The sequence below is a fragment of the Corynebacterium nasorum genome, from assembly GCF_030229765.1.
GTDB lineage: Bacteria > Actinomycetota > Actinomycetes > Mycobacteriales > Mycobacteriaceae > Corynebacterium > Corynebacterium kefirresidentii.
The window spans coordinates 148161-205831 of record NZ_JASPGY010000002.1; the positions used below are offsets into that span (position 1 = coordinate 148161).

Genomic DNA, 57671 nt, shown 5'->3' on the forward strand with positions numbered 1-57671 from the left:
GTAGAGGTGGTGGTCTGCGGAGTGGTGGTCTCAGAAGGCTTATCAGACTTCACGGTCTGATCCTGGTCGTCGATGTCAGTGTGGTCGGCGATGTCATTCTTCTCACCAGTGGTGGAATCCTCGCCGTCCTTGTTAACAGCAGTGGAGGTCAGGTACTCGAAAGCAACTGCCTCATCAACAGCCTCGGTAACACCCTCATCAACAGTGATCTTGACGTCCTTGGTGCCCTCGGAAGAGGAAGGTACGAAAGTCTCCTCACCGTGGCCGATTACCGGGTAGTCACCAGTGGTCTCGTCCTTGACCTTGGAACGCAGCTCTGCATTCAGAGTGTATTCCTTGCCAGGAACTAAGTCGTTGTACTCGACAGTATCGGTAATGACAGTGCCAGCCTTGATCTCATCGCCCTTAGCCTTCTCAGCCTTGGTGCCGATGGATGGCTCCATCTTGGAGGTTACGGTCTGGTCTTCATCATTGATGTCGCGGTGTTCGGTAATCTTCTTCTCTTCATCAGAGTTCGGAGTTTCCTTACCGTTCTCATCGACCTCCTTGGAGTACAGGTCCTCGAATGCAACGGCAGCCTTAATGACTCCCTTAACATCGTCGTTGACCTTGATGTCAACAACCTGCTCGCCGGCAGACTTCTCCGGAGTAAAGGTTACATCGCCCTTGCCGACGACCGCGTGCTCATTGTTCTCATCGACAGCCTTGTTACGCAGCTCAGCCTTCAGGGTGTATTCCTTACCCGGAACCAGGTCGGTGTACTTAACGGTGTCCTTGACAGTGACGCCGGCCTTTACCTGCTTAGCGTTGTCAAAGTCAGCGTTGGTCTGAATGGACGGGTTCCACTTGGTGTTGACGGTCTGCTTCTCATCGTTGATGTCTTCGTGAGTAGCGATCGTGTTCTCATCAGTGGAGTTAGAGGTGTCCTTACCGTCCTTATCTACCTCGGTAGATACGAGCTTCTCGAAGGCAACCGCTGCGTCAACAGCAGGATCTGCCTTGTCGTTGACGGTGATTTCAACTTCCTGTTCGCCGGCGGACTCTTTCGGAGTCAGTTCCGCAGAGCCTTCACCCAGTTCGGTCTTGCCGTCTGCCTTGGAGATCAGCTTTGCCTTCAGGGTGTACTTCTTGCCTGGAACAAGGTCCTTATACGTCACAGTGTCAATAACCGTGGCGCCCTTTTCTACACGGTTGCCATCTTTGATCGAAGCTTCCGTTTCAATCTTGGGCTCAAGATCCTTCTGTTGCTCGCTAGTAGTAGGAGTCGGTTCTGGATTGGGTACTACATCAGTCGTCTTATCCGGGGTCGTCTCGGAGGTAGTGTCCTTCGGAGTGGTTGTTTCAGAACCAGACGGCTCAGGATTCTCGGTCGTCTCGCTTGGAGAGGTCTCGCCACCCGGATTCTCAGGAGAAGTGGTCGACTCCTCAGAGCCTCCACCATTGTCCGGCAGTCCTGGCTGATCGATTGGCATAACACGCTGGCCTCTTGGCAGACCATTGGGATTGCCATTAGGGCCGACAATCGTGATGTAATACTCCTCTGGCTGCTTTTCAATTTTAGCAGCAGCGTCGGGAACCTCCCGTAGCTCTGGGCCATTCTTGCCTTCAGCATTCACAATTTCGAAACCTGTGAGCTTAGTAAATTCATCAGCGGAGCCGTGGAAGTTCTGGTAAGTCGGCCCGACTAAGTCACCTAAATCGTGACCCAATACCGCGTGGGCAGCTTCCTGCGCAGCCGACATATGGCCTACCAATACCGCCAAGTAGACCCAGTAATTATTGGAGGCCTCTTTGTCGTTAGCTTCATAAGCTTGCTTCAATTTGATGGCCAAAGAGATTGCGGCATCACGATAACGGTCTTCGACATCAAGCTTGGCAGCATTGTCAAGTGTGTAAGAGTATCGGTTGTTCATTGGTGCATTGACGCCAGGATCAATACACAGTGCCCAACCTACGTCGTTGTTGGCGTTGCCTTGGGCGGAAGGGTTAACTTTCTTCCCCTCACGGTAGGCCTTTTCGGCTTCCGCTTTAGTAACCGGCTTGCCTGCCCATACCACATTTCCCCATTCGGGCTCTGAGCCCACTCCACCCTTGTAATAGGGATCCGCAAAGTTATCGTTGGCAGTCGGCATCGGAATTCTATTGTTAGAATCCTCCGCTTTCGCCCCCGGAACGGTGACCATGGCCGCAACTACCGCAATTGCAGCGAGCACTGCGGTAAAGACCATCCACCCCTCTCGGGATATGTTTCTTAATTTACTCATTCTTTCCTCTTCGAGCGGTACAAATACTTACATTCGTTTTCCTGTACAGCGAGTGTCTTCGCTGAGCAGAACCTGAAATTGAGACTTGAACACACTGCGGTTAATCAGGGTTTTGAACCCGAATCTGGATTAACTCTTATTGTGCTCTCAGGATAATATCACGGGAAAATTTAAGGCGCCAGCCAGAAAATATTAGAAACCTGCACGTTATGCAGGATTTCTAATCTCATACCCGTAGGTAGATGCTTTCATTTTTACGGACAACCTAGTATTAAATACATATGTTCGACGCTCGCTAAGCACTTTCTAAGGCTAAAGAGTTAAGCCGCTAGCTTAACCAATACTAATATTGGACTTAATTAGACCCATGTAAACACTTCCATACGCTGCGTTTTATCTAACTTCGTGCAAATTCAAGAGAGAGATTCGCACGGACTTTCTTCGCATTACTCCAGAATTATCCGTAGAAAGTTGGTGTTACAGGAGTGGCTGGAGAGCATTCGAAATGGGCGTGCACACGTTCGATATACCAGACGTGTAGTAAGCCTTAACCTTATTGCCATTCACCTTCAAGAAGAGATGTGTGAGCAAAAACTCTTCCTAGGGTCGCCACAATCACACTTGGGGTCTCGCACAAGAGTGAGGGAGAATTGGGCAAAGAAAAATCCGCACGGGCGTCGGCAAGCGTATGCTTTACCGAGGCCGCAGTGCGGATCCTGGAATGAACTAAGCCTTAAAGAACGGCAGTGACCTGGTAACCCTTCTCCCGCAGGAGCTGGGAGACTGCCTCGAAAGTAACGTCGTCTTTGTCTGGGTTGTAGGTCTCCGGATTCAGGGCAATATTGGCGGTGTCGCCCTCATAGCGGACGCTGATGAAGTCATAGCCGGCTTCGGCATGCGCGGCGTCGATAAGAGCCTGCACGTCGTCGGTGTTGCCCTGTTCAGCAACAGCAACCTGCTCCTGCTCAGGTACCGGTGCAGCCTCCTGCGCCGGGGCACCCAAACCAAAGAAGCCCATAATCGTGGCGAGTAGGCCACTCAAAAGCTTGATAATCATTAAAGTAACTCCCTGTGTATAGTGCGCGGAAATAGGGCCCGCGAAAGCTGAAAATTCTCTGTACTTAAAGCCTGCTTAATTTTAACTTAGCGTTTAGGTATGTACAACAGAGAAAGACTTAATTCCGCGCGTTATGGCCGTGAGGGCAGCTAAAATGCACCAATATATCTCAGCACCTGTGCTTCGCCCCCTGGGGTGGGGCTTGCTAACGCTAGGGGAACTGGGAATTGCCCAGGCAATAGGAAGACCTGGGTTGTCTGCCTGATGGTTGTAGGAATCCGCACTTTATGAACAAATGTGTACTACTGGGGCAGAACCCAAACAGTGGAATCCCACGCGATTCATAAAGGAGCGCTTCAGCATCACATCAAACTGGTTAGCCTAGCAGGCCGGCGACCTGCTGCAGATACCCAGCCGGTTCGTGAATGGCAAAATCTGGGTAATACACTGGCAGACGATGCCACTAATCAGTGCAGGAACCTGCTCTACCCGTGGGGAAGCCCGAGATATTCACGGTCAATCTATAAAGCTGAACGTAGCCCAGGAACAGCAGCAAGACCCCCGCCGATTGCGTCCGAAATACAGTGGCATCGCTCGATGTCCGAGAATCCACTGGGTAGGCTTGGCAGAAGGAAGCACCCAGCTTAATCGATGCGGCTTGGACAACAACCGTTGTGACACCTTCATTCCTACCCTAGCCCCCTCAACAAAGAGGGCCCGTCGCACTCCAATCGTTCACTGCAAGCGAAGGTAGATCAGTTACCACCCCTACAATGGCGGCGGTCTTAGAAGTGATACCTTCACCTTAATTGGTCACTGTGTCGAATATGCCGATGCTTAGGAGGACTGAAGGTATCGTGATTTCTTTGGTATTTTCAATAACCTTTTTAAAGTAAATTGATGGTGTTATCTACTACTGTCGCTTGGGAAAGAAGTCTTATCGAGCGCGTTAGTAGAGGTGTCACTCCTCCCCTCCTGTAGCTACGCACTGAGCTTACGTAGAAATGCCAAGAGCCCCGCGCCGCAGTGGAAGCACTGCGCGGCGGGGCTCATTCGTCGGTTGAAAGGGAAATTGCCTTACTGATCTTCCATCACATCGTGGCGCACAATGGTCTGGTCGCGGCCGGGGCCGACGCCGATGTAGGAAACGCGGCAGCCGGACAGCTCCTCTAGGCGCAGGACGTAGTCTTGGGCCTTCTGCGGCAGCTCCTCAAAGGTGGAGCATTCCGTGATGTCCTCGTCCCAGGCGGGCATGGTCTCAAAAATGGGCTCGGCGTGGTGGAACTCGGACTGGGTAAGCGGCAGCTCGTCGTAGCGCTTGCCGTCGACGTCGTAGGCCACGCAGATAGGAATCTCGCCAATACCGGTGAGAACGTCCAGCTTGGTCAGGAAGTAATCCGTAAAGCCGTTCACGCGGGTGGCGTAGCGCGCAATGACGGAGTCGTACCAACCACAACGGCGCTTGCGGCCGGTGTTGACGCCAATCTCGCCGCCGGTGGTCTGCAGGTACTCGCCCCACTTATCAAAGAGCTCAGTCGGGAACGGGCCAGCGCCCACGCGGGTGGTGTATGCCTTGATGATACCCAGGGAGGTCTTAATGCGGGTTGGGCCAATGCCCGAACCCACGGAAGCACCACCGGCGGTCGGGTTAGACGAGGTCACGAACGGGTAAGTGCCATGGTCCACATCCAGCATGGTGGCCTGGCCGCCTTCCATGAGTACGTGCTTACCGGACTCGAGGGCTTTGTTGAGCTCGAGCTCAGCATCGATAACCATCGGGCGTAGGCGATCGCGGTAGCTCAAGAAGTAGTCCACAATCTGGTCTGCCTCGATGGCCTTGCGGTTGTACATCTTCACCAGCATCTGGTTTTTAATGTCCAGCGCAGACTCGACCTTCTGGCGCAGGATGGACTCATCAAAGATGTCCTGGACGCGAATGCCAATGCGCGCGACCTTATCGGCATAGGTCGGACCAATGCCGCGGCCGGTGGTACCAATCGCGCGCTTGCCCAGGAAACGCTCCTGCACGCGGTCGAGCGTCTGATGGTAAGGGGCTACTAGGTGCGCATTGGCGGAAATCTTCAGGCGCGAGGCATTCGCACCGCGGGCTTCGAGGCCATCAATTTCATCAAAGAGCGCCTCGAGGTTAATTACCACGCCATTGCCCAGCACTGGGGTAGCGTTCTCAGACAAGATGCCGGCCGGCAGGAGCTTCAGCTCATATTTATCGCCGCCTACCACGACGGTGTGGCCGGCGTTATTACCGCCGTTCGGCTTGACCACGTAGTCAACCTTGCCGCCGAGGATGTCGGTCGCTTTGCCCTTGCCTTCGTCGCCCCATTGGGCGCCGACAATGACGATCGCTGCCATTGTTTAGTCACTTCCTCATTATTGAAGCCAAAATACTCTCCAACTTTACACTTTCCCGGCCAAAAAAGCGCGCGTAGCATGGTGCGCATGCGTTTTTTGTTCCTCCGCTGCGGCGCCCCGGACATCCCCATGCCCGCTGAGGCCCATGATCTCTCGGCCATTCCTACCCGCAAAGAGCTCGCGCTTATCGACGCCTTCCTATCCCCCCTCCTTCCCACCGACCCCACCCCCTCATTGGACGACATCGCCGCTCAGCCCGACGTCCGCCACCTCGGCGCGCCGGCGCCAGCCCCGCAGGCGCCCCACCTCACAGAGCCCGCCCGCATCGTCGTCGCCGGCTCCGATGCTGCACTCTCGGCCGTGCTCACCCGCCTCATGCGCTCCGATCGCCTCTGGGCCGAAGTCGCCTTCATCCCCGTCGCCTCGGCCGCCGCTCCTTCCGCCGCCGCACAGAACTGGGGGCTTCCCACGGACCCGGCCGAAGCCCTCGACTTCGCCCGCACCGCCCCGGTCCGCCCAGCCCCTCTCATCCGCAATGATTCCGGCCTCGCAGTCGCTGGCTCTGCCACCATCTCGGATGCCGCAAACGGCGCTTTCACCGGCGAAATCATCATCGATGACCACACCTTGGCCGCTTCCTCCCCCAAGACCTTCGGCGCACGCCTGGTCCCGATGACCGACGCCCCCGGCATCCTCGCCGCCCGAGCTACTTCCCCCGTCGAGTCCCAGGGCCGCCTCCGCTCGCTGCTGCGCAAGCCCGGCCAGCTCGCCCCTGAATCCGTACGCACCGGCCGCGCCGTCCAGGCCGGCGGCCCACAGCTGCGCGTCATCGTCGATTCGGTCCCCCACAAGCGGCCGGTGACCCGCGTGACCTTCTACCGCCACCTGCGCGATCTCCAGATCGTCCGCCCTTAGCCCCCAGGCGACGACTTCAGTCTTCGCGCCCCCACACCTCGGGCGGATAGGCCGGATGCTGCGACGTCGGCACGAGGTGCGCCACGGCCGACTCACGCGAGAGCCCGCAGACCATGAGCATGTCGACCACAATGGAACGCGTCTGGCCCAAAATCATATAGGCCGATAACGTGCCGTCCTTGTCGATGATGTCTAGCCCGGCGCGCCCGCCTACGATGCGCAGCCGCTGCACGAGGTCCGGAATCTCAATCGCTTCGTCGTGCCCATGCTGTTTGCCCTGGCCGTAGAGCTCGCTGATGGCGAGCATGATTTCAGAAAGCTCATCGAGCAATTCCACCTGCGCGTCTGAAACCTTGTCGCGGTCCTCCGTCAGGCCCAATGCCTGGCGGGAGAGCACGCGCACGCCGCGCACCGCGTTATCTACCGGCATGAGGATGCGCTCCAGCGAGCGAATGCTGCGCCGCGATGCCCACAACAGTGGCGAGACCTCCGAGGCCTCCCTGCCCGATTGCGCCGCACTCAGCAGGGTATTCACGCTGTCTTGCGTACCGCGCACCGCCTCGCGCGCATCTCGGATAACGGCGGGGTCTTGCTGGCGGATGCCGTACGTGACGTCGGCAAGAATGCTCGAGGCAATCTTGAGCACCTTCGATACCTCGCGCCGCGCCTCCACCAACGGGGAATTGGGAATCAACGCGATGGTTATCAGGCCAATGCCTGAGCCAATCATCGCGTCGATCGCGCGGTGCAGGCCACCCGGGCCCTCCGTGGGTGGAAAAATCGTCGCAATCAAAATCGCGCCAAAGACAATCTGGTTAGTAATCAGCGGCGACTTGGTCAAAAACGAGCCCACCACCAGGCCCGCGCCCACGATGAAGAAAATCTGGAACGGCCCCTGCCCCACAATCTGAAAGAGCAAGTCGCCTACGGCCACGCCGATGATGCCGCCAATCGACATCTCCAGCGCCTTCTTCATCCTGTCCCCACCGGACATCCCTAAAATGATGACCGCGGAAATCGGCGCAAAGAACGGCTGCGGGTGCCCCACCACATCGCCGGCCACCCAGTACGCGAGCGCCGCACCAATGGTCGCCTGCACAATATAAACAAACCGCGAACGGATGCGGTTTACCCGCGAGAGCACCGAGCGGTCAATCACCCGCAGCTTTTGCCGCGTTGAGACTCTTTCCTTCGCTTCCGACATGACTTCCAGCATAGAAGACCGCCCCTACCATCGCCGCCGTCCCCGCGCATCTCGGCCGCCGGCTAACCTGTGGACAGCTCTTGCCGACGCCCCCTTCTCCCCCACCCATCCACAATTTCCCCCTCCCCGGCCGCGCACCGCTTGTTCAGCCCTCGCGTGCCCTTTAACTTCGGCCGTGTGAACACCGATTTTCTTCTGCTATGCCGCCGCGGCGTCGACCTCATCGCCGAATTTAAGGGCTGCTCCGAAGACTCGCTTCTCGAAGCCGGAGCCAGTCCCCTTCTGGCTGCCCAACTCGCCCGCCTGCAGCACGTCTACTTCGGCCGCACGTCGAATACCCGCAAGCAACGCCACGCCCGCGAGGCCGCCCGCAGCCGCGGCCATGACCTCACCACGCTCGATAGCATCGAGTCTTATACCCGCCGCGTACGCGATCTCAACCGCGCTTGGGACCTGCGCCTAACGCTCTGCCGCACCGAGGCCCGCCTGATTCCCTCCGTGGCCAAGAAGCTGATCAAGCAGCTCAATCCACCTCGCCGCCCCGAGCCCGGTGTGCGCTATACCCGCCGCCCCGACGGCCCACACACCATCTCTATTACGGCCGATCCCACCGATATCGCCGATATCAAGGGCGTGCTCTCCTCCGTCAACAAGGACGACCCACTCGCCGCCGCCAAGAAGGTGCTCCTCGAGGGCAATCCCGGCGCGCTGCCGGCCGTGCATACCAACGTCATCCTCACCCTAGACCAGCTCGACCGCATCGTCGCCGCACCTTCCAATGCCTCCGATATCACCCTCCAGCTCACCAACGGCGCCCGCATGACCGGCGCACAGCTGGTTGCCCGCGCTCTCGCCCAGCGCGGCTACGTCAGCCTCGTTCACCCCGAGCACGGCCCGGTAAACCTGTATCGCACCGAACGCATGGCCACGTGGAAACAACGCATGCTCGCCGCGGCCGAGCACCCCGTGTGCGCGTGGCCGGGCTGCACTATGCCTGCCGACGACGCCCAAGTCCACCACCTCACCGCCTGGTCCACCGGCGGACCCACAAACCAAGAAAATCTGGTTACCTTGTGCGCGCACCACAACGCCGCCAACCAAGATGACCCCTCCCGGCCTACAGAACGCGGCCGCATGGTGCGCGTCAATGGCCGCATCGCCTGGGTGCCGCCGTGGAGCAATACCCCACGCTTCGTCCCCAGCCCTTAGCCCCCGGCCCCACCACCCGCCAGCGCCGCCCGCCAGCGGCTCCCGCCAACGGCGCCCGCGAAATTCCGACCCTGGCCGAAGACATGAAAAAGCCGCCTCCCACGTGGGGAAGCGGCCAGTTCGGCGTGCCTACTTAAAAGGCTGTCGCAGCTTGGAAACGTTACTTGGACAGGGACTTGCCCACAGAGTGCAGGTCCTGGCAAGACTCGATGACGCGCTCGGACATGCCCTGCTCTGCCTTCTTCAGGTAGGAGCGTGGGTCATAAACCTTCTTGTTGCCAACCTCGCCGTCAATCTTGAAGACGCCGTCGTAGTTTTCCATCATGTGGCGAGCAACCGGGTTGGTAAAGGCGTACTGGGTGTCGGTATCCACGTTCATCTTGATGACGCCGTAGCTAAGTGCCTCTTCGATCTTTTCCTTCTCGGAGCCGGAGCCACCGTGGAAGACGAAGTCGAAGGCGTACTCGTCCTCACCCAGGCCGAGCTTCTTCTGTGCAACCTTCTGGCCCTCAAGCAGGACCTCTGGGCGCAGCTTCACGTTGCCTGGCTTGTAGACGCCATGAACGTTGCCGAAGGTAGCGGCCAGCATGTAGCGGCCCTTCTCGCCAGTGCCTAGGGCATCGATGGTCTTCTCAAAGTCCTCTGGGGAGGTGTACAGGTTAGCGCCTGCCTTTGCCTGAACGCCGTCCTCTTCGCCGCCGACGACGCCGATCTCAGCCTCGAGGATGACGTGCGCGTTCTTAGCCTTTTCCAGCAGTTCCTGTGCGATGACCAGGTTCTCGTCGATTGGAATAGCGGAGCCGTCCCACATGTGGGACTGGAACAGCGGGTTCTCGCCGCGGTCGACGCGCTCCTGGGAGATAGCCAGCAACGGGCGGACGTACTCATCGAGTACCTCCTTCTGGCAGTGGTCGGTGTGCAGCGCGATATTGACGCCGTAGTGCTTCGCGGCCTCATGAGCGAATGCGGCCAATGCCTGAGCACCCTTGACCTTGTCCTTCAGTGCCAGGCCGGAACCGAAGGCTGCACCGCCGGTAGAGAACTGGATGATGCCGTCGGACTCGGCCTCCGCAAAGCCCTTCAGAGCTGCGTTAATGGTCTCAGAAGAGGTGCAGTTGATAGCTGGGAACGCAAAGCCATTCTTCTTCGCGGTGTCCAGCATCTCGTTATAGACCTCAGGGGTTGCAATTGGCATGAATTTCCATCCTTAAAAGTGGGTTTGTGGTCAAACACGTTCCAGCACCCAAGTATGCCCGTTTCACGGAATTTCTGCCGCAAAAACTCTGTGACATTTTCAACCCATCTATGCGCGCCGCACAACTGGCCCGCCCCTGCGGACTATTTAGATAGATGCCGCGTCACGCGAGCGCAGGCCTCCATCAGCATCCATCCGGAAAGTTGCACGGATAAATCGCGCTCGTCCACGCGGATGATGCCTACCTTCTCACTCATGGTGCGCCGGCCGAAGCCGTAGTTATGCGGCAGGCGCGCATCGGACAACCAATCAGAGCCGAAGATCGGCAGACCATCAACCTCTAAGCGGTGCTCCCACACCGATTCGGCCGAGGCCATCACCATGCGCGCGGCCAGCTTCTTCGTGGCACGGTTGGCGGGAGAATCGCCGGGCAGGCGCACGGCGACGTCGGCAAGATAGCGCATCAAAATGCCTTTAAACAGGCCACCGTCACCATCGCCGGTCTCCCAGTCCACCACGCCCGAGGGGGTAGCCATGCCCGAAGCCACGGTCTGCACCAGGCCGCGGATGCGGATAATGTAGTCCATCATCTCGGACGCCAGCTCGGCCTCGTGTACGCTGTCGATTTGCTCCAAATCACCGATACCGGCCTTTTCTCGCAGCGCCAGCACAATTTCCAAGCACGCACCTAGGACCACGCCTTGGCAGTAGGGGTGGATGTTTTTTACCACCTCAGGGCCGTCCATGCGCATGCGCACGCCGTCCATGATGTAGCCGTCGTCATCAAGCAGGTGATCGTAGATCCAGTCGATGATGTGGCGCGCTTCCTCAATGCGCCCCATCCGCGCCAACATGATGGCGCCCGGGCCATTGGAGGGCACGTTCATGAAATTCTCGCCGAGGCGCCACGGCAACACGCCGAGCGATTCATCGAGTCCTTCGTGGATATTGCGCTGCAGCTCCGCCAAACGCTTCGGCGTCTTCGCCTTCTTTAGCTCCTCCACGCGGCCGAAGGCCAAGGCGAGCCACCCCTTGTCATCGTAATATTTATTCTTCGTCAGCTGCGTCAGGTTGCGGATACGAATCCCCCGCATGGTGTCGAAGATGCGCTGTCGGCGCACCTTGGTGTTATTGCGCAGCGCCGCATCAACGAGGCAATCCAAATAATGGGCCTGCCACCAATAGTGCCAATGGATGAAGAGTTTTTCTTTCGTGGTAGGCGGCCAGCTCACCACCGCAAGATTGGTGCGCGGCAGGCCCCACACAGGGTGCGCGTGGCGCTCATTGATGGCGGCTTCTGCGAGTTCGGCGCGGTGGGCCCATTTTTCTTCCACGATTCCTCTATCACTCCAGTTACGCGGGTGGATATAGCTAGTGTAACGATCTTCCTACCAAGAATCGGCCAGATCAGCGTGCTGGCGAATCCAGGCGTGCATGGCGATTCCGGCCGCGACGCCTGCGTTGATGGAACGGGTGGAGCCGAACTGGGCGATGGAGCAGGTCATCACGGCGGCGTCCTGGGCCGCTTGTGTCACGCCGGGGCCTTCCTGGCCGAAAAGTAGAAGGCTGTGCTCGGGCAGCTCGGCCGTTTCCAGGGGCACGCAACCGGGGGTGTTGTCGATGGCGACGACGGTCAGCCCCTCCTCGGCCGCCCACGCAATAAGCTTCTCGACGCTCTCATGGTGCATCAAGTGCTGGTACCTATCCGTCACCATTGCCCCACGCCGATTCCACCGCCGGCGGCCGACGATGTGCACTGTATCGACGGCGAAGGCGTTGGCGGTACGCACGACGGTGCCAATATTGGCATCGTTTTCAAAGTTCTCGATAGCGATGTGTAGGCTATGCCGGCGCTTATCGATGTCCTTTTTGATCGCTTCCCTGCTCCAGTAGCGGTAGGCATCGACGACGTTGCGACGGTCGCCTTCAGCGAGCAGCTCTGGGTCGTATTTCTCAGCCTCTGGCCCTTGCGGCAGCGGACCTTCCCACGGGCCTACGCCATGGCGGCCCTCGTTCCATTCGGTCGGGCCCTTGGCCTCATCTGCGTTAGGCAAGGTCAAGGTCGCCCAGGCCCAGCAGGGAGCGGTATTCAAGGCCTTCTGCGGCGATGACGTCGCCGGCACCAGTCTCGCGGTCTACGACGGTCGCCACGCCAACGACCTCGGCGCCAGCCTCGCGCAGCGCAGCCACGGCGGTCAGCGGGGAGTTACCGGTGGTCGTGGTGTCTTCTACGACAAGGACCTTCTTTCCTTCCACGTCCGTGCCCTCGATGCGGCGCTGCATGCCGTGCTTCTTGGCTTCTTTGCGCACGACGAAGGCGTCGATATCGCGGCCGTCGGCATGCATGATGGAAGTAGCAACAGGGTCAGCGCCGAGCGTTAGGCCACCGACGGCCGCGAACTCCCAATCGGCGGTCAACTCGCGAAGCAGCGCACCGATGAGGCGGGAGGCCTCGTGGTGCAAGGTAGCGCGGCGCAGATCCACGTAGTAGTTAGCTTCCTTGCCCGAGGACAGGGTCACCTTGCCGTGGACTACGGCCAGTTCCTTGACTAGCTCGGCAAGGCGGGCCTTCTTCTCGGCATCCAGGTTCTGGGCATTCGCGGTGTGCGCATTGGTGTTGTGAGAATCCACAGTCATCTGCTCCTTGTCGTGGTTCGTGCGCGGCGGTTCGCGCATGGTGGCAGGCCGCCAGTATCGGTCTCTAGGCTACTCTTCCCGGCGCGGGTCCGATTCCTCGGCTGCACGGGAATCGGCCGCGCCGGGGGCGGGCCCACTAGTGGAATCGTCGGAGGGGCCGTCGAAGATGGAGGCAGCGCGGAACTGCTGGCGCGGCAGGCGGGCGGTATGAGAATCGGGGGTGGGGCGCTCGCGGCCGTCGGCAATAGCGTCTACTTCGTCGCCGCCTAGCGCGCTGTGTTCGACCGGGCCGCGAGTTTCGGAGTACGCCCGGGACGGCATGTGCAAAGGCTCTTCCGGCCGCTGGATGACGGGACGCTCAAACACGGGTGCACCGGCAGCCGGCGCACCGCCGACAGCTTCCGCGATGGGCTGGGCGGGAATCTCGCGAGCTGGATCCAATTCCTCTAGTCGCACCACGTGGGTGGCCGAGGAGCGCGGTGGCAAGACACGGGCGGCGTCTGCCAATAACGCAAGCGGCGGTAGCATCGCTTCCCATTCCGCGGAGCGCGCCTGCTTTGTAGTCTGTGCTAGCACCCACTCAGTTTCCATCCACAGTGCGGTGACCGCTTCGGGCATTTGCTGCAGGGCGACGTGAACACGCTCGTCTACCATGCGCTCGGTAACAGCACTATCCGAGGAATACACATCAAACCCCTCAAGAGTCATGGCTAAATGCAGATCCTCGGAGGCCTTCGTGTCTTCGCGGTCGAAGCGACGGAAGTCCACCACCATGTCTGAGGCCGCTCCGGTGCGCATCGCCATGACGTTGACGCCATCAATATCCATCAACAGCATCTCGTGGCCATACACGTTTCCCGCGACAATGTCTTTTGGCGCCGCACCGGTAGAGGCCACTCCCCTCGTCCATTCATCTACGAGGTAAGGATCGGACTTCATAAATTCGAAGCCTTTTGCTTCTGCCCAACTGCGGCGCTCGCGACGCAACGTTCCCGGCAGAATCGGCCGATGGCGGGTGTGCGGCTTGGAGGGCGCGCGGTTCTCGCTCGCGGTCTCCTGGCTCGGATTGTGGCTTCGCTCGTGCTTCGGCTCGTTGCTCGGCTCCTGGTCTGGTCCGCGCTCAGGGGTTGGCTCAGGGTCTTGCTGGGTTTCAGACTCCGGTGCGGACTCTGGTGCGGCTTCGGCATGGGACTCGGGAGCTGGGGCAGCTGGCGAAGACGCTAGGTGGGCTGGGTCGACAGCGGGGGCATCGCTAGAGGTCGAGTCAACGGGAGCGGTATCGGAAGAAGCAGGCTCGGCGGACTCGGTGGACTCGGTCCTGGACTCAGGCTCGGGGGAAGCGGCGTCAACAGGCGCGGCGTCTGCGGGAGTGGTGTCCGCGGGCGCGGTGTCTGCAGGCGTGGCGTCAGCGGGCGTCGGGTCCGTGTCGGCGGAGAGTGTAGGGGCGGAGGTGCGCTGTTTGCCGTCGTAAAGCAGCAAGGCACCGCCGACAATGCCGAGAAGTAGCGCCAAAGCAAGGATTAGAAAAGCCATCACCCCACGATAGTAGTAGGAACAAACAAGCCCTCAGCGCTCGGCGCGCGGAGGCGGGAGGCTGAGGGCGAGGGGTGAGCGTGGGCGATTAGCCGTTGACGGTAAGGCGGTCGCCGCGCTCGACAGGGTTCTTAGGGTTAGCGGACCACTGCGACCAGCCGCCGACATAGTGGCGCAGGCCGGTGAAGCCGGCGTCGTGCATGGCGGCGAGGGCGAGGGCGGAGTGGTTGCCAGAGCCGGAGTAGATGATGGCCCCTTGGACATTGTCGGGGGTTAGTCCGGCGTCGAAAAGAACTTCGCGGATTTCACCCGCAGACTTCCAGGTGCGCAGGCCGTCGTTGTGGAAGAGGCGCTCCGGCACATTGACGGCGCCGGGGATATGACCGGCCTTAAGGTCGAGGTTTTCGCGGCGGCCGGCAAAGCGGTTGCGGGTGCGGGTATCGATGAGCAGGCCATCGTGACTGCGCACGTCATCGATGGTGGCCACCGGCATCTGGCCGGGGTTTACCGTGGCGCTGGCGCCCACGGCGAAGTTGCCGGGGCCGGTCAGCGTCGTATAGCCCAGGTGGCGCCAATTGGCCAAGCCGCCGTCGAGGATGCGGACGTTGTCCAAGCCGGCCCAGCGCAAGGTCCACCACGCGCGGCCGGCGAATAGGCCGCGCCCCTCGTCATAGACCACGACGGGGCGGTCCTCACGGATTCCCCACTGGCGGAAGTGCTCCTGCAGCTTATCCGGATCCGGCAGCGGGTTGCGGCCTACCTGTGAACCGGGGAGACCGGCGAAGGAATTAGCGGTATCGCTAAACAGTGCCGTAGGAATATGCAAGGAAGTGAACTGGTTATAGCTCTGACGCAGCTGTGGCTGCCAGTGGGTGGCCAAGAGGGTAAATCGTTCGCCGTGATAAATGGATTCGCGGAGTTCTTGTGGGGAGACCAAAATGCTCATGCCCCGAGTCTAGGGGCATGAGCAGGATTTGGCGCGGCGGGCGGTACGCGGCCGACTAGCGGGCGGCGATGTCTAGCTCGGCACCGCCATCTGCGACGTCCACGTGGACAGTGTCGCCATCGACGATATCGCCGGCCAACAGCTTCTTGGCGAGCTTGTCACCAATGGCCTGCTGGATGGTACGGCGCAGCGGACGGGCACCGTAGGCTGGGTCGTAGCCGCGCTCGGCCAGCCAGGACTTGGCAGAATCCGAGACTTGCAAGGTCAGGCGGCGGGCGTCGAGACGCTCGGACAGGCCGCGCAGCTGGATGTCGACAATGCCGCGTAGAAGCTCCTCAGAAAGGGGCTCAAACATAACCACGTCATCGAGACGGTTGATGAATTCAGGCTTGAAGGCCTTCTTCACCGCATCCATGGTTTCCTCCCGGGTGCCGCCGGCGCCCAAGTTGGAGGTCAAGATGATGACGGTATTGCGGAAGTCGACGGTGCGTCCCTGGCCGTCGGTAAGCCGTCCCTCATCCAAGACCTGTAGGAGGACGTCGAAGACATCGGGGTGGGCCTTTTCTACCTCGTCGAAAAGCACGAGCGTGTAGGGGCGACGGCGCACGGCCTCGGTGAGCTGTCCGCCGGCCTCGTGGCCGACGTATCCCGGAGGAGCACCAACGAGGCGGGAAACGGAGTGCTTCTCCCCGTACTCGGACATATCGATGCGAACCATCGCGGATTCATCGTCGAAGAGGAAGTCCGCCAGGGCCTTCGCAAGCTCGGTCTTGCCCACGCCGGTAGGACCGAGGAAGAGGAAAGAACCGGTGGGGCGGTTCGGATCGGCCACTCCCGCACGGGAACGGCGCACAGCATCCGATACCGCGGTAACGGCTTCCTTCTGGCCCACCACGCGCTTGCCCAGCACGGATTCCATATTGAGCAGCTTTTCTGTCTCGCCCTGCAGCATCTTGCCGGCCGGAATGCCGGTCCAAGCGGAGACGACCTCAGCGATGGTGTCTGGGCTTACTTCCTCATCGAGCATGGTATTGCGCTGCTCGGTGGCCTTAACTTCGGCGGCCGCAAGATCCTTTTCCAGCGGCGGAATCTTGCCGTAGTTAATCTCAGAGGCGAGTGCGAGGTCGCCATCACGCTCGGCGATTTCTGCTTGTCGGCGCAGGTCATCGAGTTCTTCCTTGATGTTTTGCACATCATCGATGGCCTTCTTCTCATTAGCCCAGCGGGCCTTGAGCTCGCCGAGCTTCTCGCGCTGGTCCGCAAGCTCACCTTGCAGGGTGGCCAGGCGGTCTTGAGAAGCAGCGTCCGATTCCTTCTTCAGCGCGAGCTCTTCAATCTCCATGCGGCGGACGATGCGCTCGAGCTCGTCGATTTCCTGCGGGGAGGAATCGATCTCCATGCGCAGGCGGGAACCTGCTTCGTCGACAAGGTCAATGGCCTTATCCGGCAGGAAGCGGTTGGTGATGTAGCGATTGGACAGCTCGGCAGCCGAAACCAACGCGGAGTCCATAATGCGCACGCCGTGATGCACCTCGTAGCGCTCCTTCAGGCCACGCAGAATACCGATGGTGTCCTCCACGGAGGGCTCGGCAGCATAGACCTGCTGGAAGCGGCGCTCCAGAGCGGCGTCCTTTTCGATGTACTTGCGGTACTCGTCCAAGGTAGTGGCGCCTACGAGGCGCAGCTCGCCACGGGCCAGCATGGGTTTGATCATATTGCCGGCGTCCATAGAGCCGTCACCGGTAGCACCGGCGCCGACGATGGTGTGCAGCTCGTCGATGAAGGTGATGATCTCGCCCTCAGAGGACTTAATCTCATCGAGCACGGCCTTTAAGCGCTCCTCGAATTCACCGCGGTACTTAGCGCCAGCGACCATGGAACCCAAGTCCAGGCTGATGAGGGTCTTACCCTTGAGAGACTCGGGGACATCGCCAGCCACGATGCGGCGGGCCAAGCCTTCCACGATGGCGGTCTTGCCCACGCCGGGCTCGCCAATGAGTACCGGGTTATTCTTCGTGCGCCGGCTGAGCACCTGGACCACGCGGCGAATTTCCTGATCACGGCCGATGACCGGGTCGATCTTGCCTTCGCGGGCGCGAGCAGTGAGGTCAGTGGCGTACTTTTCCAAGGCCTGGAATTGGTCCTCCGGATTCTCGGAGGTTACCTTGGCAGCACCGCGCACGGAAGGGAAAGCGCCCTTGATGGCGTCATAAGTAGCACCGCGGCCGGTAAGCAGCTCGGCGGCATCGGTCTTGGAGGCGGCGATGGCAGCCAGCAGAACCTCGGTGGAAACGAATTCATCACCAAGCTCACCGGCCAGTTCCTGCGACTGCGTTAGGACGTTGAGGCCGTCGCGGTTAAATTGCGGGTTGGCCATATTGGCGCCCTCGGCCTTGGGATAAGAATCAACAAGCTCGCGGGCTTCCTTGAGCACAGTATCCGGATCTACGCCGGTGGCCTTAAGAACCGGAGCGGCGATTCCGCCGTCCTGGCTGAGAATTGCCGCCAGCAGGTGAGCCGGGCGGATATCCGGGTTTCCATTAGAAGAGGCGGTTTGCAGGGCGTCCTGCAAGGCCTCTTGTGTTTTAGTGGTGGGGTTAAATGAGTTCATGTGTGCGTTGCTCCTTCTAAGATTTATTCACCCACTGTAGGGCTTCACTTAGTACAACGCACCCAGAGTTGAGCCTATTCCACTCAACCTAAATATTTTTGAGCGTAGGTCGCTCAACTTTGCACAGGGTGATTAAACCTGCTTGAACTCCTCGTTTTCATGGCCAAGAATCTGCAAGCCATGGGCGATGGCAAAGAAGGACACGGTTACCACCTGGATAAAAAGCGCCCACTTGAGATCTTCATTAAAGCTCTTGAAATCGCCGATGCTGCACAGATGGGCAATGCCATTGGCCCCTGCCCACACAGCCAAAGTGCTGATATAAACCAGCTGGTCGGTGGGAGTAATTCCCATCTCGATGACAAACTTGCGGAGCAGATCCATCATGATGGCGAAGTTCTTGGTCATGCCCTCATGCGAGCTACCATCACCATTGTGCGGAACTACAGAACCGCTGGCCAGCGCAATAATGGAGCTGAAACGCTCTGGGTACATCATCGCGTAGTTAAAGTAGGCGGCCGCAACAATCTGCAGGCGGTCTACCGTGGGGGTGTCATCCGGAAGCTCGGCGAGGCAGGCCTCAAAGATCTTCGCCATCTCTGTGGTGGTGAGAGTTTCTGCCACCTCACGCAGCGCGAAGTCATTGTCCACAATGGTGGTCAGGAAGTCTTTGGAGGTACCAAGCTTTTCGGCCACGTGGTCAAAGAAGCGACGGTCGACGCCGTTGCGACCAGCAACGCGCAGCGCGGCCTCAATAATGACCTTCTTGGCTTCCTCCGGGTCCATTTGCTCGAGGTTATCCGGGGCTACGAAGGGCTTTTCACGTTCGCTACCCATGACCTTTTCTACAATGCCGCGGGCATCGTTCATAATGGGGCGGCGCTGCGGGATCTGCTTATTTTTAAACCAATATTGCAGGGCATCAACCACGAGGCGATCCACCTGCTTCAGGTTAGCGGCGCGAATAACGGCATGCTGCAGGCGCAAGATGCCCACCACACTCAGGTGGCCCATGCCATGGATGAGCGACCAGAGGGCCAAAGTAATGCGGCCGATTTCCAGGGGCGAGATATCTCCGTCTGCCGCTACGACGGCACCCTGCTCTTCGGCAAAGCGCTTGACGACGTTCAGCGCCATGTCCGCACCCGGCGTGCCCGACTTTTCCCCCTTGGCAAATTGGCAGACCCGCTCCTCATCCATGGCATCGTACCGTTCGAAAAGGTAGTGGTAGATGTCGGGCTCGTCTTGCGCGTAGGCAAAGTAGGCCTCCGCCAACTGCATGAGGACATCGCCGCCAGAGTTACCCTCTGGCAGGTGACGTGCAGCCTCCACCATGTATTCAGACATGCGGCAATCCAAAAAATCTGGGATTTCCGCAAGCATGGCAGCACCGCTGCTAAATTCCTCAGAAACCGCCTCCGGCGAGAGGCCAGCCTGGTCTGCCACAGATTCCACGGTAACGGCCTGCTCGCCTTCGCAACCCGCTACATAAACAGCGGCTTCCAGGATAATCACCCGCCTGGAAGCCCCATCCAACTGGTACATCTATTTCCTCATCACGCCAGAGATTGACACCAGCTGATTCTAACAAATTTTAAGGTTTAGGGATAGTCCCAATCGATTGCACTTTTCAAGTATTTTTACCCTCACCGATGTTGACGGTGGTAGCGGGACCGATAGGCCATGGTCACGACCGCAGCCGCGTCCACCCGCCTCGCACTGGGAACCATTTTCTAAGTTTTGGTGCACCCAATATCATAGTTTTTTAAGGTAGCGATGCGGGAGGGGGGACGTCGGCAAGCGCGGCTATTCCTGCCTTTGTCCTACATGGCCAATACCCTCTTGAAAGATGGTGCCGCGCGGTGGCATAAGACGCATGGATTTAAAGGCGATATAGACGCCGATGGAAATCGCCAAGGAAATGGCGCCGAAAATGCCGGTAAACCCGTACATGACGGCCATTGGCGCGATGATGGTCCACGAGATTTCAAAGGGTCCGAAGCCGATATAGGCCATGCCATATTCAGACAGGGTGCCGGACTTGAGCTTGGGATCCACGATCTTCAGGATGGCAATGCCGGTCGCCACGGTGGCGGTGGCCCAACCCCAGCCAAAGATGCCGCGCTCAATCCAGCGCTCACCAAAGAACTCGGCCGGGAACCACAGCAAGAAGAACACACAGAAGATGGTGCCGAGGATAAAGAGGAGAAGAAGCGCCTGCCAGTAGGAAGCAATGGCGGCCGGAACGATGGCGGCCACGCCGAAGGCAATGAGGTAGTCCGTGGCTGCTCCGGAGATGGAGGAAATGGAGTCCTTATCTAGGTAGTCCTCGGCGCCCACGAAGTTCATAAGCGCGCGGAAGAATAGTCCCACCACCATGGACATGGCAAAGAGCGGCACGGAGACATTCTCCCAGATGCTGCTCAAACCCTGGTTGATGCCGTAGGCAGTCATCACGGTCAGGATGATGAAGCCGAAGTGCAGTGCGAGCGGCTCGATGGACGAGGGATTGGTGGTAGCGCGGCCGAGCGACGGACGATCATCAATGTTTTTGATGTAGCCGCGGCGCAGCTCTTCCGGCAGCTCCTTGGGCACGTGGGAAACCTTGCCCTTGCGGATGCCCCAGTTGCCGGCGATAACGCCGCCAATGATTGCGGCCAGCGTGCCGACGGTCGCCGAGGTAAAGCCCAGCGAGGATGCCGCATCAGCGCCTACACCTTCGAGCGCGCCACCCACGGCCGCGGCGGTACCAAAGCCGCCGGTAAAGCCAACGGGCAGCATCATGCCGAACCAATTTGGGGTATCAAATAGCGGCGCAAAGAGGAAAAGACCCAGCACGATGAACAGGCCCCACTGGCCGGTAAACATCATGGTGGAGTAGCCCCACATATTGCGCGCACCCTTGCCCATATTTCCGCCTACTTCCATGGAGTAGGCCATAGACGCAAAGACCACCGCGATGAGGATGGAGGTGTAGTCACCCAAGTTATCGGAGAAGTTAATCCAACCCAGCACGTTTGGACCAACCAGCAAGCCGATGAGGCCGGCGGTAATCGGGGCAGGTAGCAACAGGTCCTGGAAGATGAACTTCACTTGGTGACGCAGGACATTGCCGATGACCATGAGCAAAGAAATCCAGCCCACATCCAGCATGAGCGTATAAGCGGAAAAATCTTCCATGGAGACCCTTTCTAGCTGTGCAATTATGGCGGCTTGCCCCCGTTAGAGGGCAGACGGATAGGGAATACAATACCTTCCACTAAGTGATCCACAACATAGGCTCCCGTTTTCACCCCCACTACAGCTTTCAGTATGTAGCTCGACCTCCGGTGCGGCACCGACTATTAGGATGATGAGACATGTGGGAATTGGGCGAGCATTTTCGAAATTACGCAAACGAGTACCGCGATGCGGTGCACGAGCATTTCTTTAACGCGGTGCCCGAATCCCGGCAAATATTCGCCCTGTCTATGCGCGATACCCATACCTCTCTGGTCCCCGCGCTGGCGTGGGTGATTGAACATACGGAGCCGGGACAGCCCCTGCTTTCCGAAGTCTCTGCAAAGCTCACCCAACTCGCCCGCGATCACCGCCGGCATGGGTTTCCGGCCGAGATTTATTCTCGTTTTGAACACGCCCTGATAGCGGGCCTGCGAGTCCTGGCACTGACGCAGTATCAGTACGATTTCGCCCGCGATGTCATCCACCGCATATGCACGACGATGGCCCGGGTTGCCGGAGAATCTGATGCCGCCGGCGAAGCACCGGCGCACTCGGCGCAAGTGGTGGCTGTAGACCATCCCACCCGTGATACTTCTATTATTCGCGTGGAAGCCGGCTTAGCCGTGCCCTATCAACCGGGACAGCACTTTCCCGTGACCACGCAGTACTTGCCCGGTCAATGGCGCATGCTTACTCCCGCACAGCCTAGCGACGGAACCGACCAGTTAGTCTTCCACGTCTCCACCGCGGGTGAGGCCTCTCGGTCCCTCGCGCACGCGCAGCCCGGTGATTGGTGGACCCTTGGCCAGCCCGCTGGTGGAATAAGCCTCCACAACGCGGGCGCAGAAGAGCTAATCATCATTGCCTACGGCACCGGATGGGCCACGGCCCGCTGCGCGGCGCTCGCCGCGCTGGACGACGGCGACCACAATCACGTACCGCGCATCTTTGCCGTAGCGGGCAGCCCCGGTGCTCACTATGACACCTACTTCCAGCAAAATCTGGCAGCGCTAGGAGTCCGAGTGCGCCGCATCGTGCGGGAAGAAAGGGACCCGTGGTTGCTCAACGCCCGCGAATTGGCCCCCGGTGCCGATTATGTGGTCTCCGGAGAGCCGACCGATGTAGTAGTCAACGAGGTGGAGTTATCCACAGGCACTCCCCCGCGCTTCCTGCTCGTCGGCCCCGCCGAAGAGGTTGCGGAAGGTAAACAAGAGTTGGTTAAGAAGGGCTTGAACAAGCAGCAGATCGATGTCCTTAGCTGGGGCCGCGACGGGCGCTGGCAGCCGGAGGATTACGCAGCACTCGCCTAGTCCGCAGGGGTCACGACCGGCAAGGTGCGGCGGGTTTTCGCTACCTCATTCGGATCGATCTCGGCATAGAGGATGTCATCTTCGTAGCCAGCCTCGGCCACGCGCACCCCGTTCGGATCAACGATGGTGGAATGTCCAATGCCCGTCGGGCCGGAGGGATTGCCCGCTTTTGCGTCACCGCCTGGGCGCGATTGGCCGGCCGCCACAATGTAGCTGGTGGAATCCAAGGCACGCGCGGCCGTAAGCAGGCGCCACTGCTCCAGCTTGCCGGGGCCGTCTGCCCAGCTGGTAGGCACCACGATAAGCTGCGCGCCCTGGCTAGCTAGCTCCTTGAACTGCTCCGGGAAGCGAATGTCATAGCAGGTGGCCACGCCCACTACAAGGTCATCAACATCAAAGGCAACCAGCGATTCGCCGGCCAAGACAGTATCCGATTCGCGGTAATCGAAGGCGTCATAGGTATGAATCTTGTCGTACCCACCTAACACGCCAGGCCCTGCAATAAGCGCTGTATTGCTAACCCGATTGATGGTCTTGCCATCGCGCTCAACGGTATCGGCTGGGCAAAACATGCCGGCTACGACGGTAACCTCGAGTTCTTCTGCCAGAGCTTGGATCGCCGTGGCAAACGGACCTTCGAGTGATTGCGCCTGCTCATCAAGACGCCCGGAGCGGAAATTCTGTGACGTGGCCTCTGGCATCACGATAAGTCGCGCCCCGTTTCCAGCGGCTTCACGGATCTTTGCTAGGGCTATCTCCTGGTTTTCGGTGATATTTCCGGTGGATGTTAACTGCACTGCTGCTACCTTCATGCCTTCCAAAGTAATGAAGCGGAACCGAGTTATCCACAGGCTGCCTCTGTGCCCATAGCGCTGAACCGCGAGGTCCATCAGGCTAAAGGGCATGAACTATGTAGAAATTCCCACGCACTTACCCGATTATGTCCGTTCCCTGCTCTCACGGCCTCCGCTGCCACCGCCGACGGCCGCGCTCGATACCGCCTGCCGGACCGCGGACGCGCTGGAGCGAGCCCGGTCAGCTTGGTCCAGCACCGTGTCCGCAACTGAGGATGCCACGGCCGAGCAATTGCGCTCCGTCGCGGACTTCCTCAACACCGCCGCCGGGGTGGATTCCCAGCTAGGCCAATCGCTAGGAGCCGCTCGATGACCCTCTCAGCGGCTCTAAGAAATGGCGCCAGCCAACTGCGCACAGAACGCTCTGAACTGCACGTTCGTTTTATAGATTCGCACCATGATTGGCTTAGTCTATCGCTGGGAGGGCCTGCTGGCGACGTCGCTCGGACCAGCTTGGCAGGCTTTACCGACTTGCTGGCACCGTCGTTGCACCAGATGGAGCACGTTGCCGCCACCCTTGACCGCCACGCCAACCTGCAGGCCCGCCGTGAGGAACTAGAAGATCGCATCATCGCATTCCTAGGTGAGATAGACGAGCATAATGTCGCGGCGGCCAGCGCCGCTGGGCTCCTATTAAGTCAGGTACGAGCATTGGGCGATTCCCTCGATTGGCTCTGTTCCCAAGAAATTGATGCCCTGTGTACGCCTGCTGGTGTTTCTCCTCCCGTGCGGTTTGAAGAATTTTCCGATCTACCTGTGGACACCATTCACGAGATTAACCTAGCCCAAGCCAACGAGCACGTGGCTCAGCTGGCCACGAAAAACCCAGATATGAAGGTATTAGAAGCAAGCGACGGACGGCTTGTTGCCATGGTGGATCCAGGCGAATTCCGGACCACGCCGGCATCGCTCACCACATTTGTCGAAGGAGTTCACTCCTCCGATCCAGAAACCTGGCAGCGCGCGGTGGACCGGGGCCGCAACTTGGCTAAAGCCAGCGGTGGGCCGACCGTGGTGTGGTTAGGCTACCAGGCGCCATCTTCCCTGCCTCGGGCAATTCATGCCGACCCCGCGCGCACCGCTGGCCAAGAGCTCGTCCGGTTTCAGCGCGCGCTTGGTGCGCGTTATCCGCAGGCCAAGCGCACCGTAGTGGGATATTCCTATGGTTCAGTAGTCACCGGGCACGCCGCTAAGGAGGACAAGATTGCTGATGACGTGGTGCTCGTCGGCAGCCCCGGAACCGGCGCTAGCCACTCCTCAGAACTCCATGGCCGCATCTGGGCAGCTACCAACGCGCACGACCCCATCGCCATTGCGACGGGGCCGCACGGCGGCATCCATGGCCCCGATCCCACCACGGATGCCTTTGGTGCCACTCCCCTTCCCGGCGCAGATGGCCTCCCTGGTGACCACGGCACCTATTGGGAGGACCCACGGTTCCTGCGCGGCCTAGGCCAAGTGGCACGGGCGCGCTAGGCCGCACGACATTGTGGAACCGCCTGCACAGATTTACCCGCGGGAGGTGTTTTAGAACAGGCCGGCCGGCTGATCCGAGTAGGAGACCAACATATTCTTAGTCTCCTGATAGTGGCCCAGCATCATCAAGTGGTTCTCACGGCCAAGGCCGGATTCCTTGTAGCCGCCGAAGGCGCTGTGCGCCGGGTAGTCATGGTAGTGGTTTACCCATACGCGGCCGGCCTGAATATCGCGGCCGGCGCGGTAGCAAATGTTTTGACTACGCGACCATACGCCTGCACCGAGGCCAAAGTTAGTAGCGTTAGCGATGGCAATCGCCTCGTCATAATCTTTGAACGTGGCTACAGAGAGTACTGGGCCGAAGATCTCCTCCTGGAAGATGCGCATGTCATTATTGCCCTTAAACACGGTGGGCTCAATGTAGTAGCCCTTTTCCAAGCCTTCTACCTTGTTCACGTGGCCACCGATGAGGGTCTCCGCGCCTTCCTGCGGGCCGATCTCCAGGTATTGCTTAATCTTGTCCATCTGCTCCTCGGAAGCCTGCGCGCCCATCATGGTTTCCGTATCAAGTGGGTGGCCAATCTTGATCTTCTTCACGCGCTCAATGGCCAGCTCCAAGAATTTATCCGCAATGTCCTCGTGCACCAGGGCGCGGGATGGACAGGTGCAGACCTCACCTTGGTTGAGGGCGAACATAACGAAGCCTTCAACGCACTTTTCCAGGTAGGAATCATCTTCATCCATGATGTCTTTAAAGAAGATAGATGGGGATTTACCACCCAGTTCCAGGGTGACGGGGATGACCTTGTCTGCGGCGGCTTTGTTGATGATCTTGCCCACTGGAGTAGAGCCGGTGAAGGCAATCTTGGCAATGCGGTCCGAGCCAGAGAGTGCCGCGCCTGCCTCCTCACCTAGTCCGTTGACGATATTGAGCACGCCAGCAGGGAGGAGGTCACCGATAATATCCATGAGAAGCAGGATTGAGGCAGGGGTTTGCTCCGCTGGCTTCATAACAATGCAGTTACCTGCAGCCAGTGCGGGCGCGATCTTCCAAGCGGCCATGAGCAGCGGGAAGTTCCACGGGATAATCTGGCCCACTACTCCGAGCGGCTCATGGTAGTGGTAGGCCACGGTGTCCTGGTTGAGCTGGGATAGGCGGCCTTCTTGGGCGCGGATGGCGCCGGCAAAGTAGCGGAAGTGATCTACGGCGAGCGGAATATCGGCGGCAAGGGTTTCGCGCACAGCCTTACCGTTCTCCCAGGTTTCAGCGACCGCGATCTTTTCCAGATTTTCCTCGACGCGGTCCGCTATGCGGTGCAGGAGCAATGCGCGCTCGGCTGGAGTGGTTTTGCCGAAGGTCTCGAAGGCTTTTTCCGCGGCGTCGATAGCCAGGTTGATATCGGCTTCTTTGCCGCGAGCTACCTGACAGAATACCTCGCCGTTGACCGGACTGATGTTGTCCATATATTCGCCGTCGACGGGTGCTACCCACTGGCCGCCAATGTAGTTGTCATAGCGTTCGCGGTAATCGACGATGGAGCCTTCGGTTCCCGGAGCTGCGTACAGGGTCATGGTGCGTGTCCTTTCCTGGAGAATACGAGGATCATCGGTGGTACATGACACTCGTTATGGTTTATGTGCCATAGGTCACCTTTGTGTTGAATATACTAACCCCAAACTTTGCAACGCGCACTGATTGCAGCTATCCCCTTTGCAAGCCTTAACATCACACCGTCACTGTGCAGGCAGAAGAAAACCCCGCAGCCAGCGGCGACGCTGGCTGCGGGGCGGGATGTACTCGTCTGCAGAGTAAGAATTAGTCCTGACCGTTACCACGGCCGCGGGCGCGTTTACGCTCGCGCGCGGTACGCGGACTCCACATCACCACGGAGGTAGACCGAGGGACATGGACAAGTTCGCCGCTGCGCTGCGGGCGGCGCCCGGCGGCCTGTTCGCGCAGGGTCCGAACCTCTTCAGCTAGGGCGTCGCGCTCGGCTTCAAGGCGATCGCGTTCCTCGGTCAGCTCGATGATGGACTTGATTCCGGCAAGATTGACGCCATCGTCTTGGGATAGCGCTTGAATCTTGCGCAGCAGCTCGATGTCGCGGTCGGAATAGCGGCGGCCGCCGCCACGGGTGCGAGCCGGGGAAACCAAGCCCATGCGGTCATAGGTTCGCAGGGTCTGGGCGTGCATTCCGGATAGTTCCGCGGCCACGGAAATCACATATACCGCGGTGCCGGAATCTTCTGCCTTTCCAGTGCTCATTCCTTAACACACCTCCTACCCTAAGCCTTCTCGGCGCCGGCCCAACCCGCACGCGGGTTGAAACCGGAGTCCTTTTCCGCTTGAGCATAGGTACGCAGGGCACTGGAGGCGGCGGCATCGAGCTTGGTGGGCACGGTGACCTGAACGGTAACCAAAAGGTCACCGGAGTTGCCCCCGCGCTTGGCGATGCCCCTTCCGCGCACCCTCAGCGTTCGCCCATCCGGCGTGCCGGCGGGGATCTTCACGCGTACCGGGTTATCCAAGGTAGGAACTGCGATGGTATCGCCCAAGGCCAGCTCCGTGAAGGAGACCGGGACGGTAACGTGCAGGTCATCGCCTTCTCGAGTGAAGACCTTGTCCGGTTTGACGGTTACCGCCACGAAGAGGTCACCGGCTGGAGTGCCGTTCGGGCCGGCTTCGCCCTGACCAGCAAGGCGAACCTTTTGGCCGTCAATGACGCCGGCAGGGATGCGCACGGTGATATTGCGGGTGCGATGAACCGTGCCGGTACCGTGGCAGTCCTTGCACGGGTCCGTGATGCGGCGGCCGGTGCCATCGCAATCCTTGCAGGGGGCGGAAAAGCCGAAGGCGCCGCGGTTTTCAGAGGTAAAACCGGTGCCACTGCAGGTGCCACAGGTAGAGGTCTTGCCGGATGCAGAACCCGAGCCGTGGCACGTGGTACACGGAGCATTTCCGCTCAGCGCTAGGGGGATGGTGGTTCCCTTGGCGGCCTCGCGGAACTCGAGGGTTATTTCCGTTTCGACGTCGGCCCCCCGCGACGGTTTAGCTGAGTGGCCAGCACCACCGCCGCGGTTGAAAACGCTACCGAAGATATCCCCAACACCGCCGCCCTGAGCCGCTCCTCCAGCGGATCCTCCGAAGAGGTCCGAGAGGTCGAATTCTTGCGCACCTTGTCCACCCATGCGCGTGGATCGAAACCCGCCGGGAAATCCGGCGCCTCCCATCCGTCCAAAGCCCCCACCGTTACGGAGCATGGCCTTGAACTGGTCGTATTCCTTGCGCTCAGAGGCATCGGAAAGCACGTCGTAGGCTTCCGCCACCTTTTTGAACCTTTCCGCTGCTGCGGGGTCGTCGGGGTGGGTATCGGGGTGGTTTTCGCGTGCTAGCTTGCGGTAGGCACGCTTAATTTCATTCTGTTCTGCGGACGAGGAGACCCCCAGATCCGCATAATAATCTTTGTCTGCCCATTCGGGTTTAGCGCTCACTGGGCATCTCCTCCTTTCAAAGAGAATCGATAAAGTTAAGTAAAAGGGCGCCGCGGGAAGGTCAATCGTCAGTTCCCAGGGCGCCCTTTATGTTATTTACTCGGAATCTTCCGAGCCGCTGGACTCATCGCTGGGGTCCGCGATGATGACCAGGGCATTGCGGACGAGCCTGTCGCCCACACGGTAGCCCTTGCGCAACACGGTGCCCAGCACCTGCTCATCGCCTGAAGACAAGTCCTGCACGGCCTCGTGAACCTCCGGGTCGAAGGCGTCGCCTTCTTCGCCAAAGGCGGCAAGCTCGTGCTTTTCCAGCGTGCTGTGGAGCTTATCCGCAAAAGCCTTGAGCGGGCCTTCCAAGTCACCGTGTTCATCGGCCAGTTCCAGGTCATCAAGGACAGGCAGAAAATCTGCGATGACCTTGGCCTTGGCGGTCTCGATTACGGCTTGGCGGTCGCGCTCGGTGCGGCGGCGGTAGTTGGTGTATTCCGCATTCAGACGCTGTAGGTCTTCCGTGCGTTCTGCCAACTGTGCTTCCACATCGCTGACGCCGTTGCCAGCGGGCTCTTCACCCGCGGCCTCGGCCTCTACCTCATCAGCGTTGACGTCTGCCAGCGCTTCTTCAAGGTCAGCATCGAGAGTGGGATCCAGCTCGGCTTCTTCGGTGGCATCAGCCTGCGCTTCCTGCGCGGCCTGGGCCTCCTCAGCCTGCTCGGCAGCAGCCTCAGCGCGGTCAGCCGAGGTAGCCTCCGGATCCGTGTTTTCCGGGTCGCCTGGGTTATGCGGCATTCCGCTGTCCTGAGTCATTACTTATTGCCATCCTTATTCTCATCCTCGTCAACTACCTCAGCGTCGACGACGTTCGGGTCACCCTGAGCAGCGCCAGCATCAGCCGCGCCCTCAGCACCAGCCTCAGCAGCCTGTGCTTCGTAGATCTGCTTGCCCATCTCCTGGGATTCGGTGGACAGCTTCTCCACTGCGGACTTGATGGCCTCGAGGTCATCGCCCTTCAGAGCCTCATCAACGGCGCCAGCAGCCTCGGTAACCTTGGTCTTAACATCCTCGGATACCTTGTCAGCATTGTCGTCCAAGAACTTGCGGGTCTGGTAGGAGGTGGACTCTGCGTTATTGCGCAGCTCCTGCTCCTCGCGGCGCTTCTTGTCCTCTTCGGCGTGCTGCTCAGCATCCTTGACCATGCGGTCGATTTCTTCCTGGGACAGGCCGGAACCATCCTGAATCTTGATGGTGTTTTCCTTGCCGGTGCCCTTGTCCTTTGCAGTCACGTGGACGATGCCGTTGGCATCGATATCGAAGGTGACCTCAATCTGCGGAACACCGCGCGGTGCCGGAGCAATGCCGCCGAGCTCGAAGGAGCCGAGGAGCTTATTGGCAGTAGCCATCTCGCGCTCACCCTGGAAGACCTGAATCTGCACGGAAGGCTGGTTGTCTTCTGCGGTGGTAAAGGTCTCGGACTTCTTGGTCGGAATGGTGGTGTTGCGCTCGATGAGCTTGGTCATCACGCCACCCTTGGTCTCAATGCCGAGGGACAACGGGGTGACGTCAAGAAGCAGCACGTCCTTGACCTCGCCGCGCAGAACGCCTGCCTGCAGGGCAGCGCCTACGGCAACAACCTCGTCCGGGTTAACGCCCTTGTTGGCATCCTTACCGGTGAGTTCCTTGACCAGGTCCGATACGGCCGGCATACGGGTGGAGCCACCAACGAGAACAACGTGGTCAATATCGCCGACGGAAAGGTCAGCATCCTTGATGACCTGGTTGAACGGAGCCTTGGTGCGATCCAGCAGATCCTGGGTGATCTTCTGGAACTCGGTGCGGGTCAGGGTCTCGTCCAAGAACAGTGGGTTCTTATCGGAGTCAACCGTGATGTACGGCAGGTTGATATTGGCCTGCTGGGAGGAGGACAGCTCAATCTTTGCCTTCTCTGCAGCCTCGCGCAGACGCTGCACAGCGCGCTTATCCTTGGTCAGGTCAACGCCCTGGGAGGTCTTGAAGCGGTCTACCAGCCAGTCAACGATGCGCTGATCCCAGTCATCGCCACCCAGCTCGTTATCGCCGGCGGTTGCCATAACCTCAACCACGCCATCGCCGATTTCCAGCAAGGAGACGTCGAAGGTGCCGCCACCCAGGTCAAATACCAGGATGGTCTGCTCCTGCTCGCCCTTTTCCAGGCCATAAGCCAAAGCGGCTGCGGTTGGCTCGTTGACAATACGGAGCACGTTCAGGCCTGCAATCTGGCCAGCTTCCTTGGTGGCCTGGCGCTGTGCGTCCTCGAAGTATGCAGGAACGGTGATAACGGCGTCAGTAACATCCTCGCCAAGGTAAGCCTCCGCGTCGCGCTTCAGCTTCATCAGTGTGCGGGCGGAGATCTCCTGGGAGGTGTAGTCCTTATCGTCAATGTTGATCTTCCAGTCAGAGCCGATGTGGCGCTTGACGGAACGAATGGTGCGATCAACGTTGGTTACCGCCTGGTTCTTGGCGGACTGGCCCACCAGAATTTCGCCGTTCTTTGCAAAGGCAACGACGGAAGGCGTGGTGCGAGAGCCCTCGGAGTTAGCGATAACGGTGGACTCGCCACCTTCCAGTACGGAAACGACGGAGTTCGTCGTACCAAGGTCAATACCTACTGCGCGTCCCATGATTTCTTCTCCTTTTATCTTGGGGTAATTAATAAAGTTGATTGTCAGTGACTCAACTTCTCGTTGTGTCCGAGCGCTACTATAACAGAACTTTCACACCCAGTCACACAACCTTGAGCCTGTGTCACTCAATCTCTACAACGGTCAGCCTACAAAAGTTATTCCCCAAGACTCAACTTTTTCTCAAATGTCCCACTTTTACCAGCTCACCGCCGCTCTTTCCGACGCCCACTTTCCCACCCCTGCCCATTAACCCCCTCCCCCACACAGCCTCATACCCAAACGGAGATCCTTAAACATCTCTAAGAGGATCCAAAAGTTACCTCAGAAAGGATCCAAAAGAGGATTGGCGGCGCGCCCCCACTGCCGCATACTAGGAATCACAGCAGTTAAGAGCTGCTACCCCAGAGAGAGATTGTAGTTTTACTCCGCCTATCCGAAAGGAATGTATATGTTCGATTCCCTAGTAGACCTCAGCTCCGCCATCGACTTCGAGGCACTCGTCAAGGGCATCAAGGGCCTCGTCGAGGCTTCCTCCGAGTCCAACACCGACTCCGAGGGCCTGTCCTCCGTATTCGAGGGCCTGTCCTCCAAGGATGACGCAGAGGCTGCTGCAGAAGCTAAGTAATTAGCACTCTGCACTCCTTCATGAAGACCAGCTAAACCCCCTCACCTTCTACCTCCGCACGGAACCCACCACAAGGAACCGCGCACGAAGGTGCGGGGGTTTCGCTGTTTTCAATCGCTGCTCTACGTTCGCTGCACCCGCACCGCTGTACATAGACTAGGGAGATAAACCCCGTTGAGCCTTAGCAACCAGGAAGCGTGGACCGCATCGTGCCGAAATCTTCACAGCCACCCATCTACCAGCGCATCCGCGCGGCCATGACTCTGCAGCGAACCGCCGCGTTAACTGCAGTGATTTGTGTGACGTTGACGTTACTCGGCGCTTTCTTTACTCCCACCGAGCACCAGTTATCTGCTGCCATCTTTGGCTTGGTTCTAACTGTCGTTACCACCTTAGCTTTCCGCCGCCCAATCACGATGTCAGTAGTCTTTGTTGCCGTATGGATGAGCTCGACATTCGCTGTGGGCACTCCTTACCTCTGCTATATTTTTTTAACCCCAATTTTCATTGCCGTCATCGCTTATCACGGCAAAAATTGGCAAACCTTTGCAGTCGGTGCTGTCTTTTGGGCGGTCGGCCTTATCGATCCCGGCACCGCAAAGATCAGCGTTAATCCTGCTGCCGCTTTTGCTTGGGCAATGTTTATTGGAGTCGGTGCAGTAATTGGCGCGACTTTCGCGCACTCTGCGCAGCGATACAAAACAGCCATGGTCGAGTGGAACGCCGACGTACAACGGCGACAATCAGATCTCGCCGAAACTCTCCATAACTCCGTGGTCTCGAGCCTTACTGTTAACACGATGCAGCTAGAAGCCCTAAGCCTCGAATATTCCAAAGACCCGAAACTCGCTAAACGCTTAGATGAGCTTAGCGATTCCATGCGCTCATCAATGTCCGAAGTGCGCGCACTAACTAAGGTTCTCCGAAACAATATCGAAGGCGTTTCCGACGGAATAAGCTTCGGTTCCACCACCAAACCTGATAGCTTTGCCCAGCTTCTTTCCCAGGAAGAAACCCGCCTTTCAAGGCTCAATCGAAAGCCACTTGTGGAGGTAAGCGCCGAGGATTTTGCCCCGCATTTTCCTCCGAAAACACTGGACTCCATCGCTGCCATCACCACGGAAGCCTGCTTGAATGCCGTGAAGTACTCACCCGCAGGCGCTGAAATCGTAATCTCGGTGCGACCTCACCTCGGTTGGACCGTCATAACAATCACTAACCCAGTATCTAAGCCCACAAGCACTAACGCTGACATGTCTTCGGGTATCGGCATGACATCAATGTCGCGTATTGCGGCGACAATTGACGCTCGTGTCGATGCTAAGCTTGAGCACAATCAATGGGAGCTTTCGCTTTTCCTTCCACCCTCTACCCAAAAGGCTGGTTAGCTTCGACACGTCGCCTAGCAAACCTAGATGGCGTACACTAAGCTATCGCTTGTTTCTGACTAAAGCAGACTTTATTAAAGGATTCCGCATATGCAGGCCGCACTTGCTAGTTTTCTCGCTCCATTTTTGCTGTCCTCTTCTCTTTTGGGAGGACTAACGCCGGGCGATCTTTCACCCACCACTGAATATCAATCGCCGGTCGATATGGTCTTTGGTTGCCCGTCGCCGTGGTGCCCGAAGTAAAAACTTCCCTTTTGGTCGTCGATGACGACCCACTTGTCCTCGAAGCATTGGGGCGTTACTTCGCCTCGGCCGAGGACATGGAGGTGCGCGCCACCGCAGAAAATGGCAAGGTCGCCCTCGATATATTGCAAGAGCAAGACTTTGACGTCATTGTCGCGGACATCCATATGCCCGAGATGGATGGCACTACCCTCTTGCGCGAGGTCAACAAGATGGAAGCCCCGCCGGTCTTTGTCGCGATGACCGCGATGGACAATGATGAGACCCTCAAAGAGGTCATGTCCAATAAGGCTGCAGCCTATATTTTGAAAAGCTCCAAGCCGGTCTACATCTTGGATACCGTGCGCGAGGCTGTACGCGGCGGCACGGTTGTCACCCCGCAATCCCTCACCCGCTTATTTGAGCAACTTCCCGATTGGAACACTGAGGGAAGCGATGCTGATGTGGCCGCCGCAACCGCAAGAATTAAGGACAACCACCATATCTCGCCTGCTTTAGAGCAGGTTCTGGACCTGGTCTGCCAAGGCAAGTCCAATGAAGAAATTGCCAAGAGCACACACTACGCACCGGGCACGGTGAAGAAATATGTATCTACCCTGCTCAGTGAATTCCATGCCAAGTCCCGCCTCGAACTGGCGGTGAAGGCGCTCAAGGCCGGCTACGGTTCTTAGCCCCCGATTGTTGGACAATCCGGGGGTGGAATACCCCCGGATGTGTCAATACCCCCTCTAAACCCCACATGCTGGGGTTTATTTTTTGTTTTTCTACCCCCGTCCGTCATTTCCCAAAGGAGACTAGCATCACGTTTGACACTTCCCTATAATTACGGCAACACCAAACTTCATAGTATTTCCTAGGCAACAATAGGAACCTGAACCTGCAGGGTTGCCGCACGTCAGAGCGCTATACCGCTCACGTTTCTTCCTCTGCCCCTATAGTCACGTCATAGAAAGCAGGTGAGTGTTGAACACCAACCTGGCGCGCGTTCGTCGCAGCAGCGATAGGCCCCCCGTCCGCATTCGTCCCGCATAAAGGCCCGCTGAACATCGCATTTCACCACGAATCTCTGCGACCCTCACATTGCTTCGCGCGCACCCGCGTGTTCGCCCCTCACCCCGCTTGCACCCTGCAGCACCACATAGCTCACCGCTCACCATCCAGACGCCGTATCGCCCAGCAATTCCAGACCGGCGCAGATACATCTACCTTCACTCCCGAGTGAAAAGTGGTGTCTAGGATGTGACCCGTTTGAAATAGAGGTAGAACCCATATGACTTCTCCTGCAAATACCCGCTTGTCCATCTCTGATGATGTGGAAGCAGTCCTGCCCGCAGCGATTAGCCGCGCCCACGACTGGTTGAAGTCCACTGCGGACGAAGAAGATAAGGCCACCGAACAGCTCGCGGACCTGCTGCGCGATGACGACGGCGTGAAGTTCACCATGGACTTCGTCGACCGCGTCATGCGCCCAGAAGATGACAAGGTTGCCGCACACGCGCTGAAGGATATTTCCTCCCACTATGACCCGTCGTTCCTGGGCAGCATCAATGGTGCGCTCGTTGGTGCCGGTGGCTTCTTCGGTCCAATCCTGCCCAACCTGGTCATGCCGGTTGCCCGCCTGTACATGCGCAAGATGGTTGGCCACTTGGTTCTGGACGCCGAGTCTGATGCACTCAACAAGATTCTGGACAAGGCCGCCGAATCCGGCGAACAGCTCAACCTCAACCTGCTGGGTGAGGCCGTGCTCGGTGAGGAAGAGGCAAAATCCCGCGCGCAGCGCACCCTCAAGCTCATCCAGAACCCACGCGTAACCTACGTTTCGGTCAAGGCTTCCTCCATGGTGGCCCAGCTTAACCACTGGGATATCGATGGCTCGGTAGAGCGCCTCAAGGAGCGTCTGCGCCCGCTGTATCAGGCTGCTGCCGACCGCACCGACAAGGTCTTTATCAACATGGACATGGAGGAGTACCACGATCTCCACCTGACCATCCGCCTGTTCAAGGAGCTGCTCAGCGAGCCGGAGTTCCTCACCCTAGATGCCGGCATCGTGCTGCAGGCTTACCTGCCAGATACCTTCGATGCGCTCAAGGATGTCGCTGACTTTGCCAAGGAGCGCGTGGCCAAGGGCGGCGGCAAGGTCAAGGTGCGCATTGTAAAGGGCGCGAACCTATCCATGGAAACCGTGCAGGGCGAGGTCCACGATTGGCCGCTGGCTACCTACACCAACAAGCTCGACGTAGACGCCAACTACTACCGCCTACTGGATTTCATCCTGCGCGAAGAGTACGCCGATAGCGTCCGCATCGGTGTAGCAACCCACAACCTCTACACCGCAGCTATGGCCTATGAGCTGGGCAAGAAGCGCGGCGTACTACACATGATGGATTCGGAGATGCTGCAGGGTATGTCCCCAGCGCAGCAGGCAGCGGTGCGCAAGGTCTTTGACGGCCGCCAGATCCTCTATACCCCGGTGGTTCATGCAGACGACTTCGACGTCGCCGTGTCCTACCTGGTGCGCCGACTAGAGGAGAACTCCGCGCCGCAGAACTTCCTCTACGCTCTCTTTGCCCCAGGCGAGGAGCCGCTTGCGGACCAGGAAGAGACGTTCCGTCGGGCCGTCGCCAAGCGCTGGGACACCTTCGCTGGCGCCCGCCGCACCCAGAACCGCCTCGAGGAGGATGGCCGCCAGGCACCGCGCACCGGCCGCTTTACCAACGAGGCTGATACTGACCCGGCTCTCGCCCCGAACCGCCAGTGGGCGCAGGAAGCGCTCAAGCGCAACCCGGGCGAGCACGGCATCGCGGAGGTAACGGACCCAGCAGCAGTAGAAAGCCATATCGCCTGTGCCAAGGAGCTCGGCACCGAGTGGGGTAAGCGTCCTGCCGCCGAGCGCGCCGCGGCCCTCGAGGCAGTCGCGGACGAGATTGCTTCCCAGCGCGGCAAGTTCATCTCCGTGGCCGCATATGAGGCCAATAAGACCGTTACTCAGACCGACCCTGAGGTCTCTGAGGCGATTGATTTCTGCACCTACTACGGCCAGTCCGCGCGCCTGCTGGAGGAGTCTTACTCCCAGTTCACCCCGCACACCGTCACCGTGGTAACTCCGCCATGGAACTTCCCCATCGCCATTCCCACCGGCGGCATTGCGGCATCCTTGGCGGCCGGCTCGGCGGTCATCGTCAAGCCAGCCCCGCAGGTGGTTCACTGTGGCAAGCTCGTGGTGGAAGCCTTCCGCACCGCCCTCGAGGCGCAGGGCCTCGATCCGGATCTGGTGCAGCTGGTGCTTACTGATGAAGCCGAGGCCGGCAAGGCGCTGCTCTCCCACGATGATGTAGACAATGTCATCCTCACCGGTGCGTCCGATACCGGTGCGCTCTTCCGTTCCTGGAAGCCCAAGATGAACATCATGGCAGAGACTTCCGGCAAGAACGCGCTCATCATCACCCCAGCGGCAGACCCCGACTTGGCCATCGATGACCTCTATAACTCCGCTTTCGGCCACTCCGGACAGAAGTGCTCGGCGGCCTCCCTGGTTATCTTCGTCGGCGCGGCAGGCAAGTCCGAGCGTCTGCGCACCCAGCTATTGGATGCTGTCAAGACCCTGAAGCCGGGCCCGGGCTTTGATATCACCACGACCATGAACGGCTTGGCCGAGGAACCGAGCGAGAAGCTCCTGCGCGGCCTCACCCAGCTCGAACCGGGTGAGAAGTGGCTACTCAAGCCGGAAAAGCTCAACCAGGAAGGCACCCTGTGGTCCCCAGGCATTCGCGATAATGTGCAGCCGGGCTCCTGGTACCATAAGAACGAGTGCTTCGGCCCCATCCTCGGCATCATGTATGCCGATACTTTGGAAGAGGCTATTGCCTGGCAAAACGACACCGGCTACGGCTTGACCGGTGGCATCCACTCGCTTGACGACGCCGAGATTGAGTACTGGATCGACAACGTTGAGGTGGGCAACGCCTACGTCAACCGCGGCATTACCGGTGCGATTGTGCAGCGCCAGTCCTTCGGCGGTTGGAAGAAGTCCGTCATGGGCCCGGGTGCTAAGGCCGGCGGCCCGAACTACGTGGCGCAAATGGGTGAATGGGCCGATGGCGAGCTCAAGCCGCGCAACGTGGACATCGCTCCAGCTAGCCTCGCCGCGCTGCACCGCCTGCGCGAAAACCTCTCCGGCAAGCTCACCGAGGACGACATCACCTGGCTGTGGCGCGCCGCTGAGCTGGACCAGTTGGCTTGGCAGGAAGAGTTCGGCCGCAATCACGACCGCACCGGGTTGGTCTCTGAGGCCAATATCTTCCGCTACCGTCCACTGCTGACCAAACTGCGCGTGCGTGTGGGCGAGGGCTATGCGCTGCGCGAGGTGGCTCGCCAGGTGCTGGCCGCCGCCATCACCGGTACCGCAACGGAAATCTCCGCTACCCCGGAGGTTGCCACCCAGCTGCAGGACCTCGGTTTCGATGTCAAGGCCATTACCGACGAGGCTTTTGCCACCGACGTGGCCAATGACCCCTCCTCCCGCGTGCGCGCCTTGGGCACCGTGCCGGATTCCATCTACGAGGCCGCAGTGCGCTCCAACTCCGTGGTTCTGGACCAGCCCGTGCTTGCCGACGGCCGTCGTGAGCTCATTCCTTACCTCCTTGAGCAGGCAGTCTCTGTAACCATGCACCGCTTCGGCATCATCCGCAACGTAGGCAACCTGCGCGAGGAGTAATCTCCCGCCGCATTTAAGGCATTCCCTGGAGGTAGCGTCCCGCCCGTGGGCCGCTACCTCCTTTTCGTATATGCGCTGCACGTTTTATGTGGCATAGTGGTAAGCAATGTCTACGTCACATAATTCATCTTCCCGCGACGAGGCCCAGCGCCCGTCTGCGCAGGAACAAGGCACCGCAACGCAGATTCAGAAGCCAGGCGAGGAAGATTCGCATACCCTAGTCGCTTATGATGATGCGCATCTCGGTGCAGAAGCCGCCAGCGAGCACCCCGCTGAGCGCGATGATAAGTCTGCCATCCTGGCCAAGGACTTCCGCACCATGGCCAAGGTCTCGGTGGTCTTTATACTCATCGTCGCCGGCCTGGCCCTGGCGGGCTATTTGCTCAAGTTCATTTGGGTAGGCCTGCTCCCTGTCCTGCTCGCCATCCTTGTCTCCACGGTGCTTTATCCAGTCAGCGCCTGGCTGCGCGGCAAGGGATTCCCGCGCTCGCTCGCGGCGGTGAGCACTTTGCTCGGCCTCATCATCATCTTCTGCGGCGTCTTTGCCGCCATGGCCCCGGTTGTCACCAGCCAGAGCCAGACGCTCATTAACCAAGCCGAAGATGGCATTAACCAGCTGACGGACATGGTGGAAAAATCCCCCATCGATATCCAAAGTGACCAGCTGCAATCCGTACTCCAAGACGTGGTCAAGTTTGCCAAGGGCCAAGCCTCCACCATCGCCACCGGCGTTATCTCCGGCTTTTCCATGGCCAGCTCCATCGTTGTGGCCGCACTGATTATGCTATTTGTCACCTTCTTCATCATCAAAGACGGCGACAAGTTCCTGCCTTGGCTGCGCAAGTACACCGGCAACTCCACCGGCTGGCACGTTACCGAGCTCGGCGCGCGCATCTGGAAGACCCTGTCCGGCTTTATCCAGGCGCAGGCCGCGGTGGCCATGGTGGACGCAGTTCTCATCGGCCTTGGCCTATGGGCTCTGCAAGTTCCGCTAGCACTCGTCATCGCGGTGGTGACTTTCTTCGCCAGCTTCATACCTATCATCGGTGCTGTCACCGCCGGTGCTTTGGCAGTTATTATCGCCTTGGTATCCAATGGACTAACCAACGCGCTTCTTGCTTTGGCAGTTATCATCATCGTTCAGCAAGTAGAAGGCAACGTCCTCCAACCATTGCTGCAGTCCAAGGCCATGGGCCTGCACGCCACGGTCGTCCTACTCTCTGTGACCGTTGGCTCCACCCTGGCCGGCATTGTAGGCGCATTCCTCGCCGTCCCCGTGGCCGCAACCATTGCCGTTGTCGTGCGCTACCACGCCGAAATGGCTGCACTGCGCTCCGGGGAGGTCGATCCTTCAGATATAGACATCATCACCGGCTCCAAGGATGATCCTGAAGACTTCAGCGACGTCACCTACGAACACGACGAGACTCCACGCGATAAGGTAGAGCAGCTCTACCAGTCCATGAGCCCGCTGAGCTAAGACTCAGCCGCAAGCGCGCCGGCCCTCCGCCGGCGCGCTTTAGTATTTAGCGCAGAAAACCTAGGTCCGTAGCGGCCGAGGCGAGCTGGCGCGCGCCACGGTCGAGGACGTTGGCCCACGTACCCTTAGACTCCTCATTCGCAGAATCAGATACCTGCTTGAGCAGGGTGCAGGGCACGTCGAAGCGCTGGCATACTGCGGCAATGGAATAGCCTTCCATGTCGCAGAGCTGGGATTTTTTGGCCAGCTCAGTGCGCAGGGCGGTATCGGAGACAAACATATCGCCCGTGGCCAGCCCACGAACCGGCAAGCGGCCGGAGGTTTCCAGCTCGATGACCTCTGGCAGCAGGTAGCGGTTGATATCGGTAAGCACCTCGAGCTTAAAGTCGTGTTTGGTGACCTTATCTACTTCAAAGACGCCAGCCATGCCGTCGACAAGCGCTCCGGCCGTGCCGATATTGACCACGCGCTCGGGAAGGGCGCCGTTAGCGCGGGCGTCGGCAAGAGCCTCCGTTAAGGCAATGGCCGCCGGAACCGTGCCGATTCCAGTAATGAGCAGGGGCTCGCCCTCCGGGATGTGCGCGGCCTCCGCATCGACAGCGGCGACGAAAAGGGTACGTCCGTTGAGATTCTCCATGCCTGCGAGAATACCTGCCCTCCCTAATCGAAGTTCAACGTGCGGTTCTTCTGGCGCAGGCGAATCGTAATATTCTTCTGGCCAGCACCGAGTGCGATAATTTTCCCGCTGAGCACGCGCGCGACCGCCAGGTCGGCCTCCGTGGGGGCTTCGGCGGCCACCTGTGCCGTGGGTAGCCAGGCGTCGCGCGGATCAGGCGCGCCAAGGTGAATGAGCCGCTCGCGCTCCACGTCAATCCAATAGCCTTCAGTGGCCATAAAGCGATCGTGGCTCCCATCGAAGGAATCGCGGCGCCACCCGCCCTCGGCCACCCGAAAGACATACGGGCAATACCCAAAGCGCGAGGGCACGATATAGCGCGTCTGCGGGCTCACGCGCCAATGGCCGCGCGCGGAGCTCCAGACTTGGCGGTAGGTATCAGCCAGGCTCATACCCAGCCGCAGGCGCTGTTGCCGGTCCTCGTCTAGCCCCGCATCTTCTACCTGCGTATTTAGCTCTCCGAGCCGCGTTGCATCTGCCACGTACATGCCCAGCCATGCCTCCTCCGGCGTCGTATACGGCCCGGTGATATCGCGGTGAAAGGACCCCGGAATTGCTTTATACGCATCCTGGGGCAGGCGCTGGCGCGCGGCAAAAGCCCACAGCCGCGGATGCCCCATGCGGTAGAGCATCACCGTCGCCCGTGGCAGGCGGTCATGCACCTGTTGGCGTGTCAAGTAATCACCTGCACTGATGCGCCGCAGCAGCTGCTTGGCGACGTCCCCCTCCACCTTCTGCTCCACTCCCGGCGCGACCTCCATATCCGGCAGTTGGCTAAGCAGCATCAGATCGATGATGTCTCCCAAATCAAAGACCTTATTCAATTCCGACTGCGCTTCGGAGCCAAAAGCCTCGATGGCGTCATAGCCTAGGGCCCCACCCAAGCGGCGGATGAGATCCGGGGACACGCTCACCCGGTTGCGAGTTGCATGTAATTCCGCAGCGTTCAGATTGCGGTCCAGCCCCACGAGGGCTCCTTTCTCCCCCTCATCGGGGAAATAATTTTTGGTCATGCTTGGGATTAAGCCGGACATTGGCCTTTGTGGAGTTCTTTCATTGCGTCCCTTTCGCGTAGCAAGAACATGGTTAAGAAGCCTTCCTAGGGGATCTTGGGACTCCTCCGCTTCACCACCATTGATTCCTGGCCGCCCAACAGATGACAACCTTAATCCCTAAGGTTTACATCGTGAAAGACACGTTAGGTTGCAAATACCCCTTTCATAGTCTGATTCGAGAGAATTCTTGCAACTCATATGGCTATAGTATGACACGGAATGATTCTTAGTCATTCCCTTTTCTTTCGCATTTCTCTCTCTGGACAGCGCACAAAGGAGCATTACCCTTGAACGACAAGAATTCCTGGGGTTCATCAGATTCAACCCCGTATTCAGATTCAAACGAATCTGCCTCCCCTGTACAAGACCCCGGTACAGGAACAAGCACCGGCTATTCAGGCAAAGGCAAGCGCACCGCAATTATTGTCGTTGCCGCCCTAGCCGTTATCGCGCTGATTGCGGGCATCACGTGGGCGATTACCTCCCCAGGAGACTCCGATACAGCATCCAAATCAGCTTCTGCTTCCTTCACGCAGGAATCAACGCCGGATCCTACGGCCGATCAGGATACGGAGAGCACCACACCGACCACCAAGAAGAAGTACACCATCGTCGACGACCCCGAGTACACAAAGCAGCAGAAGTGTGGCGAAATGGCAGACGTTTCCCGCGACCAGATTGCTCACGCGGTGACCGTCTTCTGTAACGACGACTGGCTGCTCCTCACCCAGAAAAACGGCTCGTTATATTACCTCTATTCTTGGTCGGGTGACTCATGGATCTCACACGATGGCGAGTATCCAGGCTCGAACACCGACTGCTATGACCGTGACAAGCTGCTCGAGGGCGGCTTCCCGGAGGAACATGTCGATGACCTACCTCTGTGTTCCCCTCAGGAACTTGAGGACGCGCAGCAGGAAGAGGAGCTCAAACCGGGCTATCTCGGAGAGCTCTGCGACGGAAGCTACATCCTCATCGTTGACAGTGTGCTTGTACCGCACGACGAGCTCATCACACCGTACGTCGACCAAGCGCTTGCCCAGCATCCCGGCGCAAAGTCGATGCCGGGACTTGCTTGCAATTCCTTGCGCTCCGAAGTCGATGGCAAGGAGGTCTTTGCCATTTACTACGACGCCGGACATAGCGTGGACAAGGTCTGCGAGCTCAAGGCTAAATACGGCGGCAATGCCCGATCCCTCAATAACGACGCAGATTTCTCTGACCCCTGTTAACTCACGTCCTCTTATTCCCTATCGCTTCCACTTGCCTCCCCTACGTTTTCCACCGTGCACCTGAAAGGACTCGCCCGTGGCTCATTACAATCTCTACGATTCTCTCTCCCTCGACCCCTCCGCAGACTCTTCCCAGCTGGTAGCTGAAATCGACACCAAGCTGGCGCAACTAAGCCCCGACAACACGGCAGCCCGCGACGAGCTCACCACCGCTCGAAAGATCTTCTCTGTTGAAAACCGCCGGGCGAAGTATGACGAGGAACTCGCCAGTCCCACCGGCCCAGAAGTAAATATCGCGCGCATTCGCGATATCGCAGCTCTACCTGCTGCAAGTGCTACCGATTCCTCTAACCCTGCCGCCAAGCACGCAGCACCATCCTCGGAAGCAACCGGCACCTACACTCCGGCACCCGGATACACTGCGGCACATACCCCGCAGCCACAACAGGGCTGGCCTGCCCACACCGCCAGCCAGCAGGCTTCCTCCAATAATACCGGTTTCAGTAGCTCCAAAAAGCAATTCACCGTTGACTTCAGCAATGTTTCTTTCCCGGTCGCCCCCGCACGCCAACGCTGCCAGTCCATCATGTGGTGCGTGATTTGGGGAATCCTGCTGCTGATGTGGCTGATAGCCGGTATTCGCGGCCTATCCCTGGCTAACACTGCTGGCGACACCACCGCAATGAGCCTGCTTTTTGATTCTTCTAATCTCGAAGCGAGAACCGCTGACTTCGCGGCCGCGATACTAAAGACCCTTATCGCGACTCCGCTCCTGCTCGTACTGGGCGAGTTCATCTGGTCCATTCGCAAGACCATGGGTCTGAAGGCAGCGGATGATGCCTAAGCGCCCACTAATGATGTGCAGTTTGCTTGCGGTCCTAGTCCTCACCGCCTGTACTGCCGAATCTCCAGAATCCACGCCACAAGAGCCCTCGCTAGCCACTGCGACGATGTCGACAACAAAAGAAGTCAACGATGCCCAGCAGAAAGAAAAATCCTCTACCCCTGCTGCAAAGGAAGAGAAATCCACTCAACCGGTGCCACCGAACGTCCTCTTAGACGACGAAGATCCCACTTCCGAAGCGGAAGCCGCGCCAGAACCCGCCACGTCTTGCGGTTCTGATGATGCACAGTCCGCTTTTGCTCAGGGCGTATCGCAGGTGCCCCTGTGGGGCACCATTGGCTGGGAGCTTTTCGATTCCTCCGGCTACGATCCCTGTGCATCTCTATCGTGGGAAACGCTGATGATTGAGGGAGGAACCAGTTCTTCACCCTTCCACATCATGCTGTTTAATCACGGCGAATACCTGGGCACTGCAACGGCCAAGCCCTATGGCTTCGCCCCCACCATTGAACGAGTGAGCGATTCCGAAATCGCGGTAACCTACCACTGGCCGCGCGAAGGCGAAGGCAACGCGAACCGCTCCGGTACGACTGACGCTGGCTTCCGCTGGGATGAAGGCCAGCAAAAGGTCATCATGTCCGGCGACGTGCCGCCAACGTCTGTAGGCAGCTAGAGGTGTAATCAATCCACCGCTCTTACCCGCCCCCTGGCCTCTGAAGAATTTCTCGCAGGCGTCAGGCATGATTTTTTCAGCTGATGTATTTTCGCACTATGAGCAAACAACAAATTCACCAGCACATCGCAGTTTTTGGTCAGGCTGGAAGCGGAAAGACAGTCCTTCTTTCCTCACTCTTTGGCCGCCTCCACGAGCCATCGACTATCCATAAGAACGGGTACAGATTCCTAGCGGACGATTCTGCGCGCGGAAATAAACTGCTCCAAAAATACTTGGGAATGAAGGAGCAAGCCCAAGCTCCGATGCAGGATAAGTTTGTTTCCTCTCCATTCGGCTTTAAATTCGTCCCGGAGTCACAGCCCTTGGACGCGAAGAAGAAGACTTCGCACATTGGCATTACTTGGCATGACTATCCAGGCGAATGGTTCGAGTCCGAGGTCAGCTCTGAAAGCGAAAGAAATGATCGGGTTCATACTTTCCACCAATTGATCCAATCAGATGTCGCTCTGGTTTTGGTTGACGCACAAAAGCTGCTCGACCACGAAGGCGAAGAAGAGCGCTACCTCAAGTCACTTTTCGGCACCTTCCGGAACACATTGCTGGGCATTAAATCCGACATCATTGCTGACAATGAACGGCTGGAGCAGTTTCCCCGCATCTGGGTTATCGCGCTTTCTAAAGCCGACCTCATGCCGGAGTTGGATGCGCACAGGCTCCATGAACTCGTCGTTCTTCATGCCGCTGATGAACTGAACGCGCTGCGCAAAGTTTTGGCAGATTTCGTCAACGGCGACGAGGCTCTATCCGTCGGAGAGGACTACATCGTCATCTCTTCAGCTGAGTTCAAGAACGGCACAATTGATTTAGAAAAGCACAAAGGCGTCGACGCCTTGCTTCCGCTATCTACGATTTTGCCTATCCAGCGCTACCAGCGGTGGAATGTATTGCGCCTTCTCCCGGCTGGCCTAGCGGACGAAAAGATCGTGAAGAGGGGGCTTGGCATAGCCCAAACAGCTCTCGCGATGCTTGGCAAAGTAAACAAGATGCCATTCAATTTCCTAGCGAAGGCTCAAGGAATCGCTGGCCTGGTTGATCCCCTCATGTCTGCGGCCATTCCGGTAATTGCCGAGGCTCGAAATAATGCGGTGGAAAAGCATGCATTTAAGGAATTGTTGCTTACAGATTTCGTGATGAAATTGCGCGAGAGCATCGATAACGACATTCTCGAAAGGTCGCCGCGATGGAAATAATCTGGGCTACGCGAGGCAAACACTGGGGCCATAAGTTCTTACTCGATGGCGGCTATAAGGACCCATTGCCGCCATATCTTGAGGCATTTTCGGGCTTTGAAAACTCCCGCCACGTGTTTGAGCGCTGCAATGGACACTTGGCATTAAGGTTTCCAGATCCAGAAGAACGCCATGATGAATCAGGTCGCTTGATTTACCACGACCTAGTTATCAGCGGCCATGCCATTACCGATGCACGCTCCTACGACGAAGCATGCTCTTTTATGTGGCCCTTGATTGCGGACGAATATAGCAAGCTTTGGAATGCAGAAAACTAGAAAAGAATCTGGGCTCTTTAAACAGTTAATCGCCGCCGTGAATATCAAGACCTTATCCCCAGAAGAATAATGAAGATGACTGATGGCTGGAATTCAACAGAATTCGCGGAGAAGATGAACTTCCTGCTAAAGCGATACTACGCAGGAGACAATGGGCTTTCTCCGGCTGCAGTAGAACTTCGGGCGGTGTGGAGAACAGCGGGACTCGCCTACGCCATTTTCACAGTCTCGAATCTGAGAGGGATTGCGTACGTGGGATTGGAAATGACAGTTCTTCCGGGACCTGGTTCCGCCATATCCGAAGAAGAAACCGCTATAGAAGGCTGGTTGGACCGATTAGCCGGAGATACGCTGGCCAGCGCTTTGGACTACAACAAAGACGACAAAATCCAATGGCAGGGAAAGGTCGCCGGCAACACTCCAGAATTTTTCTCAGAGCTAGGCCCCGCTGTGGGAGAAGTATTCTGCCCATAAGTACCAAAAGCCTAGAGGGGGCGCGGCAGCCAAGAAGTGTCGGCGTTCTAGGCTTTCGCGGGGAACTAGGAGCAGGTTATCGTGGCCCAAAACGTAGCCGAAGGAGAGATCGGAATGAAGGAAAAGACGTTTCAGCAGAAATTCGGCGTTTTCCTGCTTGTGGCGGCGGCTCTCCTATTGATTCTAAACCTGACCGTAGCAGAAACTACGGTGCTGGGGATCTCCTCGCCACTGCTGCTCGGGATCACGGGCATCATTATGATGCGCGGTGAGAAGAACAGCAGCGGCACGAAGAACAACTAACGCAGGCGGTGGCCCACGAATCCGGCGGCGAGGGTGTTGCCGGAAGATTGGTCGATGAGCAGGAAGTTGCCCACCGCGCCGCGGGCGGCGTAGTCCTCGACGGGGAGCTCGGCTTGGGTCTGGATGGTGATGTGGGCGATGTCGTTCATGGCGACGACCTCAGGGTCCTCCACATCGGAAACGCCATCGAGGTCCAGGGTGTGGGTGATGGCGGCGATGCGGGCCTTGACTAGGGAGGAACCGTAGCGCAGCTTGAGCATCTGGCCGGGCTTGATGTCCTTTTCGGTCAGGCCCACCACGGTGGCATCGAATTCGCGGGTGGCCGCGGGGCGCTGGGGACCGGCGAGGAGATCGCCGCGGGCGAGATCGATGTCGTCGGCAAGCAGGAGCGTCACGGAGTCGCCGGTGGCGGCGGAGTCGGCGGGACCGTCGGCAGTGTCTATCTGGGTGACGGTGCTGGTGCGTCCCTCGGGCAGGTGAACCTCATCGCCTACCGAGATGGAGCCTGCCTTCACGCGGCCGGCGTAGCCGCGGTAATCGGAGGCGTGCTCGCGGATGACGTACTGGATGGGGAAACGGAAATCCAGCTCATCGGCGCGGCCAGTAGCCACGGGGACGGTCTCGAGAACCTCGAGGACAGTCGGTCCGGTATACCAGGGCATATTAGAGGAACGCTCGACCACGTTATCGCCCTTGAGCGCGGAAATCGGCACCACGGTGGTATCAGTGATGCCCAAGCGCGCGGCGATCTGGTTGAACTCGGACTCGATATCGCGAAAGACCTGCTCTTCATAGTCCACGAGGTCAATCTTGTTCACCGCGAGGACCACGTGGCGCACACCAAGGAGGGCGGCGACGTTGAGGTGGCGGCGGGTTTGTTCGACGACGCCATGGCGGGCGTCGATAAGAAGCACCACTACCTGGGAGGTAGACATGCCGGTGACCGTATTGCGGGTGTACTGCACGTGCCCCGGGGTATCGGCGAGGATGAAGGTGCGCTTATCCGTGGCGAAGTAGCGATAAGCCACGTCGATGGTAATGCCCTGCTCGCGCTCGGCCCGCAGACCGTCGACAAGCAAAGAGAGGTCCATGCCGTCGAAGCCGCGGTCGGTGGAGGTGCGCTCCATGGACTCCACCTGGTCTGCAAGCACGGACTTGGTGTCATAGAGCAGGCGGCCGACGAAGGTGGACTTGCCGTCATCGACGGAGCCGGCGGTGCACAGGCGCAGGGTATCGCGCTGCTTGAGGGCGCCGACATTCGGCGCGAGGGTGGTCGTCATCAGAAGTAGCCTTCCTTCTTGCGGTCCTCCATGGCGGACTCGGAGAGTTTGTCATCGGCGCGGGTGGCACCGCGCTCAGAAAGGGTGGAAATGGAAATCTCCGCCAGCACCTCATCCGGCGTCGATGCGGTAGATTCCACGGCGCCGGTGCAGGACATATCGCCCACGGTGCGGTAGCGCACGGTGCGGGTTTCCAGCTCCTCCCCCTCGGCCGGGCCGCCCCATTCACCAGGGGCTAGCCACATACCATTGCGCTTGAATACCTCGCGCTCATGCGAGTAGTAAATGGAGGGCAGCTCCAGTTCGCGGGCGCCGATGTATTCCCAAATATCGGACTCGGTCCAGTTGGAAATGGGGAATACGCGAACGTTTTCGCCGGTCATTTTGCCGCCGTTATACAGATCCCAGAGCTCGGGGCGCTGGCGGCGAGGATCCCAGCCGCCAAAGGAATCGCGGATGGAGAAGATGCGCTCCTTGGCACGGGCGCGCTCCTCATCGCGGCGGGCGCCACCACATACGGCGTCATACTCGCGCTCGGCGATGGTCTCTACCAGCGGCACGGACTGCAGCGGGTTGCGGGTACCATCGGGACGCTCCTGGAGGTCGCCGCGGTCGATCCAATCCTGGACGCGGGCGACGTGCAGGCGGGCACCGGATTCTTCCACGAGGCGGTCGCGGAAGTCGATGACCTCGGGGAAGTTATGCCCGGTATCGACGTGGAGGAGCTCGAACGGAACCGTGGCCGGAGCGAAGGCGCGGCGGGCCAGCTCGAAGACAACGACGGAGTCCTTGCCTCCCGAAAAGAGGATGCCTACCTTGTCGAATTGGCCGGCCACCTCACGCAGGATGTGGATAGACTCGTTTTCAAGGTCTTTGAGGTGTGGGGAAAGTGTGCTCATTATTCGTGTAACCCGCATTCTGTCTTGCCGTCTGCAAATACGCGCCCGGATCGGGCATCTTCGCCTTCGCCAACTGGGAAGGTCAGCGGGGCGCAGCCGATGGAGCGGTATCCCTGCAGGGTGAGTGGGTGGATGATGAGGTCGTTGTCCTCGATATAGCGGTCCGTATCGTCTAAATCCCAGGTGATGATGGGCGATATCTTCAATCGTCCGGTGCGATCCAAGCTCAGCGCCGGGGCGGTGGCGCGGTGCTCGGAATCGGCGCGGCGCAGGCCGGTAACCCAGCCGGCATACGGGTCCATCGCCATATTTAGCGGTTCCACCTTGCGCATGCGGTTATAGGCCGCGGTATCGCGGGCATACAGGCGCGGGCCGTAGACCTCGTCTTGTTCTTCTGGGCTCAATAGCGGCAGCACCCGCACTAGGGGCAGGTCCCGGTAGCGCTTTTCTACCTCATCGGCCACCTGGAGGGTTTCCGGGAAGTGCCAGCCAGTATCGATGAAAAGCAGATCCGCATCGAGCCCGGCGCGGTGGGCGAGCTCGGCCAAGACCGTATTTTCCATGGACATGGTCACCGCAAGGCGGCCGGGAGCGTGCTCGGCGGCCCATTCGGTGATGGTTTCGGCAGAGGCATCGTGCAGCTTATCCGCCCACTGGTCTACCAATTGCTGGTTGCGCGCGGCTACCTCGGCGTCCAGCGGCGCGGTATCCCGCGTGCCTTCCGGGGAGATGCTGGGGTCACGGTAGTTCTTGCCACCGTCCAGCAGGTTCGTTGTTGGGTTCATGCCGTCACACATTAGGCAAAACCCCAAGGCGGTGCAGGAGATTATGCGCGAAAAGCCGCTGAGCTTGGCGGGAGGTGCGAATAAAAAGTTTCCAATCCGTACCAAGCGGACTAGATTTACAGACAAGACAGTCTATTGCGGGGTATTTGCGCCCCACCCAAGGAGGCACTTCCATGCAGCGTATAGCCATCATCGGGGAGGGGCCGTCCGCCCTATCCACCGCCGAAAAGCTTATCAGCGCTGGCATGTGTGTGGACCTCATTACTCAACGTACCGCACCATTCGGTCTACTTCGACGCTTTGCCGGCCTCGCGGGCGTGCTTGCCGACGCCGTCTCAGGATCCCACTGCGGCCCCGGCACCACTCCCCGGCTCCGTCTCATCGGCAACGTGCGCGTAGGGCCCGACGGCGATATCACCCATAACGAAATCCACCGCCTTTCTGCCGCTGGCGACCGCGATCTGCTCATTCTCGAGCTCAAGGCCCGCGGCGTGGCCGTCACCACTTGGGAAGGTTTGTGCACCCCCCTCGAAGACTTCGAGGATTGGAACAGTGTCATCACCCGCGCCCAGCTGGCGCATGTGGGGATTTAAAGGAAGACTCAGACTAGCGCCCCGCTCACCCTAGATATAAACTTGCACGGCTACCCAGCCACGGCAAGGAAAGGGGCGCGAGTCCATGGATCTGGTTCGCATTCTCATTACACGGTCGGCGCCGTATACGCCGTATTTCATCGCGGTACTTGTCCTGCAGGCCTTGTCAACAGCTGCCACGCTGTACCTCCCATCGCTGAATGCCAAGATCATTGATGAAGGCGTGGCCCAAGGCGATGTGGATTTCATTTGGCACACCGGTGGGATCATGCTTGCCGTTGCTTTTGCCCAAGTCATCACCGCCATTGGCGCCGTATGGTGCGGCAGCCGCACCGCCATGGGCGTAGGCAGAGATTTACGCAGCCAAGTTTTTCGCCACGTTAATTCCCTATCTACTGAGGACATGAGCCGCTTTGGCACGCCTACGCTTATCACCCGTGGCACCAATGACATCCAGCAGGTGCAAATGGTCTATATGATGATGCTCAACTTCATGGTGACCGCGCCTATCATGTCCATCGGCGGCATCATCATGGCCATGCGCGAAGACGCCGGGCTGTCCTGGCTGGTGTGGGTGTCCGTGGCAGTATTGCTCGGCACGATTTCCGTCATCATTGCCCGTCTCATGCCACTCTTTCGCATCATGCAGGACAAGCTGGATGCCATCAATGGCACCCTGCGCGAGCAAATTACCGGCATTCGCGTGGTGCGCGCCTTCGTGCGTGAGGCCTATGAAACCGAGCGATTTACCCAAGCCAATAAGGAAATTACCCGCCTGTCCCTGAACATTGGCCGCCTTTTCGTGGTGATGTTCCCGCTCATTACGGTGATCCTCAACGTGGCCACGGGCGCGGTGCTGTGGTTTGGCGGTCACCGCGTGGATGACGGGCTAGTCAACGTCGGCTCGCTCACGGCGTTCTTGCAATATTTGCTCCAGATCCTGGCCGCAGTCATGATGGGTACCTTCATGGCGATGATGCTGCCCCGCGCCATTATCTGTGCACGCCGCATTACCGAGGTCCTCAAAAACGAACCATCCATTACTCCGCCTAGCACTACAACTACCCCGGACACGGCCACGGGCACGGTGGAATTCCGCAACGTGGGCTTTTCCTATTCTGGTGCGGATGCGCCAGTGCTAGAAAATATTTCCTTTACCGCCCAGCCCGGCACCACTACGGCCATCATCGGTTCGACCGGCGCGGGCAAGACCACCCTCATTTCCCTTATCCCGCGCCTTTATGTCCCAACCGAGGGCCAAGTGCTTATCGACGCCACCCCTACCACCTCCCTGGCCCGCCAGGACATCGTCCAGCGCGTGTCCATCGTTCCACAAAAGGCCTACCTATTTAGCGGCACGGTGGCCTCCAACCTGCGTCTTGGTCGCCCAGAAGCTACCGATGAGGAGCTCTGGGAGGCGCTGCGCGTAGCCCAGGCGGATTTCGTGGAGGACCTAGACATGCCTATCGCTCAAGGTGGCACCAATGTCTCCGGCGGCCAACGCCAACGCCTATCCATCGCGCGCATGCTGGTCGCCCGCCCGCTGGTCTATCTCTTCGACGATTCCTTCTCTGCCCTTGATGTGGCTACCGATGCCAAGGTGCGCGCCGCAATGCAGGCTTCCTTCGCACAGCGTGAGCAACCGGTGACCAGCATAATCGTCGCCCAGCGCGTGGCCTCTATCCGCTATGCCGACCAGATCCTGGTACTGGATGCCGGCCGCATTGTTGACCGCGGCACGCACGAGGAGCTCCTTGGGCGTTGCGCCGTTTACCAAGAAATTGTTGATTCCCAAGAAACCGCCGCTGCTGCAGGAGGCGCGAACTAATGGCTGAAAATACCGCCTCCACCGCCGAGTCCACGGAGCACTCCACCGGCCCCATGGGCGAATCTGCTCCGCGCCAAGCTAAGAATTTTTGGCTCTCCATCAAGCGCCTCTTTTCCTTGCTTGCCCCATACAAGCGTCGCCTGTGGGCCGTAGCAGCGATGAATATTGTCTGTATCTTTTTGGCAGTTGTGGCACCCAAGGTCATGGGCAAGGCCATGGATGTCATCTTCGCCGGAGTTATCTCCCGTAACCTTCCCGCCGATATAACCGCCCAACAAGCTATCGATGGCATGCGTGCGCAAGGACAGGACCGCTTCGCAGACATGGCCTCCGCCATGGATTTCATCCCGGGCGAAGGCATTGACTTTCACCGCTTGGGTACGCTCATCATTGCCGTTATCGCAATGTATATCGTCTCTTCCGGCTTCCAATGGTGGCAGGGGGCCATTCTCAACAAAGTGAGCATGGATACCGTATTTGACCTGCGTGAGCGCGTTGAAGCGAAGGTGAACACGCTGCCGCTGAACTACTTTGATTCCCAGCAACGCGGCGATATCCTCTCGCGCACCACTAATGACATCGACAACGTACAGCAGGCCCTGCAGCAAGCACTCTCGCAACTGTTTTATAACGCGCTTTTGGTCATTGGCATCACCATCATGATGTTTAGTGTTTCCTGGCAGCTCGCGCTGGTTGCTCTCCTAGCTCTGCCGCTTACCGCACTAGTCATCGGGGTCATCGGCGGCCGCTCACAGCGCCAATTCAAAACGCAATGGCGCTCTACCGGACAGCTCAATGGCCAGGTAGAGGAATCCTTCTCCGGCCATGACCTTGCCATCGTCTTCGGCCGCACAGAAGCAATGACGGAGGAATTTGATAAGCGCAACGAAGAGCTTTACCGCTCCGCGGCAAAAGCACAATTCCTCTCCGGCAGCATGATGCCAATCATGCAGTTCCTGTCCTATCTGTCCTACGTTGCCATCGCGGTCTTGGGTGGCCTGCGCGTGGCTAATGGCCACATGACTTTGGGCGCAGCCACTGCTTTCATCCAGTATTCTCGCGAGTTCAACCAGCCGCTGGGCCAGCTTGGTGGCATGATGCAGCAGGTCCAATCCGGCGTGGCCTCGGCCGAACGCGTCTTTGAGCTTCTCGACGCCGAAGAACAAGCCCCTGACACCACCGACGAGGACCTCCCCGGCCGCGCCCGCGGACTCGTTGAGTTCCAAGACGTTGGTTTCTCCTACTCGGAGGATAAAGAACTCATCACCGGCCTCAACCTGCGCGTGGAGCCCGGCCAGACCGCGGCCATTGTCGGCCCCACCGGAGCCGGAAAAACAACCTTGGTCAACCTGCTGATGCGCTTTTATGAATTAGACGGCGGTCAGATTCTCATTGACGGGCACGATATCGCCCGCATGCCCCGCCAGACGCTGCGCTCCCAGGTGGGCATGGTGCTCCAGGACGCCGTGCTTTTCAAAGGGTCGATCATGGACAACATTCGCTACGGCCGCTTGGACGCGACGGATGAGGAAGTCATCGCCGCAGCTAAAGCGACTTATGTGGACCGCTTCGTCCACGCGCTGCCCGAGGGCTACGACACCATTATCGATCAAGACGGCGGCGCCATCTCGGCCGGCGAGCGCCAGCTCATCACCATTGCCCGCGCGTTTTTGGCCCAGCCCGCGCTGCTCATTCTCGACGAAGCCACCTCTTCGGTCGATACCCGCACTGAGGTACTCGTCCAAGAAGCGATGAACGCACTGCGCGCAGATCGCACCTCCTTCGTCATCGCCCACCGCCTGTCTACTATTCGCGATGCCGATCTCATCCTCGTCATGGAAAACGGCACCATCGTTGAACAGGGCTCGCACGACGATCTGCTCAATGCCCAGGGGGCGTACTGGCGCCTGCATCAATCCCAGTTCGCCCAAGGCTAAAGGCTGCGAGCTGCTACCCGCCTATATTCAATTGAACTCGGGGAGCGTTGAACTTATGGCCGGTGAGGTTCACCAGCTCCATGGTGACGTCCTCGAGCGCAATGTGATCCATGAGGGGGTCAGGAATGTTAGCGTCCGGAACTGAGTGTGGCTTGGGCACCCCCAGTTGGTCGAGCACATCGTTGACGTTTTCGGCCCCTAGATCAATGTCCACCGGAATTGTTGGCGTATTTTCAACAGCAGGGGTGGCCCTCAGTCCCGAAGCGAGAACCGTGACCGGACCATCCGTCACGGTTGTCTCGGCGTCGCCAGTAGTCAATTTTCCCTGCCCCGTAGCGCCAGGAAGAGTCAAAGAAAGTCCGCGTGCCACCAACTTGTCACCCACGAGTTTCAAGGCTCGCTCTTCACCATTCACGGAAGTCACAGTCACAAGCGAAGCGCGTACGTTGCCAGTCAGTGTGACCTTGTCTGCGGTGACGATGCTGTGCTCCGACTGGGCTAAGGCCAAAGCTTCTTGGGCACTGGATTCCTCCGGGTCGCTTACGGCGCACACAACTGCTGCGGAGCACACCACAACGGCCGCGCTAGTCTTTAGAGCAAGCGACGAATGGGACAACAACTGTTTGAAAGATTGGGTGCCCATACTCAGCCCTTTACCCTTCCCCGTTCTCTAGGCTGCCAAGCAAAGGTGAGTGCGCCGCCGATTATCCCCAAGAGCGAGCCGATAACAAACCCTCCAATATTGGAGGTCGGCAAAGCAACGATTGCAACTAGAATTCCCAGCACGCCAACGTAGGTTGCCGTTTCCTGCCTAAACCAAGCCCCTAAACCAAACATGATAAGTAGGGCACCGATGAGCAGGGTAGAAACACCGGAAACGGTAGAGATCATCACCAGTAGATCCGAAATATGGATCGTTATATAGGCAGGGGCGGCGATAACTACCCCGGAAAGAATTAATAAAAGCCCGCCAGCGAAAGGACGCTTTTTCCGCCAAATTTTAAAGCGCTCCCACCTTCCACGCTTTTCCTCGCCAAGATTTCCTTCTTCCACGGTCTCTTCTTGCAATCCAGATTGGACATCACTGTCAGAGACCTTGTCTTTGTCCTCTACCACCGGCATGCTGAGGGTTTCTTCTTGCGAAGAACTAGCAGCCATTCTCGTGTCCTCTCTTTACATCCACGTTTACGCCCTTTGCAGAAAGCTTTTCAGCCCCCACGGAGGTGGTGCGGATGTCATCTGCGCTCAATACCACCTTTTCGGAGTTCAGTCCCCACGCGCCAGGTGCTGCGCGATCATTTACTTGGTGCGCATCAATACCCACGTTGGCATTGGTCAGATCTAGTTGACCCTTGATGTCCGTTGCCCCAACCAGCAGGTTTCGCACCTCAACACTGTTATCACCTTCGGCTCGCAACGCAAGAGTGGTCTCGCCGACGCCAGGAACGTCTGGAATCGTCGCCGACAAGCAAAGATTTGAAGCCAAGGCATGCTCGAACTTCAAACGCGCTGCAGGAACTGTTTCCTTAGCCATATCGTCCTTGTCCACAAAGATAGACAGCCCCTCGCCTTCCAAGTGACTCATGGAGACTTTAAAAAAAGTACCTGAAAGGGCCAGGTTTGCAGTCAAACCACCTTGCGCTACCGCAAATCCGGTTACACCAAAAGCCGCCAACCCAGCAGTCAGCGCCACCGCAAATTTTGGAATGCTTATTCTGCCCATGAAGGGACCTTTCTCTAACAAAAATAACCTATGCAGAGCTAAGGCTTCCCGCCGCTCTCGCTGCTCTGAAGATCTCCATTGTGCCAAGAAGCCACGTGACCATTAAGACAATCACACAGCTAGCTCAAAATTGCCTTTACTAGTAATTTTTCACATTCTAACACAAACTGAGACTTGGAGCACAATCTTGCGCTCCCAATTGCATAACTCACCAAATCATCTAATAAATAGGCACACCCTTCGCTTTCGGAACTTTGAAACGGAAGCGAGATCGGTCGCAATAAACCCCCAGCCCGGAAGAGCACACCCCCACAGGTCTCGTCCACCCCAATAACATGCCCCTCGGTACCAGTTTGTGCTTCACGCAACATGGAACCCTCTGTGTGTGATACGCTACACAACATTCCATAGTTAACATTTAGAGAGGGCTTTCCAATGTCTAACTTGCCTGATTCCAAAAATTCTCCTGAAATTAGTGAATCTAGCCAGGACACTGCTAACAACGAATCTAAGCGCAAGCTGCGCCGTACCCCATTAGGTCCTGACTCCTTGCTTTGGAAATGGGGCTCAGACAACCGCCTACAGCTCTTGCGCGGGTACACCGGAATTTTGCAGAATATGCACCCGGCCATCGGACAATCACTGCTCGACCACTCCAAGTTTTTTGACGAGCCCTTCGCACGCCTTCAACGCTCCACACCGCAAATCATTCAGTCCATCTACGACGATGGAGACTTAGCCGAGCGCATCCGCGATTATCACGTGACTATCAAAGGAACCCTGCAAAGCGGCGAGCGATACCACTCCCTCAATCCGGAAACTTACTGGTGGGCTCACGCCACCTTTGTCTATCGCGTTATTTATGCACAGGATCTATTTGGCACGCCTTTCACCAAGGCTGAGCGCGATCAACTGGTCCGCGAAGGCGTGACGTGGTGGGATAAGTACGGCATGTCTGAGCGCCCAGTCATTGACAACTATGACGATCTCGTCGCCTATATGGATGACATGGTTGAAAACGTGCTTGAGCGCAACGAGACGGTCGACTTCGCGCTGCGCACAGCTCGTGTAGAACCAGTCAAGGCCCCCGATGGTGTCCCGCCTCGGTTGTGGAAAATTATCTGGAAGCCGATCATGCGCAGCACTATCTGGCTCACTATTGGCACCCTGCCAGAAAAGTATCGCCGGATTCTAGATCTGGAATGGACCTCGCGAGACCAAAAGCGCTTCGATCGCATAGCTAAGGCTATTCGAAAGGTTTTCACTCTCCTCCCCGAGGACAAGCGCTTCATGGAACCGGGCCGCTCACTAATGATCAAAAACGGCATGATCGAGGGCAAATACAAGGAGCCTAAGACCATTCAGGCCTACCAGCCCAAGAATGAAGCCGCCGAGGCTTCCGATACGGCTAAACCGAATGCCGAAGGCGATTCTAATGACGCAGTTGCAGCGCGCCGCGCTGCAGGCTGCCCGTTCTAATTCATCCACACCGGGTTCGTGAGCAGACCAGCTCACGAACCTTTAGCTTTCTGGAGTAGCTTTTCATGCCATTACCACACCGCCTGGAAGAACGACCCTTACCTCAGGACCTTTTATCGGAGCTGCAGCAACTATCTACAAACTTCGCTACCGGCTCCTTAGATAGCAGTGAACACCATGCCGTTAACTCGCCGCTCTTTGATGAAGAACTTGGCTGGGTTGGAACGGGAACCGACGCAGATGTTGATGAAGCCTTTCTGCGTGCCCGCAAAGCTCAAAAAGGTTGGGCAGAACTTGACGTCAAAGACCGAGTGAAGATTTTCCGGCGATTCCACCGCCTTGTGGGAAAGCACCGAGAACTCCTTGCGGATTTCATCCAGCTAGAAACTGGCAAGGATCGCACCGCTGCATACGACGAGGTGCTCGACGTACTTAACAATGCACGCTACTACGCCAATATTGCCCCTAAACTGCTACCAGCTGCTAAGCGGCCAGGAGCATTCCCCCTGATCACCAGCACTTCTTTACAAAGGATTCCCAAGGGAATCGTAGGCCAGATAAGCCCTTGGAACTACCCTCTCGCCCTTGGGATTTCTGATGCCATTGCTGCCCTAATTGCAGGAAACGCAGTGGTAGCGAAACCAGATTGGTCCACGCCCTTTTCAAATCTCATTTCTCTCCGCCTACTCCAAGAGGCGGGTCTTCCCCATGATGTTCTACAAATCGTCACGGGCTCTGGGGAAGTTGTAGGTGGTGCCATCTCACAGAAGTGCGATTACCTCATGTTCACAGGCTCTACCCAAACCGGCAAGATTTTAGGAAAAACGGTGGGTGAGCGGCTCGTAGGGTACTCCGCTGAACTTGGCGGTAAAAACCCGATGATTATTGCTCCCGATGCAGACATCGAAAAGCATATTG

At 58.4% G+C, this 57671-nt stretch carries 49 protein-coding genes (1 of these 49 only partly in view); 22 read left to right on the plus strand and 27 right to left on the minus strand.

The features are described 5' to 3' along the window. The 3 genes from QP904_RS02625 to QP904_RS02635 form a co-directional block, all read right to left on the minus strand. Positions 1 to 2264: VaFE repeat-containing surface-anchored protein (locus QP904_RS02625; protein ID WP_284835479.1), on the minus strand; the 2264-nt coding region annotated here is incomplete at its 3' end. A 733-nt stretch (positions 2265 to 2997) separates the two neighbouring features. Continuing rightward, positions 2998 to 3321: a malonyl-CoA-ACP transacylase gene (locus QP904_RS02630; RefSeq protein WP_239208115.1), complete on the minus strand. Its 324-nt coding sequence runs from the start codon at positions 3319 to 3321 to the stop codon at positions 2998 to 3000. A 1077-nt stretch (positions 3322 to 4398) separates the two neighbouring features. Further along, positions 4399 to 5691 (minus strand): adenylosuccinate synthase, encoded by a 1293-nt coding sequence (locus QP904_RS02635; protein WP_239208116.1) that lies wholly within the window; start codon positions 5689 to 5691, stop codon positions 4399 to 4401. 87 nt (positions 5692 to 5778) lie between these two features. On the opposite strand from QP904_RS02635, the gene QP904_RS02640 reads away from it, so the two are divergent. Further along, positions 5779 to 6606, plus strand: a complete 828-nt coding sequence (locus QP904_RS02640) for a hypothetical protein (RefSeq protein WP_284835480.1) — start codon at positions 5779 to 5781, stop codon at positions 6604 to 6606. Positions 6607 to 6622: 16 nt separating this feature from the next. Here QP904_RS02640 and QP904_RS02645 read toward each other — a convergent pair whose 3' ends face one another. Further along, complete coding sequence (locus QP904_RS02645; protein WP_284835481.1) at positions 6623 to 7822, minus strand: FUSC family protein; 1200 nt, start codon at positions 7820 to 7822, stop codon at positions 6623 to 6625. A gap of 165 nt (positions 7823 to 7987) precedes the next feature. On the opposite strand from QP904_RS02645, the gene QP904_RS02650 reads away from it, so the two are divergent. Further along, positions 7988 to 9019 (plus strand): HNH endonuclease signature motif containing protein, encoded by a 1032-nt coding sequence (locus QP904_RS02650; RefSeq protein ID WP_284835482.1) that lies wholly within the window; start codon positions 7988 to 7990, stop codon positions 9017 to 9019. 160 nt (positions 9020 to 9179) lie between these two features. Here QP904_RS02650 and fbaA read toward each other — a convergent pair whose 3' ends face one another. The 9 genes from fbaA to QP904_RS02695 all read right to left on the minus strand — a co-directional run bounded on the left by fbaA (position 9180) and on the right by QP904_RS02695 (position 21121). Further along, positions 9180 to 10214, minus strand: a complete 1035-nt coding sequence (gene fbaA / locus QP904_RS02655) for a class II fructose-bisphosphate aldolase (RefSeq protein WP_284835483.1) — start codon at positions 10212 to 10214, stop codon at positions 9180 to 9182. A gap of 143 nt (positions 10215 to 10357) precedes the next feature. Then, positions 10358 to 11548: a glycoside hydrolase family 76 protein gene (locus QP904_RS02660; RefSeq protein ID WP_023027775.1), complete on the minus strand. Its 1191-nt coding sequence runs from the start codon at positions 11546 to 11548 to the stop codon at positions 10358 to 10360. A 54-nt stretch (positions 11549 to 11602) separates the two neighbouring features. Next, on the minus strand, positions 11603 to 12268 hold the full coding sequence (locus tag QP904_RS02665) for a TrmH family RNA methyltransferase (RefSeq protein ID WP_284835484.1): 666 nt from the start codon (positions 12266 to 12268) through the stop codon (positions 11603 to 11605). Further along, positions 12261 to 12851: an orotate phosphoribosyltransferase gene (gene pyrE, locus QP904_RS02670; RefSeq protein ID WP_284835485.1), complete on the minus strand. Its 591-nt coding sequence runs from the start codon at positions 12849 to 12851 to the stop codon at positions 12261 to 12263. The genes QP904_RS02665 and pyrE overlap by 8 nt, the downstream gene beginning before the upstream one ends. Positions 12852 to 12920: 69 nt before the next feature. Further along, complete coding sequence (locus QP904_RS02675) at positions 12921 to 14384, minus strand: TtfA family protein (protein ID WP_284835486.1); 1464 nt, start codon at positions 14382 to 14384, stop codon at positions 12921 to 12923. Between the two features lie 88 nt (positions 14385 to 14472). After that, complete coding sequence (locus tag QP904_RS02680; RefSeq protein WP_023019996.1) at positions 14473 to 15330, minus strand: sulfurtransferase; 858 nt, start codon at positions 15328 to 15330, stop codon at positions 14473 to 14475. A gap of 55 nt (positions 15331 to 15385) precedes the next feature. Next, positions 15386 to 17941 (minus strand): ATP-dependent chaperone ClpB, encoded by a 2556-nt coding sequence (clpB, locus tag QP904_RS02685; RefSeq protein ID WP_200288591.1) that lies wholly within the window; start codon positions 17939 to 17941, stop codon positions 15386 to 15388. 132 nt (positions 17942 to 18073) lie between these two features. Next, complete coding sequence (locus QP904_RS02690; RefSeq protein ID WP_023019998.1) at positions 18074 to 19486, minus strand: TetR/AcrR family transcriptional regulator; 1413 nt, start codon at positions 19484 to 19486, stop codon at positions 18074 to 18076. 261 nt (positions 19487 to 19747) lie between these two features. Then, entirely contained in the window at positions 19748 to 21121 is a 1374-nt protein-coding gene (locus QP904_RS02695) for a sodium/glutamate symporter (protein WP_023019999.1), read from the minus strand. A gap of 179 nt (positions 21122 to 21300) precedes the next feature. Between QP904_RS02695 and QP904_RS02700 the strand changes: the two genes are divergently transcribed. Continuing rightward, a complete protein-coding gene (locus tag QP904_RS02700; protein ID WP_284835487.1) occupies positions 21301 to 22473 on the plus strand; it encodes a 2-polyprenylphenol hydroxylase in 1173 nt (390 codons plus the stop codon). Here the strand turns inward: QP904_RS02700 and QP904_RS02705 are convergent. Then, entirely contained in the window at positions 22470 to 23285 is an 816-nt protein-coding gene (locus QP904_RS02705) for a carbon-nitrogen hydrolase family protein (RefSeq protein ID WP_284835488.1), read from the minus strand. The two genes, QP904_RS02700 and QP904_RS02705, sit on opposite strands and share 4 nt — an antisense overlap. Positions 23286 to 23376: 91 nt before the next feature. Between QP904_RS02705 and QP904_RS02710 the strand changes: the two genes are divergently transcribed. Both QP904_RS02710 and QP904_RS02715 read left to right on the plus strand, forming a co-directional pair. Then, positions 23377 to 23640, plus strand: a complete 264-nt coding sequence (locus QP904_RS02710; RefSeq protein ID WP_284835489.1) for a hypothetical protein — start codon at positions 23377 to 23379, stop codon at positions 23638 to 23640. Further along, a complete protein-coding gene (locus QP904_RS02715) occupies positions 23637 to 24803 on the plus strand; it encodes an alpha/beta hydrolase (protein WP_284835490.1) in 1167 nt (388 codons plus the stop codon). Before QP904_RS02710 ends, QP904_RS02715 begins: the two co-directional genes overlap by 4 nt. Positions 24804 to 24854: 51 nt before the next feature. Here QP904_RS02715 and exaC read toward each other — a convergent pair whose 3' ends face one another. The 5 genes from exaC to dnaK all read right to left on the minus strand — a co-directional run bounded on the left by exaC (position 24855) and on the right by dnaK (position 30949). After that, positions 24855 to 26375: an acetaldehyde dehydrogenase ExaC gene (gene exaC, locus QP904_RS02720; RefSeq protein ID WP_200288584.1), complete on the minus strand. Its 1521-nt coding sequence runs from the start codon at positions 26373 to 26375 to the stop codon at positions 24855 to 24857. A gap of 244 nt (positions 26376 to 26619) precedes the next feature. Continuing rightward, positions 26620 to 27069 (minus strand): heat shock protein transcriptional repressor HspR, encoded by a 450-nt coding sequence (locus QP904_RS02725; RefSeq protein WP_023020004.1) that lies wholly within the window; start codon positions 27067 to 27069, stop codon positions 26620 to 26622. 20 nt (positions 27070 to 27089) lie between these two features. Continuing rightward, a complete protein-coding gene (dnaJ, locus tag QP904_RS02730) occupies positions 27090 to 28295 on the minus strand; it encodes a molecular chaperone DnaJ (RefSeq protein WP_023020005.1) in 1206 nt (401 codons plus the stop codon). Between the two features lie 96 nt (positions 28296 to 28391). After that, positions 28392 to 29099: a nucleotide exchange factor GrpE gene (gene grpE, locus QP904_RS02735; RefSeq protein WP_034655552.1), complete on the minus strand. Its 708-nt coding sequence runs from the start codon at positions 29097 to 29099 to the stop codon at positions 28392 to 28394. Then, positions 29099 to 30949: a molecular chaperone DnaK gene (dnaK, locus tag QP904_RS02740; RefSeq protein WP_284835491.1), complete on the minus strand. Its 1851-nt coding sequence runs from the start codon at positions 30947 to 30949 to the stop codon at positions 29099 to 29101. Before dnaK ends, grpE begins: the two co-directional genes overlap by 1 nt. Positions 30950 to 31400: 451 nt before the next feature. Between dnaK and QP904_RS02745 the strand changes: the two genes are divergently transcribed. The 5 genes from QP904_RS02745 to QP904_RS02765 all read left to right on the plus strand — a co-directional run bounded on the left by QP904_RS02745 (position 31401) and on the right by QP904_RS02765 (position 39402). Beyond that, positions 31401 to 31577, plus strand: coding sequence for a hypothetical protein (locus QP904_RS02745; RefSeq protein WP_239206754.1), 177 nt, complete (start codon positions 31401 to 31403; stop codon positions 31575 to 31577). Between the two features lie 197 nt (positions 31578 to 31774). Further along, positions 31775 to 32965, plus strand: coding sequence for a sensor histidine kinase (locus QP904_RS02750; protein ID WP_284835492.1), 1191 nt, complete (start codon positions 31775 to 31777; stop codon positions 32963 to 32965). Positions 32966 to 33180: 215 nt separating this feature from the next. Continuing rightward, positions 33181 to 33879: a response regulator transcription factor gene (locus tag QP904_RS02755; RefSeq protein WP_239206758.1), complete on the plus strand. Its 699-nt coding sequence runs from the start codon at positions 33181 to 33183 to the stop codon at positions 33877 to 33879. Positions 33880 to 34478: 599 nt separating this feature from the next. Then, complete coding sequence (locus QP904_RS02760; protein ID WP_284835493.1) at positions 34479 to 37922, plus strand: bifunctional proline dehydrogenase/L-glutamate gamma-semialdehyde dehydrogenase; 3444 nt, start codon at positions 34479 to 34481, stop codon at positions 37920 to 37922. A gap of 106 nt (positions 37923 to 38028) precedes the next feature. Further along, positions 38029 to 39402, plus strand: a complete 1374-nt coding sequence (locus QP904_RS02765) for an AI-2E family transporter (protein ID WP_284835494.1) — start codon at positions 38029 to 38031, stop codon at positions 39400 to 39402. 46 nt (positions 39403 to 39448) lie between these two features. Here the strand turns inward: QP904_RS02765 and QP904_RS02770 are convergent, their stop codons facing one another. Together QP904_RS02770 and QP904_RS02775 are read right to left on the minus strand one after the other, a co-directional pair. Further along, positions 39449 to 40039 carry a nucleosidase gene (locus QP904_RS02770; protein WP_086588803.1) on the minus strand — a complete coding sequence of 197 codons (591 nt, stop codon included), beginning with the start codon at positions 40037 to 40039 and terminating at the stop codon, positions 39449 to 39451. Positions 40040 to 40062: 23 nt separating this feature from the next. Further along, complete coding sequence (locus QP904_RS02775) at positions 40063 to 41091, minus strand: hypothetical protein (protein ID WP_284835495.1); 1029 nt, start codon at positions 41089 to 41091, stop codon at positions 40063 to 40065. Between the two features lie 329 nt (positions 41092 to 41420). Between QP904_RS02775 and QP904_RS02780 the strand changes: the two genes are divergently transcribed. The 7 genes from QP904_RS02780 to QP904_RS02810 all read left to right on the plus strand — a co-directional run bounded on the left by QP904_RS02780 (position 41421) and on the right by QP904_RS02810 (position 46229). Then, positions 41421 to 42365, plus strand: coding sequence for a hypothetical protein (locus QP904_RS02780; RefSeq protein ID WP_284835496.1), 945 nt, complete (start codon positions 41421 to 41423; stop codon positions 42363 to 42365). 76 nt (positions 42366 to 42441) lie between these two features. Continuing rightward, positions 42442 to 43209 carry a hypothetical protein gene (locus QP904_RS02785; protein ID WP_284835497.1) on the plus strand — a complete coding sequence of 256 codons (768 nt, stop codon included), beginning with the start codon at positions 42442 to 42444 and terminating at the stop codon, positions 43207 to 43209. Beyond that, complete coding sequence (locus tag QP904_RS02790; RefSeq protein ID WP_316327438.1) at positions 43199 to 43882, plus strand: LppP/LprE family lipoprotein; 684 nt, start codon at positions 43199 to 43201, stop codon at positions 43880 to 43882. The genes QP904_RS02785 and QP904_RS02790 overlap by 11 nt, the downstream gene beginning before the upstream one ends. 98 nt (positions 43883 to 43980) lie before the next feature. Then, positions 43981 to 45135: a TRAFAC clade GTPase domain-containing protein gene (locus tag QP904_RS02795; protein WP_284835498.1), complete on the plus strand. Its 1155-nt coding sequence runs from the start codon at positions 43981 to 43983 to the stop codon at positions 45133 to 45135. Further along, on the plus strand, positions 45126 to 45452 hold the full coding sequence (locus QP904_RS02800) for a hypothetical protein (protein ID WP_284835499.1): 327 nt from the start codon (positions 45126 to 45128) through the stop codon (positions 45450 to 45452). The genes QP904_RS02795 and QP904_RS02800 overlap by 10 nt, the downstream gene beginning before the upstream one ends. Positions 45453 to 45527: 75 nt before the next feature. Further along, entirely contained in the window at positions 45528 to 45926 is a 399-nt protein-coding gene (locus QP904_RS02805) for a hypothetical protein (protein WP_239659043.1), read from the plus strand. A gap of 81 nt (positions 45927 to 46007) precedes the next feature. Continuing rightward, positions 46008 to 46229: a hypothetical protein gene (locus QP904_RS02810; RefSeq protein WP_284835500.1), complete on the plus strand. Its 222-nt coding sequence runs from the start codon at positions 46008 to 46010 to the stop codon at positions 46227 to 46229. Here QP904_RS02810 and cysN read toward each other — a convergent pair. The 3 genes from cysN to QP904_RS02825 are packed head-to-tail and all read right to left on the minus strand — an operon-like array spanning position 46226 to position 49193. Further along, a complete protein-coding gene (cysN, locus tag QP904_RS02815) occupies positions 46226 to 47509 on the minus strand; it encodes a sulfate adenylyltransferase subunit CysN (RefSeq protein ID WP_284835501.1) in 1284 nt (427 codons plus the stop codon). The two genes, QP904_RS02810 and cysN, sit on opposite strands and share 4 nt — an antisense overlap. Continuing rightward, entirely contained in the window at positions 47509 to 48408 is a 900-nt protein-coding gene (cysD, locus tag QP904_RS02820; RefSeq protein ID WP_200288573.1) for a sulfate adenylyltransferase subunit CysD, read from the minus strand. Before cysD ends, cysN begins: the two co-directional genes overlap by 1 nt. Next, positions 48408 to 49193, minus strand: coding sequence for a phosphoadenylyl-sulfate reductase (locus QP904_RS02825; protein ID WP_200288572.1), 786 nt, complete (start codon positions 49191 to 49193; stop codon positions 48408 to 48410). Before QP904_RS02825 ends, cysD begins: the two co-directional genes overlap by 1 nt. Positions 49194 to 49366: 173 nt before the next feature. Here QP904_RS02825 and QP904_RS02830 point away from each other — a divergent pair, with 173 nt between their 5' ends. The 3 genes from QP904_RS02830 to QP904_RS02840 all read left to right on the plus strand — a co-directional run bounded on the left by QP904_RS02830 (position 49367) and on the right by QP904_RS02840 (position 53551). Then, complete coding sequence (locus QP904_RS02830; RefSeq protein ID WP_200288571.1) at positions 49367 to 49786, plus strand: methylenetetrahydrofolate--tRNA-(uracil-5-)-methyltransferase; 420 nt, start codon at positions 49367 to 49369, stop codon at positions 49784 to 49786. Positions 49787 to 49871: 85 nt separating this feature from the next. Next, positions 49872 to 51614, plus strand: coding sequence for an ABC transporter ATP-binding protein (locus QP904_RS02835; protein WP_284835502.1), 1743 nt, complete (start codon positions 49872 to 49874; stop codon positions 51612 to 51614). Further along, the gene (locus QP904_RS02840) at positions 51614 to 53551 is read left to right on the plus strand and encodes an ABC transporter ATP-binding protein (RefSeq protein WP_284835503.1); all 1938 of its coding nucleotides are present in this window, start codon (positions 51614 to 51616) and stop codon (positions 53549 to 53551) included. The genes QP904_RS02835 and QP904_RS02840 overlap by 1 nt, the downstream gene beginning before the upstream one ends. A gap of 13 nt (positions 53552 to 53564) precedes the next feature. Here QP904_RS02840 and QP904_RS02845 read toward each other — a convergent pair whose 3' ends face one another. From QP904_RS02845 to QP904_RS02855, 3 genes are read right to left on the minus strand one after another with little or no spacing between them, the layout of a single operon-like run. After that, entirely contained in the window at positions 53565 to 54194 is a 630-nt protein-coding gene (locus QP904_RS02845) for a hypothetical protein (RefSeq protein ID WP_284835504.1), read from the minus strand. A gap of 2 nt (positions 54195 to 54196) precedes the next feature. After that, a complete protein-coding gene (locus QP904_RS02850; RefSeq protein WP_248100028.1) occupies positions 54197 to 54673 on the minus strand; it encodes a DUF6114 domain-containing protein in 477 nt (158 codons plus the stop codon). Between the two features lie 25 nt (positions 54674 to 54698). Then, positions 54699 to 55274, minus strand: a complete 576-nt coding sequence (locus tag QP904_RS02855; protein WP_023020029.1) for a DUF6230 family protein — start codon at positions 55272 to 55274, stop codon at positions 54699 to 54701. 435 nt (positions 55275 to 55709) lie between these two features. On the opposite strand from QP904_RS02855, the gene QP904_RS02860 reads away from it, so the two are divergent. Both QP904_RS02860 and QP904_RS02865 read left to right on the plus strand, forming a co-directional pair. Further along, positions 55710 to 56753, plus strand: coding sequence for an oxygenase MpaB family protein (locus QP904_RS02860; RefSeq protein ID WP_284835505.1), 1044 nt, complete (start codon positions 55710 to 55712; stop codon positions 56751 to 56753). Positions 56754 to 56818: 65 nt separating this feature from the next. Then, on the plus strand, positions 56819 to 57671 hold the 5' portion of the coding sequence (locus QP904_RS02865; RefSeq protein WP_248100022.1) for a succinic semialdehyde dehydrogenase. It continues 734 nt past the right edge of the window; only the first 853 of its 1587 coding nucleotides appear in the window; the start codon lies at positions 56819 to 56821; its stop codon lies off the right edge, out of view.

Coding starts and splice junctions, on each gene's coding strand:
- cysD (WP_200288573.1), bottom strand. CDS start 48,408: ATGAGCACACTTTCCCCACACCTCAAAGACCTTGAAAACGAGTCTATC.
- QP904_RS02760 (WP_284835493.1), top strand. CDS start 34,479: ATGACTTCTCCTGCAAATACCCGCTTGTCCATCTCTGATGATGTGGAA.
- dnaK (WP_284835491.1), bottom strand. CDS start 30,949: ATGGGACGCGCAGTAGGTATTGACCTTGGTACGACGAACTCCGTCGTT.
- exaC (WP_200288584.1), bottom strand. CDS start 26,375: ATGACCCTGTACGCAGCTCCGGGAACCGAAGGCTCCATCGTCGATTAC.
- QP904_RS02795 (WP_284835498.1), top strand. CDS start 43,981: ATGAGCAAACAACAAATTCACCAGCACATCGCAGTTTTTGGTCAGGCT.
- QP904_RS02725 (WP_023020004.1), bottom strand. CDS start 27,069: ATGAGCACTGGAAAGGCAGAAGATTCCGGCACCGCGGTATATGTGATT.
- cysN (WP_284835501.1), bottom strand. CDS start 47,509: ATGACGACCACCCTCGCGCCGAATGTCGGCGCCCTCAAGCAGCGCGAT.
- QP904_RS02850 (WP_248100028.1), bottom strand. CDS start 54,673: ATGCCGGTGGTAGAGGACAAAGACAAGGTCTCTGACAGTGATGTCCAA.
- QP904_RS02700 (WP_284835487.1), top strand. CDS start 21,301: ATGTGGGAATTGGGCGAGCATTTTCGAAATTACGCAAACGAGTACCGC.
- QP904_RS02635 (WP_239208116.1), bottom strand. CDS start 5,691: ATGGCAGCGATCGTCATTGTCGGCGCCCAATGGGGCGACGAAGGCAAG.
- QP904_RS02835 (WP_284835502.1), top strand. CDS start 49,872: ATGGATCTGGTTCGCATTCTCATTACACGGTCGGCGCCGTATACGCCG.
- QP904_RS02805 (WP_239659043.1), top strand. CDS start 45,528: ATGACTGATGGCTGGAATTCAACAGAATTCGCGGAGAAGATGAACTTC.
- QP904_RS02680 (WP_023019996.1), bottom strand. CDS start 15,330: ATGAGCATTTTGGTCTCCCCACAAGAACTCCGCGAATCCATTTATCAC.
- QP904_RS02860 (WP_284835505.1), top strand. CDS start 55,710: ATGTCTAACTTGCCTGATTCCAAAAATTCTCCTGAAATTAGTGAATCT.
- QP904_RS02845 (WP_284835504.1), bottom strand. CDS start 54,194: ATGGGCACCCAATCTTTCAAACAGTTGTTGTCCCATTCGTCGCTTGCT.
- QP904_RS02690 (WP_023019998.1), bottom strand. CDS start 19,486: ATGTACCAGTTGGATGGGGCTTCCAGGCGGGTGATTATCCTGGAAGCC.
- QP904_RS02855 (WP_023020029.1), bottom strand. CDS start 55,274: ATGGGCAGAATAAGCATTCCAAAATTTGCGGTGGCGCTGACTGCTGGG.
- QP904_RS02765 (WP_284835494.1), top strand. CDS start 38,029: ATGTCTACGTCACATAATTCATCTTCCCGCGACGAGGCCCAGCGCCCG.
- QP904_RS02645 (WP_284835481.1), bottom strand. CDS start 7,822: ATGCTGGAAGTCATGTCGGAAGCGAAGGAAAGAGTCTCAACGCGGCAA.
- QP904_RS02695 (WP_023019999.1), bottom strand. CDS start 21,121: ATGGAAGATTTTTCCGCTTATACGCTCATGCTGGATGTGGGCTGGATT.
- QP904_RS02705 (WP_284835488.1), bottom strand. CDS start 23,285: ATGAAGGTAGCAGCAGTGCAGTTAACATCCACCGGAAATATCACCGAA.
- fbaA (WP_284835483.1), bottom strand. CDS start 10,214: ATGCCAATTGCAACCCCTGAGGTCTATAACGAGATGCTGGACACCGCG.
- QP904_RS02840 (WP_284835503.1), top strand. CDS start 51,614: ATGGCTGAAAATACCGCCTCCACCGCCGAGTCCACGGAGCACTCCACC.
- QP904_RS02825 (WP_200288572.1), bottom strand. CDS start 49,193: ATGAACCCAACAACGAACCTGCTGGACGGTGGCAAGAACTACCGTGAC.
- QP904_RS02745 (WP_239206754.1), top strand. CDS start 31,401: ATGTTCGATTCCCTAGTAGACCTCAGCTCCGCCATCGACTTCGAGGCA.
- QP904_RS02640 (WP_284835480.1), top strand. CDS start 5,779: ATGCGTTTTTTGTTCCTCCGCTGCGGCGCCCCGGACATCCCCATGCCC.
- QP904_RS02790 (WP_316327438.1), top strand. CDS start 43,199: ATGATGCCTAAGCGCCCACTAATGATGTGCAGTTTGCTTGCGGTCCTA.
- QP904_RS02715 (WP_284835490.1), top strand. CDS start 23,637: ATGACCCTCTCAGCGGCTCTAAGAAATGGCGCCAGCCAACTGCGCACA.
- QP904_RS02800 (WP_284835499.1), top strand. CDS start 45,126: ATGGAAATAATCTGGGCTACGCGAGGCAAACACTGGGGCCATAAGTTC.
- QP904_RS02770 (WP_086588803.1), bottom strand. CDS start 40,039: ATGGAGAATCTCAACGGACGTACCCTTTTCGTCGCCGCTGTCGATGCG.
- grpE (WP_034655552.1), bottom strand. CDS start 29,099: ATGACTCAGGACAGCGGAATGCCGCATAACCCAGGCGACCCGGAAAAC.
- clpB (WP_200288591.1), bottom strand. CDS start 17,941: ATGAACTCATTTAACCCCACCACTAAAACACAAGAGGCCTTGCAGGAC.
- QP904_RS02830 (WP_200288571.1), top strand. CDS start 49,367: ATGCAGCGTATAGCCATCATCGGGGAGGGGCCGTCCGCCCTATCCACC.
- QP904_RS02775 (WP_284835495.1), bottom strand. CDS start 41,091: ATGACCAAAAATTATTTCCCCGATGAGGGGGAGAAAGGAGCCCTCGTG.
- QP904_RS02630 (WP_239208115.1), bottom strand. CDS start 3,321: ATGATTATCAAGCTTTTGAGTGGCCTACTCGCCACGATTATGGGCTTC.
- QP904_RS02675 (WP_284835486.1), bottom strand. CDS start 14,384: ATGGCTTTTCTAATCCTTGCTTTGGCGCTACTTCTCGGCATTGTCGGC.
- QP904_RS02710 (WP_284835489.1), top strand. CDS start 23,377: ATGAACTATGTAGAAATTCCCACGCACTTACCCGATTATGTCCGTTCC.
- pyrE (WP_284835485.1), bottom strand. CDS start 12,851: ATGACTGTGGATTCTCACAACACCAATGCGCACACCGCGAATGCCCAG.